Here is a 57671-nt window from a genome sequence, read left to right as displayed (position 1 = left end):
ATTTTCTGTCGACAGTGAAGAAAGAACAAGCTTTAAAACATCCGAACTGGGTAATGGGCGCAAAAATCACCATAGATTCTGCGAGCTTAATGAACAAGGGTTTGGAAGTGATAGAAGCAAAATGGCTTTTTAATTTGGAGCCAGATCAGATCGACGTAATTGTACATCCACAATCTGTTGTACATTCTTTAGTTCAGTTTACAGATGGCTCTATGAAAGCGCAAATGGGACTTCCAGATATGAAATTACCAATTCAATATGCATTGAACTATCCCGCAAGGCTAAAAAATAGTTTTGAACGATTCAATTTCCTGTCATATCCAAATCTTAGTTTTCAACAAGCAGATCCAAAAACATTTAGAAATTTGGGACTAGCATTTGATGCGCTGAAAATGGCAGGTAATATGCCCTGTATCTTAAATGCGGCGAACGAAGTGGCAGTAGAGGCATTTTTACATGATAGTCTTGGTTTCTTAGAAATGAGCGATGTGATAGAGCGGTGTATGCAAGAAATGCGTTTCATAGAAAAACCACATTTAACCGATTATTTACAAAGTGATAAAGATACCCGTATCTTTGCACGCGAATTGGTAACAAATTTTAAACATTAACATCTAATGGAAAATTGCAAGTATAGTGATTCTTCAATAAAGGCATAAATGGTTGGAGGTCGGTATATAAATTGCAAATTTTAGGGTCGATAAAATATTTACAAACGATAACATCAAATAAGAATAAGATATGAGTGGATTGATTATGGCAGGTCAACTTTTAATTGGTTTGTCTCTTTTAGTGATACTGCACGAACTAGGGCATTTTTTGGCTGCTAGGGCATTTGGTATTAAAGTTGAAAAATTTTACCTGTTTTTTGATGCCTGGGGTTTTAAACTGTTCAGTTTTACGCGAGGTGGAGTAGAATATGGAGTGGGATGGTTGCCGCTTGGAGGTTATGTAAAGATTGCGGGGATGATTGACGAAAGTATGGATACTGAGCAATTAAACCAACCAATACAGCCTTGGGAATTTAGAGCAAAACCGGCTTGGCAGCGTCTAATTGTAATGCTTGGAGGTATTTTCGTAAATATTATTGTCGGCATCATTATTTTTTGGATAATGACTTTTAGCTATGGACAAACATTTACGCCGAATAGTGCGGTGGTTAATGGCATCCAGGCAGGAGCGCCTGCGCTGCAGATTGGTTTGAAAAATGGAGATAAGGTTGTTGCTATCGACGGTAAAAAGGTAGTTCGATTTGAGGAGCTTAAGAGTTCAAAGGTTATTATGGGCGGTGTAGTTCTTACTGTAGAACGTGGAGATAAAGTATTAGACATTAGGGTTCCAGATAATTTTTTGAGCAGTTTGAAAGATGGTAAAGCATTATTTGTAGAACCTCGCTTACGTACAGTGGTAGATGCCTTAGATTCAACTGGCAATGCCGTTAAAGACGGTTTAAAAGTTGGAGATAACATTACTGCGGTGAATGGGACGCCTGTCGCTTATCAAGATGAGATAAAGCCGATAATCGAAGCAAATAAGGGCAAGGAAATTACGCTATCACTGATTAGAAGCGGACGATCTATGCAGCTCGTAGCACACGTAAATAAAGCCGGTATTTTAGGTTATGTCCCAAACATATCTCAAATTAAGCAAACCACCATCGATTATAGCTTTTTTCAAGCGATGCCGATAGGAGCAAATATGGCCTGGACCATGTTCGCCGACAATGCTAAAGGCATTGGTAAAATGGTTACTGGAAAGGTAAGTGCTCGGAACATTAGTAGTCCTGTGGGAATTGCAAAAGTTTATGGCGGCACGTTCGATTGGACTAGATTTTGGACGCTTACAGGTTTAATCTCCATTGCGTTGGCATTTATGAACTTACTTCCCATCCCCGGTTTAGATGGCGGCCATGTGGTTTTCTTATTGATAGAAATGGTACAGCGTAAACCAGTGAGTGAGAAAGTGTTAGAAAAAGCACAAATTGTGGGTTTTGTAGTGCTTATAGGACTAATGGTTTTTGCCTTCGGTAATGATATTTTAAAAGCGTTTGGAAAGTAAGAAACCATAATTTTTTAGCAGGTTGGCAGAGTTAGATTGGAGTGGAATGTCATCTGGATTTTAGTGAATCAACTAGATGTTTTTCAGGTGTTTTAACGCATTCCAAGCCAAAAAATTTATTCATCTAATTTTATAGTTGACAAAAATTATTAAAACAGGGATGACCGATAAAAAAGAGCAATCCAATTATTTTGAGTTCTACAATCTTCCGATAAAATTTCATCTTAACCAAGCAGCGGTTAAATCTAAGTTCTACGAGTTAAGCAAAAAATATCATCCTGATTTTTTTGCTAATGAACCCGCAGAACAGCAGGAGGAGATGTTACAGAAATCGACGGAAAACAATAAAGCCTTTAAAATCTTCAGCGGCGAGCGAAACCGAATAAAATATGTGCTCGAATTAAAGAATGTATTAATTTACGGGGAGCAATACGTACTTAATCAAGAGTTTTTACTGGAGATGATGAACGTAAACGAGGCATTGATGGATTTGGAGCTTGAGGAAGACAGTGCTCAACTGGATGGCGTGAGAACGCAAGTTGCAGAAATATCTGCTGATCTAGAAGAATCACTCAGGAAGCTTACGCTTTCGCACGATGAGCTTGAATATGAAGATTTGCCGCTGTTAGAGGAAATTAAAGATATTTATTATCGCCAAAAATACATTAGCCGCATCAAAGAACGACTAAACGATTAAATCTGCTATGGGAAGTTCAATAACAATTTTTAGAAAGGTAGCGGTTGCAGAAGGAATTTCCTATCTGTTGCTGTTGTTCGTAGCCATGCCGTTAAAGTATTTTGCAGGCATGCCATTGGCAGTAAAATATACAGGTTGGGCCCACGGGTTGCTTTTTGTATTGTATGCCGCACTATTGATAATGGCTTGGCAAGAACAGAAATGGAAGTTTGGAAAAGCGGTGTTGATTTTTCTTGCTTCTTTGCTGCCGTTTATGCCCTTCGTCGTTGATAAAAAACTGAAGGATGAGCGCCCAAATTAAAGTTTTTTGTCTCTGAGAATTATTTAAAAATTTTGTTGCAAAATATCGTTTTCTTGGCTACATTTGCAACCCGCACAAACAAATGCCCAGCTGGCGGAACTGGTAGACGCGTCGGTCTCAAACACCGATAGGAAACTGTGCCGGTTCGATTCCGGCGCTGGGTACTTTAAACCTTCTCTAATCACTTAGAGAAGGTTTTTTATCTTTCTAATGTTTTTTTTTCAGTAAAATTGCCGAACCTTGCAAAAACAATATCTCTCTTGGAAGAGGAAAAAATTTACAATGAATTAGTTATATCGTTTTTGTATGTACTAAAATTACGAATTTGACTACTTTAAGTGCCATTAACGGGTTTAATTACCTTCTCATAGGAACATTTATAGAAACAGCTTCTTAAAAATAAAATTTAATAAGTTAACACAGTCACATTGTGCTGATTTATGTTAAGTTTTATAACAGGGAAAAATGTAAAAAACCGGCCTTTTAAAGAAAGATGGATTTAGAGAGCCATTTTTTGAAAACGTTAATTTCAAGAGATGGGTAAATCGGCTGAGGAGCTTTTTTAGTTGTTGTCCAATGACAAATAAATCATTTGAAAGGCAGATATGAAAATTGTATTTTAACTTTAAATGAGGCGTGTATAGCGCAGCTAGCGATCTAAAGATGTCTTAATTCAGCGCTGTTAGTCAATTCAGCTTCTAATACGCTTGATTATTTTCCTTAGTTAATCTGTAAACTACTATTTTTTTATTTGGTAAAAAATAAAGATTCCTCTATGAATCATAAAGCGTCGTTTGGCTTTAAAAACATAAAAGAAACCTCTCTACAAGGCTGAGGATTAGTTTTCTAGGTTGAATGCCTTTTTAGTTTCCGGTATCTTTTTTAGTCTCTACGGCATCCTGAACAGCTTGAGACAACGTAGAAAATAAATTATATCCTGTCGCCTTTTCTATGTCTCTTACCGTTACGATATATTGTTTCCAATCGGGATTAACCGCATTTATGTTTGGGGTACTAACTGCAATAACGCGGGTGGATGGAGAAACCCTATGTAAGTCGTCGTTTCCAATGGGCATGATCAATGCAACTTTCCATACATTGCTAGGTACGTTTACTTTACCTCCATTTATTGAGGTTGATACATTGCCCTTTGACCCAATGCCGCCCGAACCGTAGGCGCCCATAATAATGTATACTTCATTTCCGCTCAAAACCTGTGCTCTGAGATAGCTTTCCAAGGCTTCCCAGGTTTTCTGATTGTTATTTGGTGCCTGCGGAATCATATTGCTCATCAAAAAAGTAGCTGAATTAGCATCGGTAGAACTCGTTCTATCCCCGCTTGGACAATTGTGGCCCCGGTCAAAGCCCGATCCGCTGTAAGAATTGTTTTGTACCTCATACCAACCACTTGGAAGACCAGAAAAAGCCGCAAAATCATCCTGTCGTTTTACAGCACCGGTGAAATTGCCTTTATCAAGGTGCCAACTAACCCAATTTGGTCCGGCATTCGCCATACTGTAAGACTCGGTATAATAATGTTGATCGATCAAGTAATTGTTTCCCATAAGTATACTTGGTTGCGCACCGCTTGGGTTACCCATTAAAAGATCACTATTGTCACCCGATGAAGGAGGTGCATCGGCGCCCGCAACAGGAGTTCCTCTGCCAGGCGTTTCCATGCCCGTGCCGGTTGAATCGCTAGGATTGGTGTCTGGGGTGCCAACAGTTATTTCTGGATCTCCACTTCCTTTAAAGGTAATATCATCTAAGTTGATCCTACTTGTTCCAGTCTTTTTAATCTGGAAACGAACTTTTCCTGTTGTTGACACCTTAAATGAATCACTTACCAAGGTTAGACTTGTCTCTGCTACATCATTTCCTAATTGTGCGTAAGTTTTCCCTGCATCTGTAGACATTAGAAGTTGCCACGTAGAGTTGGCATCGTTTCCATATTTGGCATGTTTGATGTAAAGCATGGTTAGTCCGGCGATGTCGAAATCCATTGCAATATAACCAGACCGCAGCCTAACGGATTTCGTTCCATTTTTAATATCTGCAGCAGTCGACCCTACCAAAGCATCATTCAGCGCCCATTTGCCTGTTGCCAATTGAATGGTATCCAATTTATATGCAGCCTTGCTACCGTCTTCAAAGTCTTCGATTATTGAATAAGGCTTTAGGGAAGCTGGAGGATCTACTGGAACGATCTCGTGCGTTTTTTTAGAGCAGCCGGCAATACAAATTACGAGTATGCTGTAAAGGAGTAAAAGTTTTAACTTCATCAATAATTTCGTTTTATTGATGCAAAGATAAGTGGCCGCAATTAACGGTTGGTTAAGAAATTGTTTATAATTGGTTAATTTTATTGGATTTTATTGGATTTTGTTGGGAGAGGAAAACATTACTTTAACTAATTTTATAATTTGGATTGTGTACATCAGCGTGCCAAAAAAAATGCAAATCGATGAAATCGCAGAATTATATGCATATCCAAACATGAATTTAATAATAAGTTAATATTAGAAGATTTACATTTGAAACAAATAAATGTATGAAAAGGCTTATTATTTTTCTGTTGTTTTTCTTGAGTTTTGGATGTAAAGCGCAAGAAATAAATCTTCCATCTTTGGGGACAAAGACGCTCTATCAACCCTCTCACAATCCGCTTACAAAGATGCCTTTCGGTTTTAAGGCTGTTTACATAAATTATGTCGGTCGACATGGTGCGAGACACCTAACCAAAGATGTTAAAATCTCGTTGGCTTACAGGATGCTTCAGAAAGCAGACAGTTTGCATTTACTCAGCATCGTAGGAGTTAAGTTGCGAAAAGCGGTTTTGAATCTCGATAAAGTTGAAGAGAAAAATATCAGTTCTATCTCTAGCATTGGAGCAGCCGAACAGAAAGGTATTGCCAGACGAATGTATTTAAGAGAAGAGAGTGTTTTCTCATCGTCAAATACCGTGTTAAACGTTTATACGACCAAGAAAGGTAGAACCAAAGAAAGCGCCGAAGCATTTATACAGGGTTTAAAAGCAGAAAAAACAGGTCTAGCCCAAAATGTAAACTACAACTATGCAGATGACATTCATTTGCGTTTCTACGATTTTTCCAAGGCATACCTAAATTTTGAGGAAGATGGAGATTGGAAGCACTATTACGACGCACTCAGTAAACAAACTAAATTTAAAGAAATGCAGAAGAAGTTTACTGCACAATTTTTTTTAAAGCCTTTTGTTATAAATGAAAAAGAAGAAGCTGATTTTATAGAGGACATCTATGGGTTTTATGCCATAGAAAATGCAATTGGTATTGAAATTAAACAAGCAAATCTATCGGTAGCAGATGTAGAGTTTAGGAAATACTTTACAAAGTCAGCATTAGAAACGTTGGGTAGATTAGGTGACGCAGAAGATTTTTTAAAAAAGGGTCCGGGTACCAATAGTAATGGCATTCAAGTTAGAATAGCAGCGCCACTTTTAGTCGACTTTATTAACGCTACAGATAACTTCTTGAAAACTGGAGTACCCCAAGCAGATTTAAGGTTCGCACACGCAGAAACAATAGCTCCATTTGCGGCAATAATGGGAATTAAAGGGGCGTCTCAATCAACAACAAGCATCTCTTCATTTAAAACCATTTGGCAAGCAGCGCATGTGATACCTTTTAGCGCAAATATTCAATGGATTTTATATAAAAATGCTGCGACCGGAAAATTTAAAATTAAGTTTCTACTCAACGAAAATGAAGTTTCGATTAACGGGTTAAAAACCAAAACATTTCCATATTACGATTGGACGATTGTACGGGATTTTTATATAAGAAAGCTACAGGCGATAAAGGTTGGGTTAAATGAAGATATGGGCTATTATTTAGAGAACGTTAAGTGACGAATAACTTTTTCCATGTTTACATAAATCATTTAACATTATGGTAATATTATATTGCAATTAAGTTAAAGTTCGGGCAGTTTCTTTGCGATAAAAAAACTGTACATGAAAAGATATTACCTGTTGGCATTCAATCTCATCTTTTGTGTAATAGCAGTCGCTCAAAATAAAGGGGTAGTTCGCGGTACAATTACCGATAGAAATACAAAAGAAACTATTATTGGCGCAACCGTTGTATTAAAGAATGACAAAAAGACTTTTAAAGTCTCTGTATCTTCAGGGTTAGATGGTACCTATGTTTTTAGAAACCTTGCGCCGGGGAAATATGAAGTGGAGGCAGATTATATTTCTTATAAGGATGAAGACGAAAGCTTTGAATTAAAGGCCGAGCAAATCAAAGTTGTGAATTTGCAAATTGCCTCGAAAATTAAAGATTTGGATGAAGTTAAGATATCTGGCAAAGCCGATGAAGGGAGTGATTATAAAGCGAGGTCGTTGGAGCGAAAAAGTGATCTTATCTTAAATGCAGTTTCCGCCAGGGCAATAGAAATTTCTCCGGACTTAACGATTGCAAACGTCACTCAGCGGGTTTCTGGCGTTTCAATAGAGCGTAGCAATAATGGCGAAGGCCAATACGCCATTATACGAGGAATGGATAAGCGTTATAATTATACCTTAGTCAATGGAGTCAAAATCCCTAGTCCCGATAATAAAAATCGATATGTTCCCTTGGATATTTTTCCGGCAGATATCGTAGACCGAATGGAAGTGTATAAATCGCTGACGCCAAATTTAGAAGGTGATGCGATTGGCGGTGCAATTAATCTGGTGCTTAAAGATGCGCCAGATAAATTTAGTGTCCGTGCAAATGCTGCAGTTGGGTTAGCAAGCTCATTATTTGATCAAAGTTTTACAAGTTTTGACCGTTCCGCGAGCGAAAAAACATCACCAAGAGTTGCGAAGGGAAATAACTACGCTGCTACGCTTGCAGATTTTCCAAATAATCCACTCAACTATAATAGAAAAAGCGCACCTACTTCATCCATATTTGGATTAACTGTTGGAGGACGCTCCAAAAATAGAAAGTTTGGAGCGCTAGGTGCAATAAGTTATCAAAACACGTATAAAACTACAAATACTATTTTTTATGATACAGATGTAGATCGCACGAACAATGAACCGGCTTTAAAAAGTGTGCAAAGTAGGAATTACAGCATTCAACAAGAAAGAACAGGTGCACATTTAAAGTTAGATTATAGATTTAACGATGATCATAAGCTAGATTTTTATGCAGCTTACATGAATCTGGGCCAAAATCAGTTTCGTTTTCAAACAGATACTACGCTAAATTTGGCTCGTGTAGGGATGGGTACTGGGCGTGTGAGCAACAACTATCGCAGTACGCGAACAGTTCAGCAAATTTTTAGTACCAACTTACATGGCGAAAATAAATTGGCACATAGGTTACAAATGAATTGGTCGTTGGTGTATGCCAAAGCAACGGCGAATCAGCCCGATCTGGCAAGTCTTAACATCGTGACTGGGGTAACAGCAATTTTGGATACAAGTGGCAAGAAAGTAGGTGTTGTGCAGCAACCAGCACTCTTCAACTCGACGGGTGCTGCGCAATCTCGCATCTGGGCAAAAAATGAAGATGAAGACAAAACTGGATTTCTAAATTTTATCTACAAACCAGAAATAGCAAATGCTAAAGTAGAGTTATCTGTGGGAGGAATGTATCGAGTGAAAAGTAGAAGCAGTTTTTATGATGATTATGCGCTACAATTGTCGGGAAGTGCAACCCAAACCTACGATGGAAACGTGCAAAACAATACATTCGCCGTACAATCGGTTGCTGGCTCGCCAAGTGATCCTTTAAATTATCACTTTAATGAAAAGGTAGGAGCAACTTATGCACAGTTTAAATTTACTATCGGCAAACTACAAACGCTTGGTGGTTTGCGGTATGAAAATACGAGACAAGATTGGGTAACATCAGCAAATGTAAACCAAACAGTGGGAGCGAACGGGTCAAAGAAATACGCTGATTTATTGCCAAGTTTAAATTTTAAGTATGAATTGACAAAAAAGCAAAACCTGCGCTTATCTTACTATTCGGCAATAAGTAGACCGGGTTTTTACGAATTGATTCCTCATACAGGAGGAGATCCTGATGCAGATTATCAAGAGTTGGGTAATCCAAACTTGAAGAGAATCACCGCAGATAATTTTGATTTGAGGTATGGCTTTTTTCCAAAGCAATTAGACCAATTCTTGGTCGGTATATTTTATAAAAGTATTAAAAACCCAATAGAGTACGCCTTAATAAATCAAGCAACAAGTGTTTTCTACACAGCAGAAAATTTTGGAAATGCTTCCAATTATGGATTGGAGTTAGACATCACTAAATACATTTCAAAATTTGGTTTTCGGGCCAATTATACATTTGTAGATTCTAAAATTACCACTCCAAAAACGGTGTTGTATCGAGATCTACAAACAACGTCGTTAACGCAACGAGAAGAGCAGCAAACGAGACCGCTGCAGGGGCAATCGAAAAATATTGGGAATTTTTCTATACTATTTAAAGATGCAAAAACTGGCATAGACGCTCAACTTGCAGCTGTGTACACTGGAGCTAGAATTTACACTGTATCACCTTATTTGGATAACGACATTTGGCAAAAAGGAACCGTTACTTTAGATTTATCAGCTGAAAAAAAGGTTTATAAAAGTTTCTCTATTTATCTGAAAGCAAATAACCTGCTAAATACGCCTTCTGAGCTAGAAATTAGAAAGCCTTACGAAATTACCGCAGCAACGATAAATCAAGACGTTCGCGAGCAAACTGTAGGTAAAAATGTATTTGTAAGAAAAGACATCTATCAACAATTTTATTTAATTGGTTTACGCTATAAACTCTAAGATTATGAAAAAAATATGTTCTGCAATACTTATAATTTCTGCGCTATTTTTTTTTGGCGCTTGCCATAAACAGGAGATTTTAACGCTTTCAATACCTGTTGTTCAGACAGGCTCTTTGATCACTTCCGAAAATTTACCAGGTGGAAGTATTAAGGGGACCTTGGAAAGTGGAAAGACTTACTATTTCGACAAAGACATTACGGTAAACGATGGCGACACGTTGTTGCTGCAAAGTGGCGTAACTCTAATTGCCGTGGGCGATGGTTCCAAAGATAATGCGCCACAAATTAACGTACATGGTACCTTGATAAGTTTGGGTACTAGAGAGAAACCAAATTACATTACCGTTGCCGATGCCTCAAAGTATCACGTAGAGGCTGCTTCAGGAAATTACACGAATGTTTTTAAGGGCAGTTGGGGAGGTATTTTGGCTACACCGGCTCCGGTTACTATTGATAAACCAAATCCAAAAGGAGGCGATTTAATTATTAAGTGGACACACATAGAATTTGCAGGCGCGGCAAGCTATGGAAATGATGCAGCGATCTATAAAGATGGAGATGCGAGATATGGTATTTATTTTGCAAACATAGAGAAAGACTTTGTTTTAGAGGATAGTTGGGTTTTTGGTTCGGTAGATGATGCGATTAGAACAGTTGGGGGAAAAATTGCTGTAATGAGAAATACGTTTGAACTTTGCGGAAAAGCGGGTGGAGAATTTTTGAATATGAAAAGTGGAACCATTGGAGATGTCGCTTACAACATGTGTATTGGTTCGGCTACTAACGCATTAAAAGCTTCTAATTCTGGCGGTACAACCGTGCAGTGTAACGTTAATATGTATAACAATACAATGGCCAATGGTGGTTTTCGTCAAACTAAAACGGGCAGAGGTGGGTCAATTAACTATGAACAAGGAGCTAGAGGCTTAATTTACAATAATCTGATTGAAAATTGTCGATTTGGATTAAGGATCACTACAGATGCAGATCAAGCCAATATTAAATACAACAATCAATATTATTATGGAAGCACGGCCAAAATTCTAGCTGAGTTTCTAGCATCAGATGCCGTTGCAAAATTACAAAGCGCAGATGTGAAGAGTTCGATCGCTAAAGATAAAAATCCAAATTTCTTTAATTATGATGTAGATCAGTTTGATTATACAAGTAACAGCGGCCCAATTACAGCTTCGTTGATGCCAGCGTACATCACTACGGTAGGGAGTTCTAATTTTAGTTTGCAACCCAGTTCGCAGGGCCATAACAGGGGCAAAACTGATTTTAGCCCGTTAGCCGTGGTAAAAATTTCAAGCACTTTCGGGGCAAGAATTACGCTTCCCGGAAATGACATTGGCGCCTACCAAACAGATGGAAGTGGAAATCAGCATTAATTATCCTTTGGTTTAGAATCGTAAAACTTCTTAATTGGTATTCATTAGTGAAAGCAAGCATAAACGTCAATGCGTTTTGCCATGGTTCGCAACTGGTTTGTCGATAGTAGATTTGATGAATATTCTCCTTTGGAGGGCAAACCTAAAGCAAATAAGTTTCTATAAAATCCCATTGCTTACGGTTTAGTTAATTTTCATCTTGAACTAATTTAATTTAAATTTCATCGCATCAACGACAAAGCCAGCAAGAAACAAATTTCTATGTCTGAAATTATTAGAGATTAAATAAGATAAAAAATTATGGTCTTCTTGAAGTCACTTTATTTACTAGTTTCAAGACTTAAAAAACTTGGTGCGAAACTTGTTCAAGAAATGTTTCAGTTTACGATCAATTTTATTCGTCCAAGCGGTAACCTTTTTTTTGGCTCAGTGAAACTTTAACAGGTTTATACCTGATTGCTGACAGAAAAAAAAGAGATGTCGTTTAAGACAGTAAAGATGGAAGTTGACAATTAATCAAGCTAAAAACATAGTAAATGGACAACTACAAAAAAGCATATATAGCCGGTGGCTGTTTCTGGGGGATGGAAGATTTGTTTAGAGTTCGACCTGGAATAATCGATACCGAAGTGGGCTATATAGGTGGCGAGAATGAAAATCCGACCTATCGAAATCATCCTGGCCATGCCGAAGGCATTGAATTAACCTACGACCCTGCAAACACCAGCTTTAGAGAAATTCTCGATTTTTTCTACAGAGTTCACGATCCATCAACGGTAGATAGACAGGGAAACGATAGAGGATCTAGCTATCGTTCAGCAATTTTCATTCAGGATGAAGAAGAGCGAAAAGTAGCGGAGGAAGTCATTCAGATCGTTAACGATTCCAAAAGGTGGAGCGGTAAAGTAGTTACTTCTTTGGAGCGTTTTTCAAAGTTTTGGCCTGCTGAAACAGAACATCAAGACTATTTACTTATGAATCCAAACGGATATACTTGCCATTTTGAGAGGTTTGGAACCTTCTTGTAACAGGGATTGATTCACTGCCAAAATGCTAAAATTAAATGGTCCTAAAACTTTTTAAAGCAATGGGTCAACTCGAACTTCTCTGAGTTTGAGTTGACCCATTTTGTGTTCTAAAACCTGACGAGCTTGAAAGTAATCATAATTTTTAAATTTGTGTCTTGACAGGAATTTTGATACACCTTTTCTGCCTGATTTATTTGAAGTAAACAGATTTCGCTATCATAATAAATGAGGAAATCTAAACAAATTATTAAGCATAGTCAATGTCCAGATTAAACTTATCAAGAAGACCAGATAATCCTTGTGCAGAAAATTTAGCCTTTTTAATTTTATTCAATGACGGATCTATACTGTAATTTACAGCTGTTCTAAAATCCGCTTTCTCCAATATTGTGTTTACAAAAGTCGCTGCGGTAAGATCGCAGTTTTTAAAAATACTGTCGCTAAGATCTGTATACTGAAAATCAGTTTCTTTTAAGGAACAATCAGTAAAAACTGTTTTTCGAAGCCTCGTACCAGCAAAAGTACAGTACTCAATATAACACTTCTTAAAAGTGAATGAGAACAGTAACTTATTGCAGTTGGAAAAATCAATTCCTAATAATTTGCATCCAGTAAACGTTACACCACTTAACCCACCTCGGGCTAAGAGAGTAAGCGAAAGGTTACAATCCAAAAACTGACAATCTACAAAATCGTTTTCGCTTAAATCTGCTTTAGAGAAGTCGCAGTTTAAAAATTCACAGTTTATAAATTCTCGGTTCCTTAACGTTTTTTCTGAGTAATTAATGCCAGAAAATTTTCTGTCCTGATGAACTAACAATTGGTTTTCTTCATCCATGGTTGACTAATCTTTAATATTTGTGACTAGGTGATTAAGTTTTTCGAAGATTTGTTGTCTTTTTATTGTGCTTATTTGGTTGCGGCCGAGATTGTCAGCATACCACAATCCATCTGTAACCAAATTAATGATCAGGCTGTTTACACTCTGCTCATTTTTAGAAGCATCAACAACATGCTCAGCAAACCATCGTTCCCACATCAATACGTATTTTTCGTTTACCAAGATTGCTTGCATAATTACCCGCATAGTACACTTATAGTTTTTGTCGCCATTTCTTTTAAGAATAACCTGAAGATACGCCATGCTTCCATTTCCGGTTGACCTTTTTTCCTGAAATATCCAATGTGTAAGTGCTTCGAGGCTTTGAGTCACAATACAATCTAATAATTCCTCCTTAGAACTAAAATGGTGGATTATTCCACCTTTACTTAAGCCGGTTTTTTCTGCAATCGACTGAAAGGTTACTTTATGCCAGTCGGTTGCCCCAATTTCTACCGCAGCATTTAGAATAGCCTGCCTCGCTAGCTCCGGCTCTTTTTTTCTTCTATAACGATTTTCCACTCTCAAAGATACCGAACGAATGGTTTGTTTTTATAAATATTTTTAACTTTTAGAAAAAGGAAATGTTATTATTCTAGGCATCTCGTTCTCCTAATAATTTGTTGGAGAGATAAGTTTTTATATCTTTGCGTTAGGAAATGGTGTCCTTCCTCAAAACCGCATTAGCTGATGGCGCCTACAATATTAATCTCCGTATCGATAATCGTTATGGTAATAAATTTATTGTAGATGATTGCATGTATTGAATTTCTTGAACACTGCCCACCCCTCATTTATCGCATTCTGTTTATTTCTGAGTTTTTTCAAACTTCCCGCGCTGCTTTCGGATTATTAAATGGAGATTCTGAAATAATTTTTTTCTGGTCGGCAGAACTTCATCTTCAATCAATCTTCAAATTTTGGAGGACGCCTCATCGAAGGAATATTATAGGAACAGAGATTAAACCAAATTTTATTAAGCCATGAGTATTCCCGATCTAAAACACCAACCTAAAATCCCCTTAACAGAACATTTTGCCATTATTAGGCATTTTATCCGTTGGACAATTTTTGTGTTGCCAGTTGCGGTGGTAATCGGCAGCATAGTGGCGCTGTTTCTTTGGCTTTTAAGTGCTGCGATACATTTACGTTTCGATCATAAATGGCTGCTCTATTTACTTCCTATTGCAGGGTTAGTCATCCATTTTATTTATCAATCTGTGGGTAAATCTTCTGAAAAGGGAAATAACCTGATTATGGAACAAATACACACCGAGGGCGGAGGAATACCTAAAAGAATGGCGCCGATTATTTTGGTCACCACCGTTATAACACATTTATTTGGGGGTTCGGCCGGAAGAGAGGGAACCGCGGTGCAAATCGGAGGCAGTATTGCAGCCATGTTTGGCGGATTGTTTAAATTAAAGGGATTAGACATGCGCACGATTCTCACCGCTGGTGTTGCCGCAGGTTTTGGCGCCGTATTTGGTACTCCAGTAACAGGTGCCATCTTTGCAATGGAAGTGTTAACCATCGGACAAATACAATATGAAGCGCTTATTCCATCGTTAATGGCGGCAATAGTAGCAGATATTACTGTTTCGGCATGGCACATACACCACACCCAATATCACATCGCGGCGCTTTCAAAAGCGCCATACATTTTTAATAGTTTTCTACACATGGATATTCTATTGGTCGGAAAAGTAATAATTGCTTCGGCTGCATTTGGATTTGCGAGTTACTTGTTTTCGGGAATGGTACATGAAATAAAGGGTATATGCCTTAAGTTATTTAGGTCTAAATGGTTGATCCCTATTTTTGGCGGCCTTTTTATTATAGGTCTAACCTTTATAAACGGCAAACCGGATTATTTAAGTCTTGGCGTAGATGCAGAATATTCGGGCGCAGTTACGCTTCAATCAGCTTTTCATGCAGGTGGAGCAGATACCTGGAGTTGGTTATGGAAAACGTTGTACACGTCGGTTACGCTTGCAACAGGATTTAAAGGGGGAGAAGTAACGCCTTTGTTTTACATTGGAGCCACACTTGGAAATACCTTATCTACATTTTTAGATGCACCTGTCGGACTTTTTGCAGCCTTAGGATTTATTGCAGTGTTCTCTGGCGCTACAAATACCCCGCTTGCCTGTACATTTATGGGCGTGGAGCTGTTTGGCGGAGAACATGTATTGTTGTTTGCCATAGCGTGTTTTACAGCTTACTTTTTTAGTGGCCATTCCGGTATTTACAGTTCGCAGTTAATCGGAGTACCCAAGATTTTCGATGAAAATTTTGCTGAGGAGACTTCCTTGTCACAAGCAACGAAACGACGAGGATATATGCACCAGAAATTGCGAAAGTATGGATTGTTATTTAAAAAAAGAGGACATGATGATTGATCCAGAAATAGTTGAAAAAACCCTTGGTAAAATACAGATCTATATTAAGCCGAAAGACAGGATTAAACAACCAGGTTTCATGAACAGACTCAAATCAAAACAGTTGTACAAGGAGATCGTTCAATACGCAAAAGACGATCAGTTAATGAACGCCTCAGTGTATCAAATACATAGTGGCTATTTTATGTATGGAAAAATTACTACAGCGCATGTAGAACTAGACAATGCAGATTTGTTTCTATGTGTCGAGTTAGTAGACGAGAAAAGCAAGTTGGAGAATTTTTGTAAGAAACATGCAGAGCTGCTGATAGGGAAAATGATTGTTTTTAAAGCTGTAACATCTTGGGAAATTAAAACTAAATTATGAGGGCAATAGTTATCATTTTTTTTGGTGGCGGTTTAGGAAGTGTTTTAAGATTTATTGTAAATCGGTGGATAGCAGGATCGATAAACACTGCTTTTCCATACGGGACTTTCCTCGTTAACGTTACGGGCTGTTTCCTAATTGGCTTTTTTGTGTTTTATACGGAGACATTGGGCGCAAGTGCTTTAAGCTGGCGCCTATTTTTAATTACAGGTTTTTGTGGCGGCTACACTACATTTTCGTCTTTTTCCTTCGAGAATGTACAGCTCATGAGTGATCATCAAATTTTTACGACGTTCCTTTATGCGTTTGCGAGTATTGCACTAGGATTTTTAGCTGCGTATGGGGGCATTCTTACAGCAAGAAATCTATAAACACAAATTTAATGATGAATATTGAATCAATTGTAATTGTAGCGGACGATTTTCCTTTGTCATTAAAAGCATTAAATATGGATTTTATTTAGCCGAAAGGTTAAAGGCAAGGTAGCACTTATAGTTGTTGTGGAAGAAGCTCTTGCTATTGGAAATGTAGATGCGGGGATATTTCCAGAACAGCTCGCTTTAAAAATAAAAAAACATATAAAAAGTTTGCAGATCATGTAGTTCAAGAGTATGAGTCGCTTTTATTATTTTTTCGATTTAAATCACCTTATAATTCGGCTCCATTTAGAATTTTACCAATCACCTGTTAAACTAAAACTTTGAATAATTGCCACCGATAATTAGATAAAATGAAAATAATTTTGAAATATTGAATGACTCAGCGTTGATTTAGGGGATTGATTTTTTTGTGTTTGAAAGATTTTATAACTTCAAAACTATTATGCCTTTAAACCCATTATAAATTAAGTATTAAGTAAAGAAATCTTCGTATGAAAAAATTAATTCTATTTTTTGTTTTGTTTGTCACCGTTATCATGTTTGGCAAGGCAACTGCGCAGGTTCGCGACACAACATTTAAAGGTGCTGAAGCAACTTTAAAAAGCTATAAGGCGCTGTATGTCATCAACAGCAATGATGAGAAAAAGATTGCCGGCACACTTCGAAACATGAGAAATGCCTTAGAAGATCCAAGATTGAAAGGAAAGCTAAAGCTAGAGTTAATCGCTTTTGGTGACGGAGTATTGGTATACGATAAAAAAGGAATTTTTGAGAAAACACTTTTAGCGCTAAAAGCGGATGGTGTTATTTTAGCTCAATGTGAAAACACCGTTAGAGAAAGAAAGATTGACAAAAATTCCTTATTTGATTTCATTAGTTACGTACCTAGTGGTAATGGCGAAATTATAATTAGAGATTATCAGGGATGGGCAATTGTACATCCATAAAAAAAATCCGTGACAAACCGGTTTGTTTTTTCTAGAATTTTTTTAAAATGAGACCAGCAGATAGCCAAATCAATCTTTTATCTCAATCAACCGCATAATGTTCGATTTTAGATTGCATGTGTTCTATACGGTTGCCAAAAGGCTAAATTTTACCCGAGCTGCTGCTGCGCTATTTATTTCTCAACCTGCGGTAACAAAGCATATAAAGGAATTAGAGTTGCAGTACAAAACAACGCTTTTCGATCGGAGTGGGAATAAAAAAATGACTCTTACTGCATCAGGAAGGGTTTTATTGGCTTATTCAGAACAGCTTAATGCCTTGTATGGTGAACTAGAATACGACATGAATTCGCTAAATAAAGCGCACGGCGGTGTGTTGAAAATTGGAGCGAGTAGCACCGTTGCACAATACATTTTGCCGAAAGTGCTTGCACTCTTTCATGAAAAATTTAATGCCGTACAGGTTCATCTCATTACGGGAAACTCCGAAGATATCGAAGGTGCCCTTTTAAACAAGGAGATTGAAGTTGGGATTGTTGAAGGATTTTCTAAAAACCCAAAGCTTAGCTATCTTTCATACTTAAATGATGAGTTGGTATTGGTGGGCCGATCTACACATAGTATGATCAGGAAAGAAATTATAAAACCAGAAGAAATTAAAAATTATCCCTTGGTTCTTAGAGAACCAGGGTCTGGAACGCTAGAGGTTATAGCAGAGGCGCTTTTAAAACAACATCTTAGAATTGCAGATCTTTGGGTTGAAATGCAGCTTGGTGGGACAGAAAGTATTAAATCGTATTTGCTTAACAGCCAGGCATTGGCTTTTTTATCAGTGCATTCTATACTAAAAGAGTTAAAAAACAACGAACTTAAAATAATAGACATTAAAGGACTTATCATCGAGCGTCCATTAAATTTTATAACACCCCACGGGCAAGTATCTTCTCTTGCTTCGCTTTTCATGAAATTTGCCAAAAATCAAGTGCTAGATTAGGGTGCTGATCTGAATGTCAATATAAACCACATCTTATTAACTCCAAGCTTAAAAGTTTGAGGTGTCTTGCCATTAAATAATATTATAGCGTATAAATTGCGTTTAAAGCTTTCTCTGTAAATAGAATGAGCCACAATTCCTAGATGCCTTCGCTTCTGCTATAACCTACATTAATTGATGGCTTTTTTGCCATAGGGCGATTTGTTGAATATAAACATAGGAATGTCGGTACTTGTCTAATTTTAAAAAAAGGTATTCTTTTTCTATTGAGAATAAATAAGTTATTACACCCCATCTGCTTTTTATGCGGAAGGGCTGCAAAAAGGGATGTTCCCTTAATTGATAATGCCTATCTTCAATAACTTTAAGTTATCTTAAATCCCTATTTATGATAAAAATCATTCCATAGATCTACTGACATTTGCATATCAAAAATACCGATATGCAAATACAACACACTGCTAAAGAAGTCAAAAATGGGCTAATTCTTAAGGTTAGTCCAAGAGTTAAACAGATTATTTTTTTTACAGCCATAATAGTATGCGCAACGCCACTTTTAAGTCCTGCAGTTGCACTTCTACTCGGGTTAATTGTAGCCCAGTTTACGGGCCATCCATTTATCGCACTAAATCACAAAGCAACAAATTTGTTGTTGCAATTTTCTGTTGTTGGCTTAGGGTTCGGTATGAATGTTCACTCCGCGATGCAAGAAGGCAAAGAAGGAGTGATCTTCACTATTTTCTCAATCATCAGCACCCTATTAATGGGCTACTTGATGGGAAGATGGTTAAAAATAGACAAGAGAACTTCACATTTGATCTCCTCCGGAACAGCCATTTGTGGGGGAAGTGCAATTGCTGCGATAGCACCTGTAATAAGTGCGAATGAGAAGCAGATTTCTGTGGCGCTCGGTTGTATATTTATTCTTAATTCTATAGCACTTTTTGCTTTCCCTTTAATCGGGCATCATTTCAATCTATCGCAGACCCAATTTGGGCTCTGGTGTGCCATTGCGATTCATGACACAAGCTCGGTTATTGGAGCAGCGGCAAAATACGGTACAAAAGCCTTGGAGGTTGCGACTACAGTGAAGCTTGCTAGGGCACTATGGATTATTCCTGTGGCATTTTTGTCTACCTTTTTATTTAAGAACAATTCTAAAAAAATCAAGATTCCCTATTTTATTCTATTGTTTGTTTTTGCAATGGGAGCAAACACCTATGTTGAAGAAGTATCTGTTTTAAGTAAATACATTACCTCAGTTGCTAGAGTAGGACTAACGATTACCTTATTTTTAATCGGAGCAGGCTTGTCAAGGCAAGTGCTGTTGGCAGTCGGATTTAAGCCGCTTTTACAGGGCGTGGTTTTATGGATATTAATTTCTTCTGCCGCTCTTTACGCAGTGCTCCACTTTGCTTCTTAATCGTTTTGAGAAACAATAGCGAAAAAAAAAGCGCCACAACCCGTTTGGGCGTGGCGCTTTGTAATTTATTAAACTAAAACTAGCCTTTTTTAGCTCTGTTTTTGTTTTCTTCGCCCTCTAACTGAGTTTTAAGCTGCGCTAAAACGTCTAAGTCTCCAAGTGTAGATTTCTCCACAGAGTCTTTTACTTTTTTAACCGCAGAAACAGCAGCCTTCGCTTCTTTCTTCTTAGCTGCGCGTTCTTCATTTAAAGAATCTGCTTTCGCTTCTTCCCAAATACGTGCATGAGATGCTACGATACGCTTAGAATCCTTATTAAACTCAATGATCATAAATTCGTTGGTTTCATCAGCTTTAACCGACGTTCCATCTTCTTTAGCCATGTGTTTAGTAGGAACAAAACCTTCAACACCATAAGGAAGTGCAATAACGGCACCCTTATCTGTTACCTTAACAACTGTTCCTTGATGGATAGAGTTTAAAGTAAAGATGGTTTCGAAAGTATCCCAAGGATTTTCTTCCAATTGTTTGTGACCTAAGCTAAGCTTGCGATTGTCTACATCAAGTTCAAGAACAACTACGTCTAACACATCACCAACTTTGGTAAATTCGTTCGGGTGGTTAATTTTCTTACTCCAAGAAAGATCAGAAATGTGAATTAAGCCATCTATGCCTTCTTCAATTTCTACAAAAACACCAAAGTTAGTCATGTTTTTCACAGTAGCGGTGTGCTGACTTCCAACAGGATATTTGGCTGCAACTTCTTGCCAAGGATCAGTAGTAAGCTGCTTAATACCCAAACTCATCTTACGATCGTCTCTGTCTAAAGTCAATACTTCAGCTTCCACTTCATCGCTAACTTTTAAGAATTCTTGAGGGTTTCTTAAGTTTTGAGACCAGCTCATTTCAGAAACATGGATCAAACCTTCCACTCCTGGGATGATTTCTAAGAATGCTCCGTAATCTGCAACAGTAACAATTTTACCTTTAACCCTAGATCCAACTTGGATGTCTTCGGTTAAATTCTCCCAAGGATGTGGGGTTAATTGTTTTAGACCTAATGCAATACGTTTCTTCTCATCATCAAAATCTAACACTACTACATTGATTTTTTCATCTAATGACAATACTTCTCTTGGATGCTCTATGCGGCCCCAAGAAATGTCTGTAATGTGAAGTAAACCATCAACACCACCTAAATCGATAAATACACCGAAATCTGTAATGTTTTTAACAGTTCCCTCTAATACCTGACCTTTCTCTAACTTAGAAACAATTTCTACTTTTTGGCTTTCTAAATCGTCTTCTATAAGTACTTTATGCGATACGACAACATTTTTAAATTCATGGTTGATTTTAACAACTTTGAATTCCATTGTTTTACCAACGTAAATGTCATAATCGCGTATTGGCTTAATGTCTATTTGAGAGCCTGGCAAGAATGCCTCAACGCCCATAATATCTACAATTAAGCCACCTTTTGTACGGCTTTTAACATAACCGCTAATAATTTGATCGTTTTCAAGCGCATCATTAATGGCTTCCCAACTTCTTTGGGTTTTAGCTCTCTTCCGAGAAAGAACCAACTGTCCGTTTGCATCTTCAGGTGCTTCTACAAACACATCTACTGAATCGCCAGGTTTTAAATCTGGGGTGTCGCGAAATTCTGAAGTAGACACCAAACCATCTGATTTGAAACCTACGTTAAGTACCACGTCTTTATTGTTGATAGAAACAACAATACCGGGGATAATTTCTCCCTTCGTAATCTGGTTAAACGTTCCGGTATACATTTCCTCATACTTTTTACGGTCTGCATCATTGTAATTTCCGAATACTTTTTCGTCAGCATCCCAATCAAAATCTTCTGTTGGTATTGCTAGAGAAGACTTTATGTCCTCAATCGACATCGAATCAGCTTCTGATTCAATGGTTTCCTTCTTGTTCAAACGTTCGTCTGATCCCTGAAGTTCAGCTGTTTTAGCTGCTAGTTCTTTTTCTGCTACTTGTTTTTTAGCCATTAATTATATATCTCCTTTGTTTCCCATTCGGGGTTGCAAAGGTAAAAATATCTTTTTTAAAAGAAAACTTTTTTTATATAAATCTTCCTCATTTCTAATGCTTTAACAAATCACTGTCTAATATTTAAAATTTATTGCGCTCAACGAATAAATTAATCGATGAAAAAACAGAAAATAGCGTGTTCGACTTGTACACATCAAGCAGCCGTTTTTTAGTCGAATTCCAAATAAGTGTCTTTTTGAAAATGAAAAGTGTTATGGCCATTCGCGTTTTTTAGCTTCCAGTATTTACATCACACATGTATGTCTGCAGGATAGAGTTTTGCCATTATACAGCCCGAAGTTGGGCAAGCCGAAACTGACGTGTATCTGCTAAATGTAATAGCAAAAAAAGGTCAAGATTTTTTGAAATATCTTGACCTTTTCTTATAAATATTATTTAGATAAAATTTCTAATTAGCTAAATAAATTGGTTTGTACGTTCTTTACGCAACTGCTTTTCTTACTTTGGCTGTTTCCGCTATCGCCACAGAATAAATAACCAAGCCAAATCCAATTTTATTAACGGCATCTGCCAAATTGTAGAAAAGGTCGATAGATTTTGATTCAAAGACGCCTGACAATAAGTTTCCTGGTAATACCATATATCCGATAGGATAAATTGACCATCCTAAAGTGATGAAGATTTTCAATAAAAACATTGCTCTGAGTAGAGCCGGACTATTAGACTGTTTAGTTAATTTAGCAATGTCTCCGGCAAATACTTCATAGACGATGTACAAATATCCCAATGTCGACAATATTCCCCACATAATATTGTTATTTAGCCCGGATGTTTCCCCTATAAAACCAAAAACTAACATAGCTGCTGCAGCAACAATTAATTTAAACAAGGTTGCACCTTTTGCTCCAAATGGCTTAGTTAAAAGGTAAAACTCAACGGCCATCAATGGAACAGTTAATGTCCAATCGATGTAGCGCAAGGCAGTTGGAGTTTGATGCGTTGCCAGATAATAGTCTCGCATGTAATAATAATGTACTGCTGCGATACCTGTTATCAATGCAGAAACCAACAGAGAAAGTTTCCACTTTCCATCAACGCTGCTTCTTTCGAAAAAGAAGAACACCGAAGCTGCGAACATAGCCATGTAACCAGTAAAAAATGTGAATGCAATCGGATCGTCAACTGGGACAATCATTACGTCTAATAGTGAGCTCATAGTTTTTTTTATAAAATTAGAATTTTGGTATAAATCTATACCAAAATTCTAACTCCTGAAACTTATATTGTCTGAGGTTTGTAATTAAATAGCGAAATTATTAGATCCAGTGCTGGTTAGCGGTTCAGTAATTTTAGAGGACAAATTTTGCTGATTGCTGTAATAACTCAGCTCACGATGAGCTATTTTAGGAGATAAAACTTCTTGAACAATGGCTAACGAAGACATATTGCAGGGTTCAACAAAAATTTTATAAAGTTTATTTGATGTTTTCGAGACGGGAAAATAATAGTTTCACTAAATGCAGGTGCAGATTTTTGCTAAGGAATCCGTTTACTCAATCAACTTTCATCCATTGCTAATTTATTTGAATATAGTTTGCCTTAAAAATGCTTTCGCTTTTAGCCCAATACCCGGATGGGGGAAAAGTTATTTTGTAAACAAAAGAAGATCAAATAATTTGAGACATTGTATCCTTTTTCCCGTGCTATAGGATCAACACAACGAGAAAATCCTTGAAAAGTTCAAACACCATCGATGAAGAACAGTTTTTTTAAATTTAAAGGTTATAATTTTTTATAAGTTCCAGAAGTAAATCCTTGCCCTTCTAATGTGTTTTCGTTAATGATTAATAACATTATCGAATTCTGACCATCGGGGAATTCCACCATATCATTCTTTATCTTGTATGGCACCGTAAAAGTAGAATCGGTATAAGTGTTTTTTACTGTTACAGAATCTTTGGCTTTAAACTCAAAAGATTTATATTGCTGATCAGTTGCTGTCGTGTAAAGTCCTCCGACAGTTCTCTGTTTAAAAAATTCCAAATAGCTTAAATAGATTACTGTCAAGACTACGATAGCAGTCAACCATATCAAAAATTGCCGACTATTTGCAAACTTGTAAATAAGTCCAATGCCAATTGCAGCAGCAACAACCAATAATCCTATGTATAAGGTTTCAGAATTTTGTTTTTCTACTACTTTAATTTGCACTTTAACGGGTAGCTTTTTCGGCGCGTTTATCCGTTGCAAAAATTTTCCACTCACCCAGCCTTCTCCATTCGTTACTTTTACTTTAAACACATCTACTTTTGAACTGTCTAAAACCATCACATTTTCACCTTCCGGAATAAAACCGATCACCTTACTGTTGGTTTTTTCAGTTTCCCTAATGTTTAATTTATCGGCGGTAACTCTATACATTTCTTGAGCTTTTAAATTGCCAGAAAGAATTATAAAACCAATTAAGAGAAAAAAATATTTAAACATGTGTCGTCTATTTTGCGATTAAATTTTCAATTAGGAAAGTACAAAAGTATAAAACTGTTTGGATACAGGGCTATGAATGCTGCAGATTTAGAAAGATGTCTATCCGAGCATAGCAATTAAGCCGCCCTAGCCATGCTTTAATATCCCAAATGAGTCTCAACTTTGGCCAAAGCAAAAGCAAGCTGTTCTTCTTCTGTGAGATTGGTATTATCTAAAATAATTGCATCATCAGCCCTAACCAGCGGACTTTCTTTTCTTGTCGTATCTGCGTAATCGCGATGCGCAAGATTTTCGAAAACCTCTTCCAAGGTCACCTCATTATTTCCCTTACTTTCAAGCTCCTTAAATCGTCTTTTAGCCCTAACATTTGGATCTGCGGTCATGAAAAATTTAATTGGCGCTTCTGGAAAAACAGTTGTTCCAATGTCTCTTCCGTCCATCACAATATTTTTAGATTTACCCATGCGTTGTTGTTGCTTAACCATTTCGTGGCGCACAAGTTTTAGGGCAGAAACCTCACTTACATTTTCAGAAACGGGCATTAAACGAATTTCATCCGATACTTCTTTGCCATTTAAGGTAATGTGTGATTGATAATCTCTAGCATGAAAATTCAATTCAATCTCTTGCAATGCCTCAGCAACTTGCTTATCGTCGTTGGTTTCTACATGGTTATTTATAAAAAATAAGGTTACGGCTCTATACATTGCGCCGCTATCTATGTAAATAAAATTAAGCTTTTTTGCCAATGCTTTTGCCAATGTACTCTTACCACAAGAAGAGTAGCCATCTATGGCAATCACTCGATTATTTTTCATGCGTAGCAAAGATAAAAAACGAAATTAAGTTTCCGATAATTTAGTTCGTATTCTTTATACCTTTGAATGATGTCGCCAAGCAAAGATGAAATTTTAAAATTTGTAACTTTTAAAACTGCTAGAAGCGGGGGCAAAGGCGGCCAAAACGTAAATAAAGTAGAGACAAAAGTGCTGCTGATTTTTGATCTGACTCAGACAAATGCTTTCTCCGAAACAGAAAAAATGCTGTTAAAACATCGCCTTCTTAATCGCTTGGATAGCGAAGGATTTCTGCATATTTCTTCGCAAGAGGAAAGAAGTCAATTGCTAAATAAAGAACGCACAATTAAAAAGTTAATGTTGCTACTAGAGCGCTCTTTAAAAGTTGACAAACCCAGAAAATCGAGTAAAATACCTAAATCTGTTATTCTGAAAAGACTGCAAAATAAGGCGATTAGAGCCAGTCGAAAAAAAACGAGGACAAAACCCAATATGAGCCCTGATTAACGTGATAATTGGTATTTATAGATCGCTCGCATCCATTCGTCTTTGATAAACAAAGATTTTAACTTCGTTTTGTGTTAAGGTCTAAGTCATTCAACTTCTTTGATATTTTGTTCGAATTTGGCTCCTTACGCTGATCGCCCGGTCTTTGATTTTTGTTCGTTTTGATCTGCTAATTAAACCTGTATACCATGCTAAAACTGCCGTAATTTTGTGCTTTGGCCACGCTTTGCACTTCCTTGGTCTTGAAAATCACGCTAAAATCAAAACTAAGTCTCCTTATCGTATAGTTTAAACCAGCTTGCTGCTCATACACAATTGGTTTTACTCCAAAAGTAACCGGACTATCGTTGTTAAATAAGCTTCCCTGTATCGTAGAATCATACCCCACATAATTTAGTTTCGGTCTCAGGTAAAAGAAAAACTCCTGTTCATTTAGTCTTCTATCAGCTGTTTCCCCAATAGTTGCGTTATAACTACTGCTGTTAAATAATTGATTCAGTTTTCCAATTCTTATCAAGCTAGAGATCCCCACACCAGAAAAAGTAGTTCCTAAATTTGCATAACCTTCGCCAGTTACATCAAAAATTTTATCCTTTGTTCTGTAGAGCAACTGTGCGGCATTGGCCGATAAATTGACGGCAAGCTCATTTTTAATCTGATATTCCCATCCCTCTGGCGTGTAAAAACCAATGGTTTTGTGTAAAAATTTTTGTCCCTTCTCTGCTAAGGAATTTGGTCCGATGGCAGCTATTTGCGCAGTGAATTTAACCAAGCGCTCTTTTCTGTAAAAGATAGAATAGCTGCCTCCTACATCAAGATAACCTGCAAAAGGTCTGTCTTGATTTTCCTTTATCGGTACATCTCCAGAAAAAGGCGTAAATATTTTCTGACCAATAGAAATTTCATAGGTTTTTTTCGCAACATTTTCTTTAAAATTTTTTGGATTTATTGCGCTCCTAAAATATATAAACAGACCATTTGTGTAGTATCGATCATTTAATGTCGCTAAATAAGCATCGTTTTCTGTGGTAAAACCAAATTCGTTTTTATAGACTTGTGCAGAAGATTGAAGCGATAAACCACAGAGCACTAAAAAGGAAATAAGATATTTCATAAAGAAGCCTGGGCGTTTGACCCAGGCTGTAAATGTATTTATTGTTGGGCGTTGCCACAACTGGATTCATGAAATAGATGAATATTAATTTACAACAACCTTTGGTCTTAAACTAAAATCTAGTGGTTTTTTCACCTTTGTTTTTGTAAGCGCGAGGTCAATCACTTCGGCCATTTCAGTTACATAATGAAACGTTAAGTCTTTTACGTAGCTTTCTTTTATCTCTAATATATCTTTTCGATTTGCCTTACATAAAATAATTTCTTTAATGTTTGCCCTCTTTGCAGCCAATATTTTTTCTTTTATGCCACCTACCGGCAATACTTTTCCCCGAAGTGTAATCTCACCAGTCATGGCCAAATTTGGTTTAACTTTTCTCTGTGTAAAAGCAGAGGTAAGCGCCGTCAATAAGGTAATTCCAGCAGATGGACCATCTTTTGGTGTAGCACCAGCAGGCACATGCACATGCACATCCCATTGATCGAAAAGAATTGCATCTATTCCAAACTCTGCAGAATGTGCCCTTAAATAAGCTAAGGCAATTACGGCAGATTCCTTCATTACATCGCCCAAATTTCCTGTTAATGTGAGTTTTCCTTTTCCCGGACTTAAACTAGATTCTATAAATAATATGTCTCCCCCAACGCTGGTCCAAGCGAGTCCGGTTACTACACCTGCCACATCATTTCCTTCGTAAAAATCTTTATCGTAGATAGGTGCACCTAAAATGCGTTCTACGTCTGCCAAGGTTAAATTTGGTTCATATTCTTCTTCCATTGCAATCTTTGTAGCCACACCACGCACCAAAGAACCAATCTTTTTTTCCAATCCGCGAACGCCAGATTCTCTAGTGTAGTCTTCAATCACACGCTCAATAATCGCAGGCTTTAAGGTCATGTCTTTTATGCCTAAACCGTGGTTCTCCTTTTGCTTTGGCAGTAAAAATTTCTTCCCAATCTCTACTTTTTCCTCGATTGTATAGCCGTTTACCTCTATAATTTCCATCCGATCCAACAAAGCAGGTTGAATGTTACTCAAAGAATTTGCTGTGGCTATAAATAACACACTAGAAAGATCGTAATCTGCCTCCACATAGTGGTCATAAAAAGCACTGTTTTGTTCGGGATCAAGTACTTCTAAAAGCGCCGAAGAAGGATCTCCGCGATGATCTGAGCCAACTTTATCAATTTCATCGAGTACAAAAATTGGATTGTCTGAACCTGCCTTTTTTAAGGAAGAAATAATCCTTCCGGGCATTGCGCCAATATACGTTTTTCTATGTCCTCTTATTTCCGCCTCATCTCTAATTCCACCCAAAGCCATTCGCACATATTTTCGACCAAGTGCTTTTGCGATAGATTTCCCCAAAGATGTTTTTCCAACTCCTGGAGGGCCAACCAAGCATAAAATCGGCGCTTTCATATCTCTTTTTAGCTTTATAACTGCTAAATACTCGATAATCCGTTTTTTAACTTTTTCTAAACCGAAATGGTCTTTGTCTAACACACGTTGGGCACGTTTCAAATCGAAATTGTCTTTGGTAAATTCCCGCCACGGAAGGTCTAACAAAAGTTCGAGGTAGTTCAGTTGAATGGAATAATCGGGCGCCGCAGGGTTCATCCTTCCCATTTTATCTAATTCCTTATCAAAATGATCTGCCACTACTTGTGGCCATTTTTTCTTGTCAGCGCGTTTTTCTAGGGCCTCTATTTCCAAATCTGTAGAGTTGCCGCCAAGTTCCTCTTGAATTGTCTTTAATTGCTGATTTAAAAAGTAGTCCCGCTGTTGTTTGTCTAAATCTGTACGAACCTTAAATTGTATTTGATTTCTCAATTCGAGAACCTGCAATTCAACCATCAGTAAATCCATAACCTTCTTGGCGCGATCCTGCAAATGATCCATTTCTAGAATCTTTTGCTTGTCGGCCATTTCAGCGTTCATATTTGAAGAGATAAAATTGATCAAAAACGAATTACTTTCAATGTTTTTTAATGCTATACTTGCTTCGCTCGGAATATTTGGAGAAAGTTGGATAATTTGGGCAGAAATCTCTCTTATAGAAGCAATTAAGGTCTTAAATTCTTTTCCAGGCTTAACCTTTGCATCCTCAAATTTCTGTACAACTGCTTTAATGTATGGCTCACCCTGTACTTCTTCAACAAGATTAAAACGTTGTTTGCCTTGTATAATTACCGTAGTATTTCCATCAGGCATTTGCAAAAGCTTGATCACATTTGCAACGGTGCCAACACTATTTAATTGATCAAAAGTAGGATCCTCAATTGAAACGTCCTTTTGTGATACAACTCCTATTATTTTATTTCCTTTATAAGCCTCTTTTACAAGTTTTATAGATTTATCTCTACCAACGGTGATGGGAATCACCACCCCGGGGAACAATACTGTATTACGCAACGGTAAAATAGCAAGTGTTTCTGGTGGGTCTTCGTTGTTCATATCATCCTCATCTTGTTGAGACATAAGCGGAAAAAACTCGGTTTCTTCATTTATGATGGGCATTGAATTACTGAAATCAAAAATATTTTCTTTACTCATTTTCACGTTATCCTTATCGCGACACATTGACAGTGGTATCGCATTTTTCGTTATATTTTTTCGTTAGTTCTAGGTTTTCAACTCTTGTGCCAGTATTCTATTTCCAGACTCCTCCTGTTAAAACGGCAGGTTTTATTTTTCATAAGAAAATCATAATGCAAGTTTTTTAGCGTTATGAAGATTATTGTAGTGAAGAAAAGCTTTTTTTTTCTTTATTTTAAAGAATATTGGCGTTGCTAAATTAGGAAAAAAAAGCAACTCGACGATGGTTAAACTAACTAGCAGTAAATGAATTTATTAAAACAGACATGCATCGGTCTACTCGTTTTTTATTCGGGCAACACATTTGCTCAAAGTAATTTTGATAGAAGTGTCCAAGCAATTGTACGGGCGGATTATAAAACTGCGGTAGCACAATTAGAAAAGGCTGATGCGAAAGATCCTGACAATGCTAAAATTTTGAAAATGCTGGGTTATTCGTACTTCCAAAATGGAAATAATGAAAAAAGTATCGCTACTTACACGCGCTTGGCAAATGTTCAGCCTAGTGATGTTTCAGCCTACTATTACCGAGGAAAAGCAAGACTGAAAATTGCAAATGATCCAAAGGAATCAGGAAATTCAATGAGGGAAAGTTTTTACACCGCTGCAATTGCAGATTTTACTAAAGCAATTGATTTAAGCGAATCGGATATACAGATGTATCAAAACCGTGGCTTGGCTTATAAAGACTACGCTATTTTCAGGTCTTTTAAATCGAAAAAGAAAACAGAAAAAGCAGCTTGCGTCGCACTTTTTAATAATTCCATCTTGGACTTCCAAAAGCTGCTCACCATGCAACCCCTGCGAAAAGACATCATCGACTGGATCACTTATGACAAAGAACAAATTAAAAGTTTGAAATAGTAAGACTGTGAAGTTTAAAAAATTTCATCTTCATTTCATTTTTTTTTGCATTTCGGTGTTTTAACCACGTGTTTCAAAAATATTTTGAGCGAACGAGAACGTTTTTTAGCCGGTTATTAAATCTAGCGGTAACCATCGTTAATAGGCAAATTAACATTTTCAGTTCGGCAACTAAATCAAGAGAGCGACAGTAGTTTAAGTAAATTTAATTGTTAAAGTTACGTTTTGCCCATTTGATCGGTTTGCATAAAATGGGATTTGTATCTTGACCATCTAAAAATTAATAAACCGGCACTTAAAATTCAAAGTTACAATGCTGTTGGAAATTGCTGGTAAATTAAATTACGCGGTGCCGTCGATTGATAAATAGATTGGGGTTGAGCGCTTTCCTGGGTCCGACAGATCATTCAAAAATAAAACCGGTATAAACTGAATAAGCCATCCTGGCAGAACTTCCGAAGCTTAGGGTAATCCTGTTCTGAAGAGTGAATATCTTAATAATGTCATTCTTACTCATTGAGAGACTGTATTTTTATTTTTTTAAGCAAGTTATAAGAAAATAAATTTCAATCTGCATTTTGGGATGCCTATCTAAATTTAGATGGTCGCCATTTTGACAGATGATTGTGCCGTAGATCGTTTAATGTACATTTCTATTTTTGTCGATGTATTTCAAATAGGCGAGTTAGATGGCCATTCCAAAAAGTGATTTCCATTACGGTTTTGTTAAACCAAGAGGATTGTATACCTTGGAAGCGCGGAGTCACCTTCTTATCAAAAAATTTTTTTTAACATCTTGCAAATTTGGCTATTGATTTGAAACAAGTTGACCCCTCAATTTAACTATTTACAAATAATCTTTTTGAGCAAATTCTTTAAATTTTATTTATTTTCGACGAAAGGATAACCAAATGATTCTCATGTTTTTGCATCCTTCAATAAAATTTTCAAACAAACTCAGCTTGTACCAGGAATTATTGCAGCACATTCTGGTTTGATGCGAAAGATATTAATGTTAATTGTCAAAATAGTCAGGAGCATTTGAAGTGCATAAAGCAAATTTATGCTGTTTTGATGGATTAGAATTGTGCTGTTTTACCATAAAAATGAAAGACCAAATACCATTCGTTGTCAGACAAGGAGAAAAAATTTTGAGTTTTGGGGAAATACTACTTCGTATTTGTCCTGATTTGCAAGGAAATTGGTTAAAGGAAAATAAACTTCCCTTCTACATTGGTGGCGCGGAACTAAACGTAGCCACAGCACTGGCCTTGTGGGATTTGCCTTCTGCCTATTTTTCAGCCATGCCGGATAATGCCATCACGAGAGAAATCGAACAAGATTTAATAGAAAAAGAGATTGACATTTCTTCCATGTTGTTCGAAGGCGATCGGTTAGGAATCTACTACCTTCCCAAAGGAAACGACCTGAAGCATTCAGGTGTCATCTACGACAGAGCAAACTCGTCCTTCGCCGGGCTTTGTGTCGGGCAAATTAATTGGCAAAAGCTTTTTGATGGGGTAACCTGGTTTCATTTCAGCGCAATCTGTCCCGCCATTAATCAGTCGTTAGCTGATGTTTGTTTAGAGGCAGTAAAAGCAGCAAAGGAAAGGAACATTGTTGTTTCCATCGACTTAAACTTCAGAAGTAAACTTTGGAAATACGGAAAAGAACCTGTTGAAATAATGCCAGAACTTGTCAAATATTGCGATTTGATTATGGGTAACGTATGGGCGGCGCATAATATGCTCGGCACTCGGTTAAATTCCCAGCTCCAAAAAAAGGAAGCTTACAATACCGATGTATTAATACAACAGGCAGAAGAAACTTCCGAGGAGATAATGGATATGTTTAAAAGCTGTAAAGCAGTAGCAAATACTTTTCGATTTGATCAGGGAAGGGGAATTAACTATCACACAACCCTCTACTCGGGAAATAAATTAATCGTATCTGCAAAATATTTTTCAGATGACATTTTGGATAAGGTTGGAAGCGGCGACTGTTTTATGGCAGGATTAATTTATGGTTTTTACAATCAACTATCAATTAAAGAGGTGCTTGGGTTCGCAACTGCAGCTGCATTTAATAAATTGTTTATTGCAAGCGACGCAACTACAAGTGATGTAGAAGGTGTGAAAAGAACAATGAAAAGAGAAAATGAGTAATAAGCACAAAATAATAGACGCCATTTTGGAACAGGGTATGCTGCCGCTTTTTTATCACGACAGCGAATCCACTAGCGTAGAATTGATGCGCACGCTTTATAAAGCTGGTGTAAGGGTGTTTGAATATACCAATAGAGGTCAGTTTGCATTACCAAATTTTAAAAAATTGGTTGAGGTAAGAAATGCAGAAATGCACGATCTATTTTTGGGGATTGGAACCATTAAGACGGTTAAAGATGCAGATGATTTTATAGCAGGTGGAACAGATTTTATTGTCGCTCCGATTGTTAACCCGGCGGTTGCCAAAATTGCCAATAAAATAAATATGCTTTGGATTCCCGGTTGTATGACGCCAACAGAAATAAGTGTCGCTCAAGAAAATAAAGCCCTCCTAATCAAGATTTTCCCAGCAAATATTTTAGGTCCCGAATTTTTATCTTCAATTAAAGATCTTTTTGCGGGTCAGCTTTTCATGCCTACTGGTGGTGTAGAAATCGATGCTAATAACCTTAAAACCTGGTTTGCAGCGGGCGTATGCGCCGTTGGTATGGGAAGTAAATTAATCAATAAACAAGTGATGTCAGCGCAGCGCTATGAGGAGCTTTTTGAAAATACAAAACGCGCGCTAAGGCTCATCAAAGAAAGTAAATAATACCATTTAAAAAAAACCTAACCAAATGAACAAAAGTAAAATGACCAGCTACAGGTGGACCATTTGTCTAGTCCTATTTGCGGCTACTACCATAAATTACCTCGACCGACAAGTGCTCTCTCTAACTTGGAAAGACTTTATTGCGCCGGAATTTCATTGGGATAACAACGATTATGGCAATATTACCGCTCTATTTTCTATTTGTTATGCGGTGTCACAATTATTTGCGGGCAGGTTGGTCGATAAACTAGATACAAAAAAGGGCTTTTTATGGGCAGTTGGCGTTTGGTCTGTGGGTGCTTGTTTACACGCATTTTGTGGAATAGTTACGGCAGGCTATCTTACGGGAAATTGGTTCGGAAGCTTTGAACTTGCAAAAGATACTATCCGGACCATAAATAATACCGGACTAGTGATTAATGTAAGCGTTGCGGTTTTTATATTTGCGCGTTTTGTTTTAGCCTTAGGCGAAGCCGGAAATTTTCCAGCAGCCATCAAGACTACTGCAGAATATTTTCCCAAAAAAGATAGGGCTTTTGCAACAAGTATTTTTAATGCTGGAGCAACTGTTGGCGCCTTAGCGGCGCCGCTTTCTGTTCCGTTTATCGCAAGAGCTTATGGCTGGGAGATGTCGTTTATAATCATTGGTGCCTTAGGTTTTATATGGATGGGGTTTTGGGTGCTGATTTATAGAAAGCCACATGTCCATCCAAAAGTTAATAAGCCAGAGTTGGATTACATTCAACAAGATTTAACCTATGATAGAACCTTGGCAGATTACGTAGAAGAAACTGACGAAAAAGTCTCTTTTATAGATTGCTTTAGACATCGCCAAACTTGGGCATTCGCATTTGGTAAATTTATGACCGATGGCGTTTGGTGGTTTTTTCTGTTTTGGACGCCAGCTTATTTAAGCGATGTATACGGAATGGATTCAACACAAAGTGCTTTCCCGCTTTTCGTACTTTATATGATTACCCTACTTTCTATTGTTGGCGGCTGGTTGCCGACTTATTTTGTTGATAAAAAAGGCATGAATCCATATCAAGGAAAAATGAGAGCGATGCTTATTTTCGCTTTTTTTCCTTTGCTGGCACTGTTAGCGCAGCCTTTAGGGCATATTACTTATTGGCTACCGGTGATAATTATTGGTATTGCAGGCGCGGCACACCAAGCTTGGTCGGCTAACATTTTCTCTACCGTTGGAGACATGTTTCCTAAAAAGGCAATTGCAACAATTACTGGAATAGGAGGTATGGCAGGGGGAGTCGCTGGTTTTTTTATCAACAAGGGCTCTGGTATGTTATTCGATTATACTGGTGAAAATCACATTATTTTTATGAGCTTTAAGGACGAGGCCGCTGGTTATTTTATTGTATTCTCCATCTGTTCCGTCTGCTACCTTATCGGTTGGGTGGTTATGAAAGCGTTGGTGCCAAAATACAAACCAGTTATTTTTAAATAAAAAGATCACTTACTAAATTTCGACTGACAGGAGCAATCTTGAGATTTGAAGTTTAGGAGGTTCTTTTATTTGAAAGGCAAATTTCTGTGCTTTTTTGAACCGCCAGCCCGGCTTTTTGTTGCAAGTCCGCTCGCTCGAAATCCTGCGGGCTTTACACTTCAATCCGGCTTAAATCGGTTGGTGTAGTGGTTCTTCTGTTGGTACAACTTATCACCCTCAAAAAAAACCTGACGACGACAAATTGTAAATAGCTTATATTGGCAATGAATTTAAATTTTATCCATTCTTTAAATGCCGTTGATCATACAAAAAACTAAATAGATATGAAGAAGCCGATAATTGACGTATTGTTTATATTAATTGCAGCCGTATTTCTGGTTGTTTTATCACAATACGGACTGTTAGAAAAATACATTGGTTTGTCGTTAATTCCGATACTGATTGCGTACCAATTGGGCCAATATTCTGAAAGAAAATTCAAAAAAAGATAAATCAGCGAATAAGTCAGCGCTAATTAAAAAATCAAGCTCAACAGTTTTTCTCTGCTGAAAATTTTCAATTAGTCGTAAACTGAAACTGCTCTATCGATTTAAGGAGATAAATTTTTAAAGAAATAGGTTTTTTCCCAAATAATTTTCCCTCCGATTTGTAATTAAGCGAAATCCTTCGACTAATTCGCCTCAAATGAATACCGTTCTTCTTTCTAAACTCAGCCCAGCGGATATTTTAGCGCGTTAAAAAACTTCTATAAAAATAATTGGTTAAGCTGCTCCGTTTTTCAAATGTAAAACAATGCTGTAAAAATCTTTTATCTCAATAGCGCTCATTCTCTGGTAAAGCGCAAAACGGTCAATTTTGTGTATAATTATATTGTTGTAAATTAAATTGTGTAAAACTTATTTACATTTGTGGTGTTATAAAATCGAATGGAAGATTTACTAAAGCTCGAACACCAGATTTGTTTCCCCGCCTATGCATTTTCAAGAAAGCTAACTAGCCTTTATAGGCCATTGTTAAAAGAGCTGGATCTTACCTATCCTCAGTATTTAGTATTGATGGTATTGTGGGAGGAAAAGCAACATACAGTAAATCAGCTAGGAGAAAAACTTGATTTAGACAGTGGAACACTCACCCCACTGCTTAAAAGATTAGAGCAAAAAGGCTTCGTAACCAGGAATCGAAGTAAGACAGATGAGCGCGTGGTAATGGTTTCCTTAACCGAAACCGGGATGCAATTGAAGGCTAGGGCTAAAGACATCCCGAAAAAATTAGTAAAGTGTTTAGATGTCTCTATGGAGCAGTTGATTCAATTTAGAGATTTGTTAAATAAAATGTTAAACAAATAAAATGAAATCGCTAAACATAAAAAATATAGCTAGAGTGCTTCTAGGGTTTTTTTTAACTTTTGCGGGGGTAAGCCATCTTACGTTCAATCGTTCAGCATTTTTAGCCCAAATACCCGAGTGGCTGCCTTTGGGTAAAGATTTTACCGTATTGGCATCTGGTATTGTAGAAATAAGTCTGGGCGTATCACTTGTGTTCTGGGTGAAGAAAAAACGATGGGTTGGAATAGTTGTCGCGATATTTTTTTTACTTGTTTTCCCTGGAAATATCGCTCAATACGTAAACAAGGTTGACGCTTTTGGATTGAATACCGATAAACTTAGGCTCATCCGTTTGTTTTTTCAACCGGTATTAATCCTTTGGGCACTGTGGAGTACAGGTGTGTTTAAAAAGAATAATTAATTAATAGTCATAAAAATAACAATCATATGAAAGTTTTATTCGTAATTACCTCACACGATAAATTAGGCGATACCGGTAAAAAAACTGGTTTTTGGGTAGAAGAATTCGCCTCTCCCTATTACAAATTTCAAGATTCAGGTTATGAGATAACCGTGGCAACGCCAAAAGGTGGACAAGCGCCGATCGATCCCTCTAGCGAAGCAAAATCTGCACAAACAAGCGCGACCGAGCGCTATTATAAAGATCAGAAAGTTCAAGAGATCATCGCAAATACTCATAAACTGTCTGAAATGAAAGTTTCAGATTTCGATGCAGTTTTTTATCCCGGCGGCCATGGACCACTTTGGGATTTAGCTAACGATGAAGATTCTGCCAAGTTGATTTTAGATTTTTACAATAGCGGAAAGATAGTTGGTGCTGTTTGCCATGCGCCAGGTGTTTTTAAGAATGTCAAATTTGAAAATGGCGACTCTTTTGTAAAAGGAAAAAATGTAACTGGCTTTTCAAATACCGAAGAAGAAGCAGTGCAATTAACAAATGTGGTACCATTTTTAGTGGAGACTGAATTAAAAAATTTGGGCGGTCATTACAGTAAAACCGACGATTGGGGTGTGCATGTGGTGGAAGATGGTTTGTTGATCACCGGGCAAAATCCGGCTTCATCTGAAAGTGTAGCCGAGCGAATCATTTCCCGTTTAAAGTAAACTTATTGGAGCTGCTCTTATTTGGCAGCTCTTTTTTAAAAAACATTAGAAGAGGAGTAATAAAATGAAAGTAATATATACCGCAGAAGCAACTGCCACCGGTGGTAGAAATGGCCATGTTAAAAGTAGTAATGGAGTGTTGGATTTACAGGTTAGAATGCCGAAAGCAATGGGCGGAGCCAGTGACGATTACACGAACCCGGAGCAACTTTTCGCGGCAGGCTATTCAGCGTGTTTTGATAGCGCATTGAATTTGGTTATCAAACAAGGTAAAATAGAAACTGGCGAAACGTCCGTCAGCGCAAAAGTAAGCATCGGTCAAAATGATGACGAGGGATTTGGATTGTCTGTGGTTTTATCGGTAAACGTACCTAAAGTTAGTATAGAAGAAGCGAAAGAGTTGGTTGATAAAGCCCATCAGGTTTGTCCTTACTCCAATGCCACCCGTGGAAATGTTAAGGTAGAATTGATAGTAACCAACCACTAGAAGAAGTTTTCAAACATAAAAAAGAGCAAGCGATAAGTGGCTGCTCCTAATAACGAAATAAAATGTCATTAATTGAATCATTAAAGTGGAGATATGCTGTTAAAGCATACAATCCAACAAAAAAAGTGAGTGAAGCAGATGTGGCAAGCATCGTAGAAGCAGCTCGGTTAGCTCCGACTTCCTCAGGCTTGCAACAGTATCGAGTATTGGTTGTTTCCAATCAAGAAATTAAAGAAAAACTTTCTCCAAGCGTTTTAAATCCAGAGGTAATGAGGGATTGCTCTCATGTGCTAGTTTTTGCAGCTTGGGATCGGTACACAGAGGACAGGATAGATGCTATTTATGACCGTACAACAGACGAACGAGACCTGCCTCGCGGAAGATTTACGAGTTATACTGATAAGATAAAAGGAATTTATCTGAAAGAATCGGCAGCTGAAAATTTTATTCACACAGCTCGCCAATCCTATATTGGTTTTGCAATGGCCATTGCAGAAGCAGCAGAATTGAAAGTGGACACAACGCCGGCTGAAGGTTTTGACAATAATTTGGTGGATGAACTCTTAGATTTAAAATCTAAAGGTTTAAAAAGTGTAACTTTATTGTATTTAGGATACCGAGATGGAGAAAATGATTGGCTATCAACCATGAAAAAAGTTCGAAATCCTACTGAGGACTTTGTAATTGAATATAAGTAAGTTCAAAAGCGTGCTATTGAGTAAAAAAACAGGCTCCGTTTATGAGCCTGTTTTTTTGTGAAAACTTTTTTCCAATCTAATTTTAAGGATGTTTAGGAAATAAATTAATTTAAAACCTGTTCCTCAGCCTTTCATAACATCAGGATCAAAATCGAGGTTTGGCATTTGTTTGAGTGGTCATAATTCATTTGGTTTTTTATGAGGATTTGCCAAATTGTCTCATGAAATTAGACCGTTTGCTTTATCAGATGAGATCTTAACATGCTTTCTATGATTAAACTTCAAATAAAATCTGTGCATGCTAAAAACATGGGGAATACTTAGACACGATAAAATGATAAAAAACATTCCTACATAATTAGGACCTGAAAAAAATATAAAATATAAAATAATGAGTGCGCCCCCGGCACTAAATGGAAGTGATTTTACCCATAATTTAAACGAGGTTTCATTTAGACCTTTAGAAAGGTGACGCCAGCCATGAATGCTATGTTGACCGATAAAATAAATTCCAAAGGCTGCAAGTAGGGGAAGAAAACTACAAAGTAAAATATAAGTCAAGGTATATATTATATAACTAGATTTTTTGAGCATTGCTAAAAGTAATCCGCCGGTAACTACAGCTATTTGGATAAGTTTAACGTCAGATTGTGGAATTTTTTGTAGAAAAGTTGGCAAGCTTAGGTTCGGAATTTGTGTTAAAATCAAATTTAATTCTTTAAAATGAAAAAAGAATAATGTCATTAGAAGAACCAAACCCCATAAAAAAGTTGGCAATCCTTGTTTTAAAGTCCATTCCTTAAAGTCTGCTTGTCCGAAATGCCATGCAGAATATCCAATAAAAATAATTAAAGCTACGTCTGGAAGAAATAACCAAACGATGGCTAGCAGAATGCTTTTGAATAAATAGCTTATTACAAAATAGAGAAGTTGTTTCTTATTTACAATGCTACTCTCGGTGAGGTAATCGAGCGCCCCGTGTGAAAGTCCAATGGATAAAAAGCCAACAGCTAAAATTCCCCAAGAAATATAGGCCAAATTATAATGCGAAAGAACAATTGTAAAGATTGTTAGTATAAAAGGAAACGCTAGAACAGGCAGACTATTTATTTGATGTAGAAAATATTTTAATGCGGTCAAAATAAAAATTCCGATAGGCAATTTTGAGAAAATGGATATTTCTTCCACAATACTTGTTTTTTCTCTTAAAAAGCTTAAAACGCTCGGAACAGGTATTTTTTTAAACAGGGTTTCAAAAATTAGTTTTCCATATTGTGGCCTTTCATTTAAGATGTTGAGCAATAAAAGGTCGTAAAGTGCAAATCTTTGTTTTCGAGATTTTCTGCTCGGCAGTTGCTTTTTTTTGATAGCGTCGGCCAGCGCCGACGCATCTTCTGCCATGGAATGAAAAGCATACCCTGTAGAGCATTTAAGAACGCCCGATCTGACACCCATGTTTATCCAAGTGTTGCCGAAATCCTCTGAAACCAATTTGGCGCTAGACATTGGTATTACCCCTTGTTCGAAATCTAACACTTCAAAAGGAACACCCAATTTTTTCACATAATCAGCAAGTATTAAATGCGCATCCTCTTTTAATAGTTTTTCACCCCCAAATCTAGTTAATTCTATAAGTGCGGTATTGCCCGTAAAGGGAAGAATATAAATAAATTGAGTGAAATTGCTTTGAGGGATGTTAAAATCCATCATCACCATCGTTGACGTATCAAATATTTGATTAACAGTTTTAATTTTCCAACCGTAAAAAGACTGGTATAAATGACTTTGAATTTTAGTTGGTTTTAAAAAGAATGGTGGCCGACTGTCAAACACCGACTGTGCATAAATCGTTTCATTATCTAACTTAACCTCATGATAAGTTGATTTTAGTATTGGCTTTTCTATCAGAAAGGACCTAAAAAATTTAACTTCGTTAAAACCAAGCTGCTTCTTTGTTTCGTTGTAGAGATCAATTCCTTTGATGTGAAAATAATGAAGTGGATCAATTCGTTGTTTAGTTATGCCATTAATTTCAATACAATTCCAACTATAACTAATGAGGTTTGCTAGGTTTAGTTTAGCAAGCTCATCTTCGGTGGCCCAAAAACAAAAAGTTCTATCGTTGGTAGATTTGGTATCAGGCTCTATAATTGCAATCGTTTTTCCTTTTAAAAGATTGTGATCATTAAGTCTTAAAATTAACAAACAGTTTGCAGCGCCTAATCCTATAAATAGAAAATCGAACTTTAAAGTAGGTTTATCTAATTCCGAAGTTTCCATCTGTTATTCGTTATGCGAAAGCAATCAAAAAAAAGGGATGGTAGATTATAGAATACCATCCCTTTGTGTTGCAAATTACAACTAATCTTCTGAAGATCTACTTAACACATAAATTACTAAACCGAAACCTATTTTATTTATGGCATCAGCGATGTTGTAAACCACATCCATCGCATGGCTTGCAGCTTTGGGATCGCTGACTAACTGAAGGCCAAATAATCCTCCTGGAGTTCCGAGAATGTATCCTAGTGGATAAATTGCCCAGCCAACAAGCACAAACCAAGCGAGCACTCTAGTTGCTTTTGCAACCTGCGCGCCTGCAGTATTTGCCAATTTTGCTACTTCGCCAAACCATATTAAATAAGCGATGTAAAAATAAGCAGCACCAGATATTACGCCCCATAAAACGCTATGATCTCTGTCCAGTGTTTCGCCAATATATCCTGTCACCAACATCACTAGTGAAGCGAAAATCAACTTCCACAGTAAACTGACCTTTGCACCTGCCTTTTTGGTTATTAGATAAAATTCCACGCACATCAATGGCACTGTTAAAATCCAGTCAACGTAGCGGAAAAAAGTTGGGGAATCGCCTGTTTCTAAGTTATATCCCCTCATATAATAGTAGTGAACCGCCGCAATAAAAGTAATTAAACCTGATACAAGTACCGACGTTCTCCATTTTTGAGTGGTATTATTTACCTCGAAAAGAAAAAAGACTGATGCTGCCATCATAGCCATCGTTCCGACGAAGAACGTAAAAGCAACATAATTGTCGCTCGCAATTTTTAAATGTTCCATGTAATTTAGATTAAGATTTATATGGAAGCATTTAAGAACGGCATAATGTTTGAGTTGTCGTTAAATTAATGTTAATCACGGCTTTAACGGATTTATAAACGTATTTATACGCTTTAAATTAAATATCATTTTAGGTTTGTGGAGTTCTTAAAATAAATTAAGCCTGCAAATAGTTTATTTGCAGGCTTAAGAAATTTGTGGAGCCGAAGGGAGTCGAACCCTTGTCCAGTTGTGAGATAAACTAAATCCTCTACATGCTTATTTTTCAATTTATTTTCGAGTTATAAACCGGCTGAAAACCGACCTTGTTTATAACCTTAACTACTTTATCTCATTTTGCACCGCAGCTTTACAAAACCAGCTTTGTTATTTCGATGCCCCAAATTCTAACCTAACAATGCAGCAATTAGAGGGACAAAAGCAATCTAATTCTAAATTAGGCTGCTAAGGCGTAGTTATTCTCGCCAATTATTGTTGTGAACGTTCTCTTTTAAGTGCTCTCCGTACAACGCACTGCATGCTAACGTAATTTTCGCCACCCTGTCAAATCCAAGAACGGCCCCATGTTTGAATCTTTTTTAAGATTCTGTGAAACGCAAATATACAAATAAAATACATCAACATTCGCGATCAAGCACTTTGCCTATGTTTTTCCGGGATATTTTGACAATGCAATTTCCAAACAATCCATCGCCTCATTTAACTGACTGGTATTTAGTACATAGGCCATTCGCACTTCATTTTTACCAGATCCAATTGTAGAGTAGAACCCCGTGGCAGGAGCCATCATTACCGTTTTACCATCGTGGTTGAAATCTTCCAGCATCCACTGACAAAATTTATCAGCGTCATCTATCGGAAACTTAGCAACAACATAAAATGCCCCACCCGGATTTGGGCAAAATACACCTTCCATAGCATTCAGGCGTTTTACCAAAGTATTTCTGCGTAATGTATACTCTTTATTTACTTTTTCAAAATAAGCATCTGGTGTGTCAACTGCGGCAGTTCCAGCAATCTGTTCTACCATTCCCGGACTTAACCTTGCTTGGGCAAACTTTAATGCTGAGGCAATCACTTCCTTATTTTTGGTGATCAAACATCCTAAGCGTGCGCCGCATGCGCTGTACCTTTTAGATACCGTATCCATTATAACCACATTTTGATCCAATCCTTTTAAGTGCATAGGAGATATAAAGGTTCTGCCATCGTAACAAAATTCTCTATAAGCTTCGTCTGAAAAAAGGAAAAGATCATATTTTAAACAAAGCTCTTTTAGGGCGTTCAGTTCCGCTTCATCGTACAAATATCCAGTTGGATTATTTGGGTTACAGATAATTATCGCTTTTGTTTTATCAGTAATTAGTGCTTCAAACGCCGAGATCGGTGGCAGGGCGAAACCATTTTCAATATAAGATAGGATTGGCTTTATCACCACATTGCTCATACAGGCAAAACCATTATAGTTAGCGTAAAAGGGTTCAGGAATAATAATTTCATCGCCCTCATTTACACAGGTTTGCATGGCGATGGTTATTGCTTCTGAGCCACCAACAGTAACCAAAATATCTTCAGGCGTAATGTCGTAGCCCAGTTTATTGTAGTATTCTGTAAGCTTTTTCCGGTACGTGAGGGTTCCTTCCGAAGGCGTATATGCCCATACGTCAAAGTCTATGTTTTTTACAGCATCCAGCATCCCTTTTGGGGTTGCAATATCCGGCTGCCCGATGTTTAGATGATAAACTTGCAGACCTCTATCTTTGGCTTTATCTGCAAAAGGTGTCAATTTTCTAATAGGCGATGCGGGCATGTGCAGGCCTTTTTCTGAAATTTTTGGCATAGCTCAAAAATAAAAAAAGTCCCGATGTATATCGCGACTTTATATAAAAAAACGTTAAATCAACTACTTGGTTACTTCTTTTGTTAACTCCTTAACTGTTTCGCCTTTAATATACAAAACCCGAACCGGCGTAGAAGAATTTGAAGAAATAGTAATTGTTTTAGAAAAAGAAGAAGGTGCACCTGCCGCGCTATAAGTGACCGAAATTACACCAGTTTCTCCTTTTTTTATGGGAGTGGTTGTATATTTCGGAACTGTGCAACCGCAACTTGCTTCTGCTTTTGTGATGATTAATGGGCTCTCGCCAACATTCACATACTTAAAATCATAGGTAACTGGTTTGTTGGCTAAAATCTGACCAAAATTATGTGTTTCTGATTCAAATTTAAATTTCGGCGCTTTATCTTCTGTTTGGGCATGCGCAGCAATTGAAAAACTTACAAAGAATGTCAAGGCAACTATAATCTTTTTCATCTTAAATGTGTTATTGGTTTATAAATTGACTGAAACAAATTTAGTTTTAAAATACTTTAAACAAGAACCATTCCATTAATATTTTCTTTTTGTTAGACTAATTTTACCTTAAGTGGCAAAAGCAAAACATTAAAATTCATTATATTTGCCATAATCACAGCCAAATTTTATATGCAAGAACCGAACCTGAAGAATACGCCCGCGCCGACACCAGAACTTAGCTTCGATGACTTTAGAACCATTGTTTTAGCAGATTATAAGATTGCGTTTGAAAGTAGGCAGGCTAGTATTTTGGGTAGGAGAGAAGTACTGACAGGAAAAGCCAAATTCGGTATTTTCGGCGATGGAAAAGAGGTTCCGCAGTTGGCAATGGCTAAAGCATTTAAAGCTGGCGATTGGCGTTCGGGTTATTATAGAGATCAAACGTTTGCATTTGCTACTGGTATTTCTACCATAAAGCAGTTTTTCGCCCAATTGTACGCGGATCAAACCGACAACGCCGATCCTTTTTCCGGCGGTAGACAAATGAATGCACACTTTGCAACCACATCTATAAATAAAGATGGTACTTGGAAGGATTTAACCAAGATTAAAAATTGCTCTTCAGATATTTCTCCAACCGGAGGTCAGATGGCTCGACTTGTAGGTTTGGCCTATGCGTCAAAACTTTATCGAAACAATAAAGATTTTGCAGTAGAAAATAATTTCTCAGTTGGTGGGAATGAAGTTGCATTCGGCACTATTGGAAACGCAAGTACTTCTGAGGGGGTATTTTTTGAAGCTATAAATGCGGCCGGAGTACTACAAATTCCAATGGCTATTTCTATCTGGGATGATAATTATGGAATTTCTGTTCCGGCAAAGTATCAAACCACTAAAGAAGATATTTCTGAAGTATTGAAAGGTTTCCAGCGTGACAAATTAAATGCCGGTTACGAAATTTTTAAAGTGAAGGGGTGGGACTATCCGGCACTTTGCGAAGTCTATGAGGAGGCGATAACGGTTTGCAGAACGCAACATGTGCCTGTAATGATACATGTTACAGAACTGACGCAGCCGCAGGGACACTCTACCTCTGGTTCGCACGAGCGGTATAAATCCAAAAAAAGATTGTCGTGGGAAAAAGAACACGATTGTATTTTTAAAATGCGAGAATGGATGCTGAGCTCAGCCATATCCACGGAAGACGAACTTAGAACGGTGGAAGAAGCGGCAAAAATTTTTGTTCGCAGTCAACAAATGGAAGCGTGGAGTGATTTTTTGGGTGCCATAAAGCCCGAACAGGAACGAGCATTAGCATTAATTTCTGCTGTAGCAGTGGATACGCCTTCAGTTGCTTCGCTTGCAAACCAATTGAGCTCGCTTACCGATGCGCAGCGCAGAGAAATTTATCAACTGGTCAGAAAAGCCATTCACTTTTCCGTAAATAGAGATTCTTCCGCCCGTAAAGATTTATTAAGTTGGTATCAAGAGAAATCGTCCTACATTTCTAAACGTTACGAAGATAAATTACACACTATCGGAATCGAAAGTCCCGAAAACTTGGCGATAATTCCTGCCGAATATAACAACCAATCAAAAATGATTGATGGCCGCGAAGTGTTAAACGCCTGCTTCGATGCAAACTTTAGTCGCGATAATCGTTTGGTCGCCTTCGGTGAAGATTTGGGACAAATTGGGGATGTAAATCAGGGGTTTGCCGGTTTACAGGAGAAATTTGGCGAACTTAGGATTACAGATACTGGAATACGAGAAATGACAATTGTGGGCCAAGGCATTGGCTTGGCGATGCGAGGCTTGAAGCCGATTGCCGAAATCCAATATTTGGATTATGTAATCTTTGCTTTGAATGTGCTGAGCGACGATCTTTCAACACTTTCATACAGAACAAATGGAAAGCAGAAAGCACCTGTTATTATTAGAACTCGTGGACATCGGTTAGAGGGTATTTGGCATTCCGGTTCCCCAATAAGTATGCTTCTAGGTTCGTTAAGAGGAATGCATCTTTGCGTGCCTAGAAATATGACACAAGCAGCAGGTATGTACAATACATTGTTTAGAACGGACGAACCTGCTCTCGTTATAGAGTGTTTGAATGGTTATCGGTTAAAAGAAAACCTTCCAGCAAATGTAGGTGAATTTACTGTTCCCTTGGGAATTGCCGAAGTGCTTGAAGAAGGCGCAGATGTAACCATTGTGTCTTATGGCTCTTGCCTACGGTTGGCTCAAGAGGCCGCAGAAGAACTCACCGGATTCAATATTTCTGTAGAAATTATAGATCTTCAAACCTTACTTCCGTTTGATAAAACAAAGATTTGCGCAACTTCGATCGCTAAAACCAATAAATTGCTTGTGTTGGATGAAGACGTGCCAGGCGGAGCTTCCGCCTATATTTTACAAAATATTTTAGAAAATCAGGACGGGTATTATTCGCTAGATGCCAAACCGAGAACCTTAACAGCCAAAGCGCATAGACCGCCTTTTGGCTCAGACGGAGATTATTTTTCTAAGCCTTCTGTAGAAGATATCTTTGAGACCGTGTATGATATGATGCATCAGTTTAAGCCAGGTAAGTTTCCTAAGTTATTTTAGTTTTTCTTATTTCTAGTTAAAGTTTAGCCCTGTTAAATTTCGGGTGAGCAAGTCGTTAACTCAAATAAAATTGTGACCTATGTCACTAATATTGACCATTCTTTTTGCGATTATTGTTCTAGAAAACATTAGGTTGAACTAACGTTTTTTTATCACTAAACACTATAAATTATGCTTGGAGATCTTAGTAAAAGGGAAATAATCGACTTTTTAAATAGGCGGGTTTACGGTAGGCTTGGATGTAGCAATGAAGACGAAACGTATGTTGTTCCTATTAATTTTGTATTTAGCAACGATGCAATTTATGCCCATTCTGGTCATGGAAAGAAGATAAATATGATGCGGGAAAACCCAAATGTTTGTTTTCTGGTTGACGATATTTTGGACACCTTTACCTGGAAAAGTGTGATTATCCGAGGGGTGTTCAAAGAATTAGAAGGGGAAGAAAGACAACAGGCCATGCAGGGAATTATTCATAAAATTATGCCACTTACTTATAAACCAAGCCAAGAGCCGTCTCATGGAATAGCCGAGGAAAAAAGAAGTAATGTGGTGGTTTTTCGCATCGACATTACAGAAATAAAAGGGCGTTTTGAATCGCACAACAATTAGGTCTAAATTAGGCCTTTTACCAATAACTGTTTTTGTCGCTGTTCATTAAGACTAAACTGTCTTTAACATTTGTTGGAGATAAATATCTGGTAAATCCTTATATTGTGGTGTTTCGAATTTCACACAGCTTTCTACAGTTGATTTCAACACTGCCCATAAAACAGATTAATGAAAAAAATATTTATTTATTTATTCCTGCTTCCATCCTTTGGATTTGCACAAAACTATGTGCTTAAGTCGCTTACGGAAAACACCTCAACCAGTTTAAGAGGGCTTTCTGTAGTAAACGACAGCGTTGCCTGGGTAAGCGGGAGCAATGGTTTTGTAGGAAATACGGTAGATGGAGGGGCGTCTTGGACATGGACAAAAGTAAAAGGTTACGAAAAAATAGATTTCAGAGACATAGAGGCTTTCAATTCGAATGAAGCTGTTATAGTGAGCGCAGGGTCGCCGGCCTATGTGCTAACCACCAATAACGGCGGAAAAACATGGAGAGAAAATTATAGAAATACCGACTCTGCTATTTTTTTAGATGGTTTGGGATTTTGGAATAGATCAAGGGGAATTATTTTCGGCGACCCTATAGCACATAAAATGCAGTTGCTTACTACAGCCAACGGAGGAAAAAGCTGGCAAAATATTTCAAATCAATTAGTAGAAAATCTAGCAACGGGTGAAGCTGGTTTTGCAGCTAGCGGAACAACAATTAAAACACTTGACAATGGAATTGCTTTTGTAGCGACAGGCGGTACAGTTGCTAACATTTATCGGACAAATAACTATGGATTAACCTGGAACGTGTTTGTGTGTCCGATTTTGCAAGGCGAGAGTACAACAGGACCGTTTTCTATCGATTTTTACGACGAAAACACTGGCGTTGCTGTCGGTGGGAATTATGTGAAGGACCAGGACAGCACCAAAGCAGCTGTCCTTACTTCTGACGGAGGTAAAACTTGGTCTGCCCCCATATCGTCGGTCAAGGGATTTAGGTCTGGGGTTGTTTATATCAATAAAAACATACTGATTGCGGTAGGAACGTCAGGAGTAGACCTGTCCTATGATGGGGGCAAAAACTGGGAAAATATTTCAGAAAAAAGCTTTAATGCGGTAAAAAAAGCTAAAACTGGTGCCTTGATTTTAATGGCCGGTGAAAAAGGAAAAATTTATCAATTATCACCTCCTTCAAATGAACATATCAACTAGACCTAAGCTATTTTCTGGTAGCGCTCGATTTTTAATATGCCAATTTACGGTTAGACTGAATTTTAGTCACCCGTACTGAATGTTTTTTGCACCATTTGTTTGCACCAATAACGGGCGTCAAATGCCAAACAGATATTTCTCAAAAATCGCTTACCTTTATTGGTAACTATAATTTCTAGGTCTTTTCTAATTACTAATTCGTCGGCTTCTAAATCTTTTAATCTTTCAAGAGCATCTTTAAATGCCTCAAAACAAAGGTCAAATTCGTCAAATGTAGTTTTCCCTGAGCACATGAGCGCTAGAATGTGGTTTTTCAGGACTAGGTCTTCTTCTGTTAAAAAATGACCTTTAAAAACAGGGATTTCGCCCGCATCAATCAATTGTTGGTATTCTTCTACTTTTTTAACATTTTGACCGAATGCATACCAAGTGTCGCTAATAGAAGAAACCCCTAAGCCAATCGTTAATTGCGTAAAATGATCTGTATAACCCATAAAGTTTCTATGGAGTTTACCATTTTGAGATGCAATGTAAAGGCTATCAGTCTTTAAAGCAAAATGATCCATGCCAATTTCTACATAACCTCCCTCAGTGAGCATTTGTCTACCTGTATCGTAAAGCAACTGCCGAGCGCCTATATTTGGCAAGTCGGCTTCTGTAAACATTCTTTGTCCCGGTTTTACCCAAGGAACATGTGCATACCCATAATAAGCAATGCGATCTGGACGAAGTTTAATTACTTCCTGTATCGTATTTATAAGACCATCTTTTGTTTGTCGAGGCAATCCATAAATTAGATCGTAATTAATGGAATGATAACCCACTGAGCGGGCATCTTTTGTTACCTCTTTAACCTGCTCGACGGTTTGCCACCTATTTATCACGCGTTGTACCTCTGGATCAAAGTCTTGAATGCCTAAGCTAAGTCTTTTAAAGCCAAGTTTAAAAAGGGTAACTAGGTGCTCCTTCGTAGTGTTTGCCGGATGGGCTTCGAAACTAAATGCTGCATCTTTATCTGTTTTACAGCCATCAAGGATACCAACAATCAAATCCTCTAAATGCTGCGGACTAAAAAAAGTGGGAGTGCCTCCACCTAAATGAATTTCTTTTATGATAGGTGCTTCCGGCAAGAATGATTTATACAGGCTCCACTCTTTGGCGACAGCATTTATATATGGTTTTTCTACCTTATGATTTACCGTAATTCTAGTGTTACAGCCACAATAGGTGCACAACTGATCACAAAAAGGCAAGTGAATGTATAAGCTAATACCGGTTTTTTGGTTGCTTTGTAAAAAAGAAGTCTTTACAGATTCTATCCATCGTTCTTTAGAGAAATTTTTGTCATCCCAATATGGAACAGTTGGATAGCTGGTGTAACGTGGAACCGGACCAGAATATTTTTCGATAAGTGAGTGGATATCCATCATATCAAAAGCGTTGCTAGATTTCTACTTTAATTTTTTTTCCGTTGATCTGTAAGTCCGCGGCTTGCCATTTGTCCAGATTTTTAATTGTTTCCAGGGCAATTTCATGTAAAGCCTCTTCGGTAAGAAAACCCTGATGTGGCGTGATCAGAACGTTTGGCTGAGCGAGCAAACGAGTCAATAATGGATCCTTCACTTTATCCGTTCGGTGATCTTCAAAAAATAACCCCTTTTCGCATTCAAAAACATCGGCGCCATAATAGCCCAAAGTCTTGTTTTCAAGGGAGTGAATCAACGCAGTTGTATCAACTAGCGCCCCACGAGCCGTATTTATAAGCATAGCAGTATTTTTTATAGAGTTTAAAGTTTTGGTGTTGATCATGTATTTAGTCTTTTCTGTTAAAGGCACATGTAGCGAAATGATATCTGCTTCTCTATAAAGCTCCGCTAAACCTACTTCCTTAATACCTACAGGAAACTGCTTGTTAAAAGGATCGCATGCAATAAGCTTAGAACCAAATCCTTTCAAAATTGAAGCCAACGCCAGTGCAACGTTTCCTAAGCCAACCAAGCCAACAGTTTTACCCCGAAGTGTAAAACCCAATAATCCGTCTAATCTAAAATCGAAGGTTTTGGTATTTAAGGCAGCTTGGACAATGTTTCGGTTTAGCGCTAACATTAGGCTAACGGCATGTTCTGCGATGCTCTCTGGAGAATAGGCTGGAATATTTGCCACCTTTATCCCCGCTGCGTCGGCAGCAATTTTATCTATATGATCTGTACCTACAGAGCGGGTGGAGATATAGCGAACCGAATAGCGCTTCAACTTTTCTATTACCGGGGCAGAAACCTCATCGTTGGTAAACACGATCACGGCATCTTTACCCTCGGCAAAACCTGCAGTAGCTATGCTTAAAGGGTTGGAAATTAATGTAATGTCATGCTTCTTTTGATTTGCTTTTGCTAAAAATTCTTTCTCAAAAGATTGAGTGCTGTAAACTATCGCTTTCATAAAATTGCGCGCTACCCTGTTGATAGTTATTTTTTCTTGTGAACGAACAAATGTATCAAAGGCATGAAAATTTTTTAGTAATAGCAGTCAGCAGGAAAAATGATCTTCATCAGTTTTTTGTTTTTAAAAACGCGCAATAGTAGATCAGAAGCTTAAAATGAGTAGAGATACATTTGAGATTTTTAATTTGCAGTGTTTTACGAAGGGGGGTAGGAAGCTTCTGGAAAATGCAGTGGCCGGCTAAGCCAAACAGACTTGAAGGGAAAGCTCCCAGGACAGATTTGACCAGACTTCAGCAAAAGGCAGATCGATGAAGTTGATTGCAAGGAAATGCCGTTTTTAAAAAATATAGCTTTAATGCTTCATTTAATTTTTCATTTTTCTAAGCTTGGCCTCATCAAGCAGCTGTATTTCACTGCCTTTCTTTTCGATAAGCTTTTCATCTTTAAAATCACTCAACGTCCGACTGACCGTTTCTGTTGCCATACCGGCCATAGCCGCTAAATCATCTCTAGAAATTTTAAAATGATTCTCTTTATTGATTTCCGTCAGTCGAAGTAATGTATTCGCCAACCTTTTGCGCACAGAATGATAGGCGAGTTCTACCAATTGCTCCTCTTTATGCTGAAGCCCTGAGGCCAGTAAATGGATGAACTGCATCGCCAAACCCGGATGTTTACTTAAAATTTCATCAACTTGATTTTTAGGCAATAGGCAAATTCTACTGTCCTCAAGCGCGGTAGCTGTTTCGGTATGCACATTGCTGATTAGCGCATCATGCAGTCCAAAATATTCATCGCCATGGTAAATTCCTGTCAAAAATTCCCGCCCATCTTCACTCATCTTATTTATTTTAACCTGACCTTCTATTACCAGATAAACACCTTGGGCAATGTCGCCATCGTAATAAATAACCTGTTTTTTTTTGACTAGTCTAATTTTCTTTAACGCCACAAGCTCTTTTAAAGCTAAGACACCTTGCTCTTTACTCGCAAAATCTTGGAGCTTTTGCAAGCCATTTGTATAGAAGGTTTTTTGTTGATCTTTCTTTTTCAACCGACTTTCAATGGCGCTTAACAGTTCAATATCATCAAAAGGTTTGGTAAGATAATCGTCTGCACCCATTTCCATTCCCTTCCGAATATCAGTTCTATCTACCTTTGCTGTAAGAAAAATAAATGGGATATTAGAGGTTTTTGGCATTTTATTTAAAAGATATAACACGCCATAACCATCTAATTCAGGCATCATAATGTCGCAAATAATTAGGTCTGGCACTTCTTCTTGTGCCACTTCAACTCCTTTACGACCATCAGCCGCGGTAAATGTTTGAAAGCCCGCGAGCTCTAAAATTTCTGCGGTACTTTCTCTAATGTCTTGATGATCTTCGATGATTAAAATCTTGCTTTTCATGCTTCTTTTTTAAATATAAGACTAAAGGTTGCACCTTTATTTTCTGCACTCTCAAATTTTACTTCACCGTTCATCAGTTTTACATAACGTTTAACAATGTTTAACCCCAACCCAGTTCCGGGAATACTTCCGGTGTTGTGCGCCCTGAAGAAGGCATCGAATAGATGCTTCTGCTCAGTTTTTGGAATGCCAATGCCATTGTCTTTTAACGTTATGGTAACGGATTTAGCGCTAATTTCTGTGTTAAATTCTATGAAAGTATTCTCTCCAGAATATTTAATGGCATTTGCAATGAGATTTACGATGCAATGTTTAAGTAAATTAGCATCAGTAAAAACAACGCTTTCTACGCCTGTGTGTTGGTAGATAATGTTTTGGTTTTGCTTTGCCACTAGTTGCATTTCCTCCGTAATTTCTTCAGCCAGTTTTACCAAATCGAAGTGGAAGAATTGTGGAATTATTATTCCAGTTTCTAATCGCTCTATCGATAAAAAATCGTTTAAGATAGTTGTAAGGTTGCCAATTGAGTTTTTTATTTTCCCAACATGTTTAGTAATGTTTTGATTGTTGTAAGTAACCGAATACTTTTCAATTAACGACGCAGAAAGTTGTATCGCACTTAAAGGCGTTCTAAATTCATGCGAGGCCATGGAAACGAAACGGCTTTTTAATTGATTTAGCTCCTTTTCCTTCTCTAAAGAAAGATTCACTTCAACGCTTGTGTCTTTTAATTGTTGCACTAGAATTTTCAATGCTAAAGTGCGTTCTTCCACCAAAAGCTCTAGCTGGTTGGTATACATTTTTAACTGTTTCTCAGCAATTTTCTGCTCACTAAGATCATGTACAAAGCCGGCATATATTCTGCGATCTTCTAAATTTACTTCACTTATTGCTAGCCGAAAAGGGAAAACAGAATCGTCTTTTCTCAAACCACTTACTTCTCTTCCTATTCCAATAATATGTGGTACACCGGTACGATTATAGCGCTTCAGATATTCATCATGGGCAGATTTATCAGGATCTGGCATCAACATAGAAATATTCTTACCAATGACTTCATGTGGTTCATAGCCAAAAAGATGCGTGGCCGCAGGATTCATAGTTAGAACAGTGCCCCCGGTATCTATGGTAATTATTCCATCTATCGCGTTTTCGATAATGGCCTTTAGCATGATGGCATTTTCCATAAGAAGATTTAATGTAATTAACTTTTGTTTTAGAGATTAACTAAAGCAATCAATAAAATTTTCGTTTGTCTGAGCCGGAAAATTACTAAATTAAAAAGGATTACAACCATTTAATTGGAGTTTCAACGGGGTAATGCGCAAAACAAGCTTTTTGAGCGTAGGTGGCACTTAAAAAGAACAAGAGTTTTTGTGTTAAAAACGGAAGTTAATCGAAGTTTTTAGGTTCAGGCCTCGATCTTTTGCTAAAACCCTTACCTAACGAAATTAAGGTTTCTGGCAGTGATTAGCCACGGTTTAATATCTATCCGGATAAATACGGCTATTAGAATGTTAGACGCTTAGCTTCGTATAAAATGTTTAATTATCGCGATATCAATGTATAACCGCATTTGATTTTCGAGATGGAAGGTAGACCGATATACTTTTTTAAAACACCCACCTTTGTTCAAATGGTTGTTAAGATTTGCCTTTTTACATTTCGACGCGAGTGCTAGGATTTTTTACACAGCGGCACGACGAGAATTATTAGATATTATTACTGTTTCCGGAACACATAAACTTGTTTTTAACAAGACCCAGTTACATTCGGCATTTGTGAAAAAAGTACAGGTTTTTGTTAAGCCAAGCACCGTACGGTTTGAGATTCCAAAATTCGACTTTGAAAAGTTGAAAATTTTTGATAAAACGGCCGTTATAATGAAGTAAGCCAATGTCTAGGTATTGCTAATCAGATTAACGGCTTCAAAAGTATTCTTTCAAACATCGATTTTGTAACGTACGATAGCAAACGCTGTTTTTAAATCGCCTATCAGGACAAATAATTACTGAAATTATTAACAGTAGTTAATAAAAAGCTATTTATTTTGTTTCAACAACGGGTAAAAAACACTAGCTTTTATCTATGCGCCATCATTTGGAGTAAGAATTGTGCCACGATTTTGACAGTTCTTGATGCATCCCTTATATATCTTAAAGCAAATGACTACCGCTTAAATACTATTCAAAATTGTTATGTCTCGGTTTTCCATTTGTAGTAATACTGTTATTGTTTAAAAAAAAGACATAAACGAGTTCAGCGCAGAAGAGTTGAATGCTCCACATTGGCAGGTGTTGGTTGTGTTAACAGGTGATCGCTGTCTCCACATTTCAATTTACCGGCTAAAATATTGCGCTTCCAACCGCCCTTGAGATCGCAATTTATCGGGTGTAAGACGGACGTTGGATGGACATTTGACGCAACTACGACATTGAGATCCGATTAACATCCGAATTGCATTCGTTTTAGGTTTGTTAAAGTCCCGATTTATAATTAACTTGTTTGTAATCAGTTTATTAAATAGATCTAATTATGGCGATTTTAAAAAATGGCATCAATGGTGCCTTTAGCGGTAAAGTGGGAAGCGTATATGGCTACGAGCGTTTTGGGCAAGCCTGCATTAGGGGCGCACGGAAGCCGAGCGCAAAAAACAAAGAGGGATCGGTAAAACAACAGTTGTCGAGAAGTAAATTTAACAGGGCACAGGAGTTCTTGACTCACATCCTTCATTTTGTGCGCATTGGGTTTAACATAGAAAGTAAGAAGCGGCAGATGACTGCGCACAACCTGGCCAAATCCTACTTGTTAACTATCGGTTTTGATGAAGATGGGCTAATGGACTGTTCGAAAGTGTTGGTAAGCGCTGGAACTTTGATGGGGGCTGCCAACCCGGTGGTTTTAGTGAGTGATGAAGGTTTTCATGTACGCTGGGACACCGAGGGATATGAGGTATGGGAGCGAAATTCAGACCAAGTGATGTTACTCGCGTATATACCCGGTACAGCCTATCAAGAAACCATAACCAGTGGTGCCAAATGGAAAATGGGTAAGGAAACTTTGGCCATGGATGCTTCGTGGCTCGGAAAATCCTTTCATATCTGGATGGCGTTCATCGCTGAAGACAGTCAGAACATTTCTACAAGCCAATATTTAGGGGAGCATAGGTTCGGCACAGCGTATTAGTGTTTTGCATGCGTACCAATAAGGTTGTGTCTGCTGAAAAACTTACTCCAATTGAGATTTATGGAAGGGTTGGAACAGCCATTAGGTAAATTTAACAATTGTTGGGCCACAGCAGTACGAAAACGAACGAGATCTATATCTATGAAAATACAAGGCAGGAAAGTTTGATAAAAAGCCCATTGGATTTTTGAATAGTTAAAATCTTATGATAGATTTGGTTAACTTAAATGAAAAATATACGCTATAGTATAGCGCATATTTACTAGTTAGCGGTAATAATACGAATGACTTAAAACGACATGGTAACAAATAATAATCGGAATTCTATTGATTTGGATAATTCATCCCCAGACGAGGAGTTTTCTACCAATAAGAAGGTAATCGGAAACCGGGTGACAATTAACTATTTCGATCAGAACTATAATTTTGAGACAATCTTCCCAAAAAAAGGAATAATAACCGAAACAATAAAAGTTGAAAGCCAAAAAATGTTTGTTCTCGAACTTGACAATCATTTCGAATACAAGAACTTAGACTATAAAATAATAGTATTAACGGAACGACATGCAGGGCATCACATTGGAGATAATAATGAAGTTCATGTTCATGTACTTTTACCCAAGACAGAATTGAATAAAGACACCTATAAAATTGCCGACTTCGACCATGTTGTTTGGGCGACATTGACTCCTACAAACTAAAATTACTACCGCTAACAACAAGTTTAATCTATGCCCGGGCGAAGTACTTTCACTTGCTTTTCTGCAAATTAATTATGTTTGTGCTAAGGCGGAAAGAAGTGCTATAATTCGGGCACATCTTAAACTTGCAAAACGTTAGTAGTAATTATGCCAAATCACCAAGCGACTAAATAGCAAATGTTCAAATCTATTATAGAGAAAGTAAGGCTAAGATTTAGTTCTGAAGAACTTATATTTGGTTCGATAGCTATATCCACGATTTTGATAGACCATGGCTCTCCTGTACCCGCCCTGGCCACATGTTGCCTTTTAGCATTTTATTACTTTTTTTTCAGCTGGATGATGTTTTCAACGAAACTCGAAAAACATCTATGGTTTTCACTAATTTCAGGTGTTGTTTATTCTTTATGTCTTATCTGTATGGCTTTTATAATAGGTGTCTCCTATAAAGGTATGTCATTTTTTGTCCTTCAAATTTTTTTATTAGCAAGCCTTGGTTGTTTTTTATATTTTCAAAAGTCCTGGGGGATATATAAAGGCAACCATTACATAAGGATCAGTATTATATTCTTTTTAAACTTATTTATACTATTTTTCAAATGATTAGATATGACTACCGTTAAAAAGATAACAACTACTAACAGCAAATTTTGGCAAAAATGGCTGACGGTGGTTCACGTTAATTCATCAGCTATTTACTTAATTTGGTGCGGTACGACAATGGTTCTGCAAGTAATGCCATTTCTGCAGAAATTTCCAAAACGTTATAGGGCATTTAGACCGACCTTAATACAAACCGACTGAAATAAATGAGGGATTTTTTAAGTAATTACGACTTGTATAAGGTTTATCAATTGGATGATGAATATTGTTCTGACAACTCTCATTATACCAATCCTTTTGATTTTATTGGTGAAACTTTTAACTATTATTGCTCAAATGAAGAAGCCTTCAAGACATTTGAACTGGACATAGATGAACCAAACAAAAAACATTTAGGTGGAATGCGTGGTGACATAATTCCAAATGAATGCTTTGTAAATGAAAAATTAGACTTTACTTTCAGAGCTATCGGTCGCTGTAAATCCTGCAATAATCATAATGTGAATTTTCTATTGCATGTTTTTAGCAATAATCCTATTGCTAACATCAAAAGCAATATTAAAAATATTTCTTTTGAGCCAAGAAATAATTACGATTTTCCAGACACTAAAATTTTCATACAAAAAATTGGATGTTATCCCGAAGTAAAAATTATTATTGATAGAGAAATATCTAAACACTTTGATAGAGAAACGAATATTTGGTACTATGAGGCCAAAACTGCCTTGAAAAATAATTATGGAATAGGTTCTTTTGCCTATTTTAGAAGAGTAATTGAAAAAGAATTGATTAAAATAATCGAAGAAATAAAATTATTGCCAGATGCTCAATCAATAGGAATTCAGAACCTTCTTGACCAATACAACTCCAACCCAAAAACTCATGTTATTTATGATAATATCTTTCAGTATTTACCGAATTCTTTAAAGCAATTGGGCGAAAACCCAATCAAGTTATTGTACAATCAAACTTCAGATGGATTGCATGCATTGTCTGAAGAAACTTGTTTGGAAAGAGCTAAGAGTATTTCGACTTTATTAGAATTTACAATAAAAAAAATAAATGAAGAAAAATCAACATTAAACGACGTGAAACAAGCAATAAAAAATTTAAAATAAACGCCCTATAACAGCAAATTTTTGCAAAAATGGCTGACGGTGGTTTATGTTAGTTTATCTTTATTTACTTAATTTCTTACGGTACGACAATGGTTCTGCAAGCAATGCCATTTCTGCACAAATTTGCAAAACGTGTGTGTCTTGAACAGATTGCGGAAGCAGTTTGATGCTTTAAAAAGAGATGAGAGTAGGCCTCTCGGTGGCGACTTTCAGGAGTAGCTACCAAACCACTTTATGGTGCGATTGCTGAAAAGTAATGGTGCTGAGCGATAAAGAAAAACGGCTACAGAGATAGCTGTAGGTAAGTGTAGAAGAGTTGAATGAGAGTGAACCAATGATGAAGCCTCGTAAGGAAGAGAGATGTTGTCGAAAGCAAGTAGCTACGTTTGTATTTGCGACTAAAGTGTACCGGACAAC

Annotated in this window: 48 protein-coding genes, 1 tRNA gene, 1 other RNA gene, 1 pseudogene and 1 riboswitch (1 of these 52 running past the window's edge); of the genes and pseudogenes, 32 read left to right on the top strand and 19 right to left on the bottom strand. The window is 37.4% G+C overall.

Going from position 1 to position 57671, the window contains the following annotated elements:
• The 5 genes from ACVWYG_RS02275 to ACVWYG_RS02255 all read left to right on the top strand — a co-directional run.
• Positions 1-611, top strand: the 3' portion of a protein-coding gene (locus ACVWYG_RS02275; RefSeq protein WP_457268825.1) for a 1-deoxy-D-xylulose-5-phosphate reductoisomerase. The gene continues 550 nt to the left of window position 1, outside the view; only the last 611 of its 1161 coding nucleotides appear in the window; its start codon lies off the left edge, out of view; its stop codon occupies positions 609-611.
• A gap of 130 nt (positions 612-741) precedes the next feature.
• A complete protein-coding gene (rseP, locus tag ACVWYG_RS02270) occupies positions 742-2058 on the top strand; it encodes an RIP metalloprotease RseP (protein WP_457268506.1) in 1317 nt (438 codons plus the stop codon).
• A gap of 136 nt (positions 2059-2194) precedes the next feature.
• A complete protein-coding gene (gene hscB, locus ACVWYG_RS02265; RefSeq protein WP_457268505.1) occupies positions 2195-2755 on the top strand; it encodes a Fe-S protein assembly co-chaperone HscB in 561 nt (186 codons plus the stop codon).
• Positions 2756-2762: 7 nt separating this feature from the next.
• Positions 2763-3056, top strand: a complete 294-nt coding sequence (locus ACVWYG_RS02260; RefSeq protein ID WP_457268504.1) for a DUF3817 domain-containing protein — start codon at positions 2763-2765, stop codon at positions 3054-3056.
• Between the two features lie 84 nt (positions 3057-3140).
• Positions 3141-3220, top strand: a tRNA-Leu gene (locus ACVWYG_RS02255).
• Between the two features lie 699 nt (positions 3221-3919).
• Here the strand turns inward: ACVWYG_RS02255 and ACVWYG_RS02250 are convergent.
• Complete coding sequence (locus tag ACVWYG_RS02250; RefSeq protein ID WP_457268503.1) at positions 3920-5338, bottom strand: DNA/RNA non-specific endonuclease; 1419 nt, start codon at positions 5336-5338, stop codon at positions 3920-3922.
• Positions 5339-5607: 269 nt separating this feature from the next.
• On the opposite strand from ACVWYG_RS02250, the gene ACVWYG_RS02245 reads away from it, so the two are divergent.
• The 4 genes from ACVWYG_RS02245 to msrA all read left to right on the top strand — a co-directional run bounded on the left by ACVWYG_RS02245 (position 5608) and on the right by msrA (position 12291).
• Positions 5608-6945 (top strand): histidine-type phosphatase, encoded by a 1338-nt coding sequence (locus ACVWYG_RS02245; protein WP_457268502.1) that lies wholly within the window; start codon positions 5608-5610, stop codon positions 6943-6945.
• A 105-nt stretch (positions 6946-7050) separates the two neighbouring features.
• Positions 7051-9870 (top strand): TonB-dependent receptor domain-containing protein, encoded by a 2820-nt coding sequence (locus tag ACVWYG_RS02240; RefSeq protein ID WP_457268501.1) that lies wholly within the window; start codon positions 7051-7053, stop codon positions 9868-9870.
• Between the two features lie 4 nt (positions 9871-9874).
• Positions 9875-11263, top strand: a complete 1389-nt coding sequence (locus ACVWYG_RS02235; RefSeq protein ID WP_457268500.1) for a hypothetical protein — start codon at positions 9875-9877, stop codon at positions 11261-11263.
• A gap of 536 nt (positions 11264-11799) precedes the next feature.
• A complete protein-coding gene (msrA, locus tag ACVWYG_RS02230) occupies positions 11800-12291 on the top strand; it encodes a peptide-methionine (S)-S-oxide reductase MsrA (protein ID WP_457268499.1) in 492 nt (163 codons plus the stop codon).
• A 247-nt stretch (positions 12292-12538) separates the two neighbouring features.
• Here msrA and ACVWYG_RS02225 read toward each other — a convergent pair whose 3' ends face one another.
• Positions 12539-13129 carry a pentapeptide repeat-containing protein gene (locus ACVWYG_RS02225; protein WP_457268498.1) on the bottom strand — a complete coding sequence of 197 codons (591 nt, stop codon included), beginning with the start codon at positions 13127-13129 and terminating at the stop codon, positions 12539-12541.
• 6 nt (positions 13130-13135) lie between these two features.
• Positions 13136-13693: a TetR/AcrR family transcriptional regulator gene (locus ACVWYG_RS02220; RefSeq protein WP_457268497.1), complete on the bottom strand. Its 558-nt coding sequence runs from the start codon at positions 13691-13693 to the stop codon at positions 13136-13138.
• A gap of 124 nt (positions 13694-13817) precedes the next feature.
• Positions 13818-13878: riboswitch (Fluoride riboswitch) on the top strand.
• Between the two features lie 276 nt (positions 13879-14154).
• On the opposite strand from ACVWYG_RS02220, the gene ACVWYG_RS02215 reads away from it, so the two are divergent.
• The 6 genes from ACVWYG_RS02215 (at position 14155) to ACVWYG_RS02190 (ending at position 19684) form a co-directional block, all read left to right on the top strand.
• Positions 14155-15573: a voltage-gated chloride channel family protein gene (locus ACVWYG_RS02215; RefSeq protein ID WP_457268496.1), complete on the top strand. Its 1419-nt coding sequence runs from the start codon at positions 14155-14157 to the stop codon at positions 15571-15573.
• A complete protein-coding gene (locus ACVWYG_RS02210) occupies positions 15536-15940 on the top strand; it encodes a DUF190 domain-containing protein (RefSeq protein ID WP_457268495.1) in 405 nt (134 codons plus the stop codon). The genes ACVWYG_RS02215 and ACVWYG_RS02210 overlap by 38 nt, the downstream gene beginning before the upstream one ends.
• A complete protein-coding gene (gene crcB / locus ACVWYG_RS02205; protein WP_457268494.1) occupies positions 15937-16311 on the top strand; it encodes a fluoride efflux transporter CrcB in 375 nt (124 codons plus the stop codon). The genes ACVWYG_RS02210 and crcB overlap by 4 nt, the downstream gene beginning before the upstream one ends.
• A 500-nt stretch (positions 16312-16811) precedes the next feature.
• Positions 16812-17267 carry a DsrE family protein gene (locus ACVWYG_RS02200; protein WP_457268493.1) on the top strand — a complete coding sequence of 152 codons (456 nt, stop codon included), beginning with the start codon at positions 16812-16814 and terminating at the stop codon, positions 17265-17267.
• Positions 17268-17364: 97 nt separating this feature from the next.
• The gene (locus ACVWYG_RS02195) at positions 17365-18261 is read left to right on the top strand and encodes a LysR family transcriptional regulator (RefSeq protein WP_457268492.1); all 897 of its coding nucleotides are present in this window, start codon (positions 17365-17367) and stop codon (positions 18259-18261) included.
• 442 nt (positions 18262-18703) lie between these two features.
• Complete coding sequence (locus tag ACVWYG_RS02190) at positions 18704-19684, top strand: YeiH family protein (protein WP_457268491.1); 981 nt, start codon at positions 18704-18706, stop codon at positions 19682-19684.
• 79 nt (positions 19685-19763) lie between these two features.
• Here the strand turns inward: ACVWYG_RS02190 and rpsA are convergent, their stop codons facing one another.
• The 4 genes from rpsA to cmk form a co-directional block, all read right to left on the bottom strand.
• Positions 19764-21704 (bottom strand): 30S ribosomal protein S1, encoded by a 1941-nt coding sequence (rpsA, locus tag ACVWYG_RS02185; RefSeq protein ID WP_457268490.1) that lies wholly within the window; start codon positions 21702-21704, stop codon positions 19764-19766.
• 485 nt (positions 21705-22189) lie between these two features.
• On the bottom strand, positions 22190-22924 hold the full coding sequence (locus tag ACVWYG_RS02180) for a bacteriorhodopsin (RefSeq protein ID WP_457268489.1): 735 nt from the start codon (positions 22922-22924) through the stop codon (positions 22190-22192).
• Between the two features lie 566 nt (positions 22925-23490).
• The gene (locus ACVWYG_RS02175) at positions 23491-24195 is read right to left on the bottom strand and encodes an SH3 domain-containing protein (RefSeq protein ID WP_457268488.1); all 705 of its coding nucleotides are present in this window, start codon (positions 24193-24195) and stop codon (positions 23491-23493) included.
• 137 nt (positions 24196-24332) lie between these two features.
• Positions 24333-25013, bottom strand: coding sequence for a (d)CMP kinase (cmk, locus tag ACVWYG_RS02170; protein ID WP_457268487.1), 681 nt, complete (start codon positions 25011-25013; stop codon positions 24333-24335).
• A 102-nt stretch (positions 25014-25115) separates the two neighbouring features.
• Here cmk and ACVWYG_RS02165 point away from each other — a divergent pair.
• Positions 25116-25499, top strand: a pseudogene (locus ACVWYG_RS02165) (peptide chain release factor-like protein); the annotation flags it as partial.
• A gap of 169 nt (positions 25500-25668) precedes the next feature.
• Here the strand turns inward: ACVWYG_RS02165 and ACVWYG_RS02160 are convergent.
• On the bottom strand, positions 25669-26613 hold the full coding sequence (locus ACVWYG_RS02160; protein WP_457268486.1) for a lipid A deacylase LpxR family protein: 945 nt from the start codon (positions 26611-26613) through the stop codon (positions 25669-25671).
• Between the two features lie 84 nt (positions 26614-26697).
• The gene (gene lon / locus ACVWYG_RS02155) at positions 26698-29169 is read right to left on the bottom strand and encodes an endopeptidase La (protein ID WP_457268485.1); all 2472 of its coding nucleotides are present in this window, start codon (positions 29167-29169) and stop codon (positions 26698-26700) included.
• A gap of 288 nt (positions 29170-29457) precedes the next feature.
• Here lon and ACVWYG_RS02150 point away from each other — a divergent pair, with 288 nt between their 5' ends.
• The 10 genes from ACVWYG_RS02150 to ACVWYG_RS02105 all read left to right on the top strand — a co-directional run bounded on the left by ACVWYG_RS02150 (position 29458) and on the right by ACVWYG_RS02105 (position 37992).
• Entirely contained in the window at positions 29458-30075 is a 618-nt protein-coding gene (locus ACVWYG_RS02150; RefSeq protein WP_457268484.1) for a tetratricopeptide repeat protein, read from the top strand.
• Between the two features lie 1106 nt (positions 30076-31181).
• Complete coding sequence (locus tag ACVWYG_RS02145) at positions 31182-32240, top strand: PfkB family carbohydrate kinase (protein ID WP_457268483.1); 1059 nt, start codon at positions 31182-31184, stop codon at positions 32238-32240.
• Positions 32233-32892 carry a bifunctional 4-hydroxy-2-oxoglutarate aldolase/2-dehydro-3-deoxy-phosphogluconate aldolase gene (locus ACVWYG_RS02140; protein WP_457268482.1) on the top strand — a complete coding sequence of 220 codons (660 nt, stop codon included), beginning with the start codon at positions 32233-32235 and terminating at the stop codon, positions 32890-32892. The genes ACVWYG_RS02145 and ACVWYG_RS02140 overlap by 8 nt, the downstream gene beginning before the upstream one ends.
• A 25-nt stretch (positions 32893-32917) precedes the next feature.
• Positions 32918-34357 (top strand): MFS transporter, encoded by a 1440-nt coding sequence (locus ACVWYG_RS02135; protein ID WP_457268481.1) that lies wholly within the window; start codon positions 32918-32920, stop codon positions 34355-34357.
• Positions 34358-34680: 323 nt separating this feature from the next.
• Positions 34681-34848 (top strand): hypothetical protein, encoded by a 168-nt coding sequence (locus ACVWYG_RS02130; protein WP_457268480.1) that lies wholly within the window; start codon positions 34681-34683, stop codon positions 34846-34848.
• 435 nt (positions 34849-35283) lie between these two features.
• A complete protein-coding gene (locus tag ACVWYG_RS02125) occupies positions 35284-35703 on the top strand; it encodes a MarR family winged helix-turn-helix transcriptional regulator (RefSeq protein WP_457268479.1) in 420 nt (139 codons plus the stop codon).
• Position 35704: 1 nt separating this feature from the next.
• Positions 35705-36103: a DoxX family protein gene (locus ACVWYG_RS02120; RefSeq protein ID WP_457268478.1), complete on the top strand. Its 399-nt coding sequence runs from the start codon at positions 35705-35707 to the stop codon at positions 36101-36103.
• 26 nt (positions 36104-36129) lie between these two features.
• On the top strand, positions 36130-36807 hold the full coding sequence (locus tag ACVWYG_RS02115; protein WP_457268477.1) for a type 1 glutamine amidotransferase domain-containing protein: 678 nt from the start codon (positions 36130-36132) through the stop codon (positions 36805-36807).
• Positions 36808-36871: 64 nt separating this feature from the next.
• The gene (locus tag ACVWYG_RS02110) at positions 36872-37294 is read left to right on the top strand and encodes an organic hydroperoxide resistance protein (RefSeq protein ID WP_457268476.1); all 423 of its coding nucleotides are present in this window, start codon (positions 36872-36874) and stop codon (positions 37292-37294) included.
• Positions 37295-37356: 62 nt separating this feature from the next.
• The gene (locus tag ACVWYG_RS02105; RefSeq protein WP_457268475.1) at positions 37357-37992 is read left to right on the top strand and encodes a nitroreductase family protein; all 636 of its coding nucleotides are present in this window, start codon (positions 37357-37359) and stop codon (positions 37990-37992) included.
• A gap of 219 nt (positions 37993-38211) precedes the next feature.
• On the opposite strand, the gene ACVWYG_RS02100 is transcribed toward ACVWYG_RS02105, so the two are convergent.
• From ACVWYG_RS02100 to ACVWYG_RS02080, 5 genes are all read right to left on the bottom strand, one after another.
• Positions 38212-40272: a beta-carotene 15,15'-dioxygenase, Brp/Blh family gene (locus ACVWYG_RS02100; RefSeq protein ID WP_457268474.1), complete on the bottom strand. Its 2061-nt coding sequence runs from the start codon at positions 40270-40272 to the stop codon at positions 38212-38214.
• Between the two features lie 81 nt (positions 40273-40353).
• Positions 40354-41073, bottom strand: a complete 720-nt coding sequence (locus ACVWYG_RS02095) for a bacteriorhodopsin-like (protein ID WP_457268473.1) — start codon at positions 41071-41073, stop codon at positions 40354-40356.
• 195 nt (positions 41074-41268) lie between these two features.
• Positions 41269-41636, bottom strand: a transfer-messenger RNA (tmRNA) gene (gene ssrA / locus ACVWYG_RS02090).
• 80 nt (positions 41637-41716) lie between these two features.
• Positions 41717-42913, bottom strand: coding sequence for a pyridoxal phosphate-dependent aminotransferase (locus ACVWYG_RS02085; RefSeq protein WP_457268472.1), 1197 nt, complete (start codon positions 42911-42913; stop codon positions 41717-41719).
• 63 nt (positions 42914-42976) lie between these two features.
• The gene (locus ACVWYG_RS02080; RefSeq protein ID WP_457268471.1) at positions 42977-43387 is read right to left on the bottom strand and encodes a DUF1573 domain-containing protein; all 411 of its coding nucleotides are present in this window, start codon (positions 43385-43387) and stop codon (positions 42977-42979) included.
• Positions 43388-43558: 171 nt separating this feature from the next.
• Here ACVWYG_RS02080 and ACVWYG_RS02075 point away from each other — a divergent pair, with 171 nt between their 5' ends.
• The 3 genes from ACVWYG_RS02075 (at position 43559) to ACVWYG_RS02065 (ending at position 47794) form a co-directional block, all read left to right on the top strand.
• Complete coding sequence (locus tag ACVWYG_RS02075; protein WP_457268470.1) at positions 43559-45979, top strand: alpha-ketoacid dehydrogenase subunit alpha/beta; 2421 nt, start codon at positions 43559-43561, stop codon at positions 45977-45979.
• Between the two features lie 171 nt (positions 45980-46150).
• On the top strand, positions 46151-46591 hold the full coding sequence (locus ACVWYG_RS02070) for a pyridoxamine 5'-phosphate oxidase family protein (RefSeq protein ID WP_457268469.1): 441 nt from the start codon (positions 46151-46153) through the stop codon (positions 46589-46591).
• Between the two features lie 168 nt (positions 46592-46759).
• Positions 46760-47794, top strand: a complete 1035-nt coding sequence (locus tag ACVWYG_RS02065) for a WD40/YVTN/BNR-like repeat-containing protein (RefSeq protein WP_457268468.1) — start codon at positions 46760-46762, stop codon at positions 47792-47794.
• 62 nt (positions 47795-47856) lie between these two features.
• Here ACVWYG_RS02065 and hemN read toward each other — a convergent pair whose 3' ends face one another.
• From hemN to ACVWYG_RS02045, 4 genes are all read right to left on the bottom strand, one after another.
• Positions 47857-49221, bottom strand: coding sequence for an oxygen-independent coproporphyrinogen III oxidase (gene hemN / locus ACVWYG_RS02060; RefSeq protein ID WP_457268824.1), 1365 nt, complete (start codon positions 49219-49221; stop codon positions 47857-47859).
• 16 nt (positions 49222-49237) lie between these two features.
• Positions 49238-50233, bottom strand: a complete 996-nt coding sequence (locus ACVWYG_RS02055) for a 2-hydroxyacid dehydrogenase (protein WP_457268467.1) — start codon at positions 50231-50233, stop codon at positions 49238-49240.
• Between the two features lie 366 nt (positions 50234-50599).
• Positions 50600-51646: a response regulator gene (locus tag ACVWYG_RS02050; protein ID WP_457268466.1), complete on the bottom strand. Its 1047-nt coding sequence runs from the start codon at positions 51644-51646 to the stop codon at positions 50600-50602.
• On the bottom strand, positions 51643-52833 hold the full coding sequence (locus ACVWYG_RS02045) for a PAS domain-containing sensor histidine kinase (protein WP_457268465.1): 1191 nt from the start codon (positions 52831-52833) through the stop codon (positions 51643-51645). Before ACVWYG_RS02045 ends, ACVWYG_RS02050 begins: the two co-directional genes overlap by 4 nt.
• Before the next feature lie 1348 nt (positions 52834-54181).
• On the opposite strand from ACVWYG_RS02045, the gene ACVWYG_RS02040 reads away from it, so the two are divergent.
• The 3 genes from ACVWYG_RS02040 to ACVWYG_RS02030 all read left to right on the top strand — a co-directional run bounded on the left by ACVWYG_RS02040 (position 54182) and on the right by ACVWYG_RS02030 (position 57254).
• On the top strand, positions 54182-54832 hold the full coding sequence (locus ACVWYG_RS02040; RefSeq protein ID WP_457268464.1) for a DUF6266 family protein: 651 nt from the start codon (positions 54182-54184) through the stop codon (positions 54830-54832).
• A gap of 299 nt (positions 54833-55131) precedes the next feature.
• The gene (locus ACVWYG_RS02035; protein ID WP_457268463.1) at positions 55132-55533 is read left to right on the top strand and encodes a hypothetical protein; all 402 of its coding nucleotides are present in this window, start codon (positions 55132-55134) and stop codon (positions 55531-55533) included.
• Between the two features lie 809 nt (positions 55534-56342).
• Positions 56343-57254, top strand: coding sequence for a hypothetical protein (locus ACVWYG_RS02030; protein ID WP_457268462.1), 912 nt, complete (start codon positions 56343-56345; stop codon positions 57252-57254).
• A 219-nt stretch (positions 57255-57473) separates the two neighbouring features.
• Here the strand turns inward: ACVWYG_RS02030 and ACVWYG_RS02025 are convergent.
• A partial coding sequence (locus ACVWYG_RS02025; protein WP_457268461.1) for a hypothetical protein occupies positions 57474-57671 on the bottom strand: 198 nt, incomplete at its 5' end.

The organism is Pedobacter sp. UYEF25, from assembly GCF_054061655.1.
The sequence above is the reverse complement of the archived record's forward strand: the minus strand, read 5'-3'. Positions and strand labels throughout refer to the sequence as shown.

What these genes read in the sequence shown, in the direction of transcription:
- ACVWYG_RS02050 (WP_457268466.1), bottom strand. Translation starts at nt 51,646, where the DNA reads ATGAAAAGCAAGATTTTAATCATCGAAGATCATCAAGACATTAGAGAA.
- ACVWYG_RS02215 (WP_457268496.1), top strand. Translation starts at nt 14,155, where the DNA reads ATGAGTATTCCCGATCTAAAACACCAACCTAAAATCCCCTTAACAGAA.
- ACVWYG_RS02225 (WP_457268498.1), bottom strand. Translation starts at nt 13,129, where the DNA reads ATGGATGAAGAAAACCAATTGTTAGTTCATCAGGACAGAAAATTTTCT.
- ACVWYG_RS02260 (WP_457268504.1), top strand. Translation starts at nt 2,763, where the DNA reads ATGGGAAGTTCAATAACAATTTTTAGAAAGGTAGCGGTTGCAGAAGGA.
- ACVWYG_RS02070 (WP_457268469.1), top strand. Translation starts at nt 46,151, where the DNA reads ATGCTTGGAGATCTTAGTAAAAGGGAAATAATCGACTTTTTAAATAGG.
- ACVWYG_RS02250 (WP_457268503.1), bottom strand. Translation starts at nt 5,338, where the DNA reads ATGAAGTTAAAACTTTTACTCCTTTACAGCATACTCGTAATTTGTATT.
- ACVWYG_RS02110 (WP_457268476.1), top strand. Translation starts at nt 36,872, where the DNA reads ATGAAAGTAATATATACCGCAGAAGCAACTGCCACCGGTGGTAGAAAT.
- ACVWYG_RS02160 (WP_457268486.1), bottom strand. Translation starts at nt 26,613, where the DNA reads ATGAAATATCTTATTTCCTTTTTAGTGCTCTGTGGTTTATCGCTTCAA.
- ACVWYG_RS02180 (WP_457268489.1), bottom strand. Translation starts at nt 22,924, where the DNA reads ATGAGCTCACTATTAGACGTAATGATTGTCCCAGTTGACGATCCGATT.
- ACVWYG_RS02140 (WP_457268482.1), top strand. Translation starts at nt 32,233, where the DNA reads ATGAGTAATAAGCACAAAATAATAGACGCCATTTTGGAACAGGGTATG.
- ACVWYG_RS02240 (WP_457268501.1), top strand. Translation starts at nt 7,051, where the DNA reads ATGAAAAGATATTACCTGTTGGCATTCAATCTCATCTTTTGTGTAATA.
- ACVWYG_RS02065 (WP_457268468.1), top strand. Translation starts at nt 46,760, where the DNA reads ATGAAAAAAATATTTATTTATTTATTCCTGCTTCCATCCTTTGGATTT.
- ACVWYG_RS02210 (WP_457268495.1), top strand. Translation starts at nt 15,536, where the DNA reads ATGGATTGTTATTTAAAAAAAGAGGACATGATGATTGATCCAGAAATA.
- ACVWYG_RS02120 (WP_457268478.1), top strand. Translation starts at nt 35,705, where the DNA reads ATGAAATCGCTAAACATAAAAAATATAGCTAGAGTGCTTCTAGGGTTT.
- ACVWYG_RS02200 (WP_457268493.1), top strand. Translation starts at nt 16,812, where the DNA reads ATGAAAAAATTAATTCTATTTTTTGTTTTGTTTGTCACCGTTATCATG.
- ACVWYG_RS02075 (WP_457268470.1), top strand. Translation starts at nt 43,559, where the DNA reads ATGCAAGAACCGAACCTGAAGAATACGCCCGCGCCGACACCAGAACTT.
- ACVWYG_RS02190 (WP_457268491.1), top strand. Translation starts at nt 18,704, where the DNA reads ATGCAAATACAACACACTGCTAAAGAAGTCAAAAATGGGCTAATTCTT.
- ACVWYG_RS02105 (WP_457268475.1), top strand. Translation starts at nt 37,357, where the DNA reads ATGTCATTAATTGAATCATTAAAGTGGAGATATGCTGTTAAAGCATAC.
- ACVWYG_RS02135 (WP_457268481.1), top strand. Translation starts at nt 32,918, where the DNA reads ATGAACAAAAGTAAAATGACCAGCTACAGGTGGACCATTTGTCTAGTC.
- ACVWYG_RS02045 (WP_457268465.1), bottom strand. Translation starts at nt 52,833, where the DNA reads ATGGAAAATGCCATCATGCTAAAGGCCATTATCGAAAACGCGATAGAT.
- ACVWYG_RS02030 (WP_457268462.1), top strand. Translation starts at nt 56,343, where the DNA reads ATGAGGGATTTTTTAAGTAATTACGACTTGTATAAGGTTTATCAATTG.
- ACVWYG_RS02145 (WP_457268483.1), top strand. Translation starts at nt 31,182, where the DNA reads ATGAAAGACCAAATACCATTCGTTGTCAGACAAGGAGAAAAAATTTTG.
- ACVWYG_RS02130 (WP_457268480.1), top strand. Translation starts at nt 34,681, where the DNA reads ATGAAGAAGCCGATAATTGACGTATTGTTTATATTAATTGCAGCCGTA.
- ACVWYG_RS02175 (WP_457268488.1), bottom strand. Translation starts at nt 24,195, where the DNA reads ATGTTTAAATATTTTTTTCTCTTAATTGGTTTTATAATTCTTTCTGGC.
- ACVWYG_RS02125 (WP_457268479.1), top strand. Translation starts at nt 35,284, where the DNA reads ATGGAAGATTTACTAAAGCTCGAACACCAGATTTGTTTCCCCGCCTAT.
- ACVWYG_RS02150 (WP_457268484.1), top strand. Translation starts at nt 29,458, where the DNA reads ATGAATTTATTAAAACAGACATGCATCGGTCTACTCGTTTTTTATTCG.
- ACVWYG_RS02245 (WP_457268502.1), top strand. Translation starts at nt 5,608, where the DNA reads ATGAAAAGGCTTATTATTTTTCTGTTGTTTTTCTTGAGTTTTGGATGT.
- ACVWYG_RS02115 (WP_457268477.1), top strand. Translation starts at nt 36,130, where the DNA reads ATGAAAGTTTTATTCGTAATTACCTCACACGATAAATTAGGCGATACC.
- crcB (WP_457268494.1), top strand. Translation starts at nt 15,937, where the DNA reads ATGAGGGCAATAGTTATCATTTTTTTTGGTGGCGGTTTAGGAAGTGTT.
- rpsA (WP_457268490.1), bottom strand. Translation starts at nt 21,704, where the DNA reads ATGGCTAAAAAACAAGTAGCAGAAAAAGAACTAGCAGCTAAAACAGCT.
- msrA (WP_457268499.1), top strand. Translation starts at nt 11,800, where the DNA reads ATGGACAACTACAAAAAAGCATATATAGCCGGTGGCTGTTTCTGGGGG.
- ACVWYG_RS02035 (WP_457268463.1), top strand. Translation starts at nt 55,132, where the DNA reads ATGGTAACAAATAATAATCGGAATTCTATTGATTTGGATAATTCATCC.
- ACVWYG_RS02095 (WP_457268473.1), bottom strand. Translation starts at nt 41,073, where the DNA reads ATGGAACATTTAAAAATTGCGAGCGACAATTATGTTGCTTTTACGTTC.
- ACVWYG_RS02235 (WP_457268500.1), top strand. Translation starts at nt 9,875, where the DNA reads ATGAAAAAAATATGTTCTGCAATACTTATAATTTCTGCGCTATTTTTT.
- hemN (WP_457268824.1), bottom strand. Translation starts at nt 49,221, where the DNA reads ATGGATATCCACTCACTTATCGAAAAATATTCTGGTCCGGTTCCACGT.
- ACVWYG_RS02055 (WP_457268467.1), bottom strand. Translation starts at nt 50,233, where the DNA reads ATGAAAGCGATAGTTTACAGCACTCAATCTTTTGAGAAAGAATTTTTA.
- ACVWYG_RS02195 (WP_457268492.1), top strand. Translation starts at nt 17,365, where the DNA reads ATGTTCGATTTTAGATTGCATGTGTTCTATACGGTTGCCAAAAGGCTA.
- ACVWYG_RS02080 (WP_457268471.1), bottom strand. Translation starts at nt 43,387, where the DNA reads ATGAAAAAGATTATAGTTGCCTTGACATTCTTTGTAAGTTTTTCAATT.
- ACVWYG_RS02085 (WP_457268472.1), bottom strand. Translation starts at nt 42,913, where the DNA reads ATGCCAAAAATTTCAGAAAAAGGCCTGCACATGCCCGCATCGCCTATT.
- ACVWYG_RS02040 (WP_457268464.1), top strand. Translation starts at nt 54,182, where the DNA reads ATGGCGATTTTAAAAAATGGCATCAATGGTGCCTTTAGCGGTAAAGTG.
- lon (WP_457268485.1), bottom strand. Translation starts at nt 29,169, where the DNA reads ATGAGTAAAGAAAATATTTTTGATTTCAGTAATTCAATGCCCATCATA.
- cmk (WP_457268487.1), bottom strand. Translation starts at nt 25,013, where the DNA reads ATGAAAAATAATCGAGTGATTGCCATAGATGGCTACTCTTCTTGTGGT.
- rseP (WP_457268506.1), top strand. Translation starts at nt 742, where the DNA reads ATGAGTGGATTGATTATGGCAGGTCAACTTTTAATTGGTTTGTCTCTT.
- ACVWYG_RS02100 (WP_457268474.1), bottom strand. Translation starts at nt 40,272, where the DNA reads ATGGAAACTTCGGAATTAGATAAACCTACTTTAAAGTTCGATTTTCTA.